The sequence below is a fragment of the Geomonas terrae genome (assembly GCF_004791675.1).
Classification (GTDB): Bacteria; Desulfobacterota; Desulfuromonadia; order Geobacterales; family Geobacteraceae; genus Geomonas; species Geomonas edaphica.
In genome coordinates, this window is record NZ_SRSC01000002.1 from 57316 (window position 1) to 114986 (window position 57671).

At 61.7% G+C, this 57671-nt stretch carries 53 protein-coding genes and 1 riboswitch (2 of these 54 only partly in view); of the genes, 43 read left to right on the plus strand and 10 right to left on the minus strand.

Annotation, left to right across the window (positions count from 1 at the left end; genetic code table 11):
- Positions 1-184 carry the final stretch of a cytidylate kinase family protein gene (locus E4633_RS07550; RefSeq protein WP_135869651.1) on the plus strand. The gene continues 638 nt to the left of window position 1, outside the view, so the window shows 184 of its 822 coding nt (coding positions 639-822); the start codon falls outside the window, past its left edge; it ends in the stop codon at positions 182-184.
- Between the two features lie 118 nt (positions 185-302).
- Here E4633_RS07550 and E4633_RS07555 read toward each other — a convergent pair whose 3' ends face one another.
- Complete coding sequence (locus tag E4633_RS07555) at positions 303-1160, minus strand: PHP domain-containing protein (protein WP_135869652.1); 858 nt, start codon at positions 1158-1160, stop codon at positions 303-305.
- Between the two features lie 145 nt (positions 1161-1305).
- Here E4633_RS07555 and E4633_RS07560 point away from each other — a divergent pair, with 145 nt between their 5' ends.
- From E4633_RS07560 to E4633_RS07585, 6 genes are all read left to right on the plus strand, one after another.
- On the plus strand, positions 1306-1530 hold the full coding sequence (locus tag E4633_RS07560; RefSeq protein ID WP_135869653.1) for a hypothetical protein: 225 nt from the start codon (positions 1306-1308) through the stop codon (positions 1528-1530).
- Position 1531: 1 nt separating this feature from the next.
- Entirely contained in the window at positions 1532-2188 is a 657-nt protein-coding gene (locus tag E4633_RS07565; RefSeq protein WP_135869654.1) for an endonuclease III domain-containing protein, read from the plus strand.
- A 108-nt stretch (positions 2189-2296) separates the two neighbouring features.
- Entirely contained in the window at positions 2297-3154 is an 858-nt protein-coding gene (locus E4633_RS07570; protein ID WP_135869655.1) for an NAD(P)-dependent oxidoreductase, read from the plus strand.
- 443 nt (positions 3155-3597) lie between these two features.
- Positions 3598-5385: an ATP-dependent zinc metalloprotease FtsH gene (gene ftsH, locus E4633_RS07575; RefSeq protein WP_135869656.1), complete on the plus strand. Its 1788-nt coding sequence runs from the start codon at positions 3598-3600 to the stop codon at positions 5383-5385.
- 491 nt (positions 5386-5876) lie between these two features.
- On the plus strand, positions 5877-6350 hold the full coding sequence (locus tag E4633_RS07580) for a YehS family protein (protein ID WP_135869657.1): 474 nt from the start codon (positions 5877-5879) through the stop codon (positions 6348-6350).
- Positions 6351-6363: 13 nt separating this feature from the next.
- A complete protein-coding gene (locus E4633_RS07585) occupies positions 6364-6729 on the plus strand; it encodes a hypothetical protein (RefSeq protein ID WP_246037972.1) in 366 nt (121 codons plus the stop codon).
- 5 nt (positions 6730-6734) lie between these two features.
- On the opposite strand, the gene E4633_RS07590 is transcribed toward E4633_RS07585, so the two are convergent.
- Positions 6735-7430: a hypothetical protein gene (locus tag E4633_RS07590; protein ID WP_135869659.1), complete on the minus strand. Its 696-nt coding sequence runs from the start codon at positions 7428-7430 to the stop codon at positions 6735-6737.
- Positions 7431-7652: 222 nt separating this feature from the next.
- Here E4633_RS07590 and E4633_RS07595 point away from each other — a divergent pair, with 222 nt between their 5' ends.
- The 24 genes from E4633_RS07595 to gltX all read left to right on the plus strand — a co-directional run bounded on the left by E4633_RS07595 (position 7653) and on the right by gltX (position 35185).
- Positions 7653-8438 (plus strand): dienelactone hydrolase family protein, encoded by a 786-nt coding sequence (locus E4633_RS07595; protein WP_135869660.1) that lies wholly within the window; start codon positions 7653-7655, stop codon positions 8436-8438.
- A gap of 541 nt (positions 8439-8979) precedes the next feature.
- A complete protein-coding gene (locus tag E4633_RS07600) occupies positions 8980-10245 on the plus strand; it encodes a metallophosphoesterase family protein (RefSeq protein WP_135869661.1) in 1266 nt (421 codons plus the stop codon).
- Entirely contained in the window at positions 10236-13199 is a 2964-nt protein-coding gene (locus E4633_RS07605; protein WP_135869662.1) for an AAA family ATPase, read from the plus strand. Before E4633_RS07600 ends, E4633_RS07605 begins: the two co-directional genes overlap by 10 nt.
- A 17-nt stretch (positions 13200-13216) precedes the next feature.
- Positions 13217-14113 (plus strand): DMT family transporter, encoded by an 897-nt coding sequence (locus tag E4633_RS07610; RefSeq protein ID WP_135869663.1) that lies wholly within the window; start codon positions 13217-13219, stop codon positions 14111-14113.
- Between the two features lie 267 nt (positions 14114-14380).
- Positions 14381-15064, plus strand: coding sequence for a site-2 protease family protein (locus E4633_RS07615; protein ID WP_135869664.1), 684 nt, complete (start codon positions 14381-14383; stop codon positions 15062-15064).
- 34 nt (positions 15065-15098) lie between these two features.
- The gene (trpS, locus tag E4633_RS07620) at positions 15099-16082 is read left to right on the plus strand and encodes a tryptophan--tRNA ligase (RefSeq protein WP_135869665.1); all 984 of its coding nucleotides are present in this window, start codon (positions 15099-15101) and stop codon (positions 16080-16082) included.
- A 169-nt stretch (positions 16083-16251) separates the two neighbouring features.
- The gene (locus E4633_RS07625) at positions 16252-17079 is read left to right on the plus strand and encodes a segregation and condensation protein A (RefSeq protein WP_135870425.1); all 828 of its coding nucleotides are present in this window, start codon (positions 16252-16254) and stop codon (positions 17077-17079) included.
- Between the two features lie 228 nt (positions 17080-17307).
- Positions 17308-17901 carry an SMC-Scp complex subunit ScpB gene (scpB, locus tag E4633_RS07630; RefSeq protein WP_135869666.1) on the plus strand — a complete coding sequence of 198 codons (594 nt, stop codon included), beginning with the start codon at positions 17308-17310 and terminating at the stop codon, positions 17899-17901.
- A gap of 49 nt (positions 17902-17950) precedes the next feature.
- The gene (amrB, locus tag E4633_RS07635) at positions 17951-18751 is read left to right on the plus strand and encodes an AmmeMemoRadiSam system protein B (protein ID WP_135869667.1); all 801 of its coding nucleotides are present in this window, start codon (positions 17951-17953) and stop codon (positions 18749-18751) included.
- Entirely contained in the window at positions 18751-21372 is a 2622-nt protein-coding gene (locus E4633_RS07640) for an A-adding tRNA nucleotidyltransferase (RefSeq protein WP_135869668.1), read from the plus strand. The genes amrB and E4633_RS07640 overlap by 1 nt, the downstream gene beginning before the upstream one ends.
- Positions 21373-21648: 276 nt before the next feature.
- Positions 21649-22029 (plus strand): hypothetical protein, encoded by a 381-nt coding sequence (locus E4633_RS07645; protein ID WP_135869669.1) that lies wholly within the window; start codon positions 21649-21651, stop codon positions 22027-22029.
- A gap of 116 nt (positions 22030-22145) precedes the next feature.
- Positions 22146-23180: a DHH family phosphoesterase gene (locus E4633_RS07650; protein WP_281276744.1), complete on the plus strand. Its 1035-nt coding sequence runs from the start codon at positions 22146-22148 to the stop codon at positions 23178-23180.
- Between the two features lie 53 nt (positions 23181-23233).
- Positions 23234-24370 carry an aminotransferase class V-fold PLP-dependent enzyme gene (locus tag E4633_RS07655; RefSeq protein WP_135869670.1) on the plus strand — a complete coding sequence of 379 codons (1137 nt, stop codon included), beginning with the start codon at positions 23234-23236 and terminating at the stop codon, positions 24368-24370.
- A gap of 212 nt (positions 24371-24582) precedes the next feature.
- Entirely contained in the window at positions 24583-25902 is a 1320-nt protein-coding gene (locus tag E4633_RS07660; protein ID WP_135869671.1) for a PhoH family protein, read from the plus strand.
- A 68-nt stretch (positions 25903-25970) separates the two neighbouring features.
- Positions 25971-26999, plus strand: coding sequence for a tRNA (adenosine(37)-N6)-threonylcarbamoyltransferase complex transferase subunit TsaD (gene tsaD, locus E4633_RS07665; RefSeq protein WP_135869672.1), 1029 nt, complete (start codon positions 25971-25973; stop codon positions 26997-26999).
- Positions 26996-27829, plus strand: coding sequence for a 16S rRNA (adenine(1518)-N(6)/adenine(1519)-N(6))-dimethyltransferase RsmA (gene rsmA / locus E4633_RS07670; protein WP_198419409.1), 834 nt, complete (start codon positions 26996-26998; stop codon positions 27827-27829). Before tsaD ends, rsmA begins: the two co-directional genes overlap by 4 nt.
- A 59-nt stretch (positions 27830-27888) precedes the next feature.
- A complete protein-coding gene (locus E4633_RS07675) occupies positions 27889-29241 on the plus strand; it encodes a UDP-glucose dehydrogenase family protein (RefSeq protein ID WP_135869673.1) in 1353 nt (450 codons plus the stop codon).
- 156 nt (positions 29242-29397) lie between these two features.
- Complete coding sequence (locus E4633_RS07680) at positions 29398-30333, plus strand: UDP-glucuronic acid decarboxylase family protein (RefSeq protein ID WP_135869674.1); 936 nt, start codon at positions 29398-29400, stop codon at positions 30331-30333.
- A 6-nt stretch (positions 30334-30339) separates the two neighbouring features.
- Positions 30340-30759, plus strand: coding sequence for an FtsB family cell division protein (locus tag E4633_RS20735; protein ID WP_246037974.1), 420 nt, complete (start codon positions 30340-30342; stop codon positions 30757-30759).
- Between the two features lie 49 nt (positions 30760-30808).
- A complete protein-coding gene (locus tag E4633_RS20555; protein WP_135869675.1) occupies positions 30809-30979 on the plus strand; it encodes a hypothetical protein in 171 nt (56 codons plus the stop codon).
- Entirely contained in the window at positions 30976-32640 is a 1665-nt protein-coding gene (argS, locus tag E4633_RS07695; protein ID WP_135869676.1) for an arginine--tRNA ligase, read from the plus strand. The genes E4633_RS20555 and argS overlap by 4 nt, the downstream gene beginning before the upstream one ends.
- Positions 32641-32650: 10 nt before the next feature.
- Positions 32651-33436 carry an SPOR domain-containing protein gene (locus E4633_RS07700; protein WP_135869677.1) on the plus strand — a complete coding sequence of 262 codons (786 nt, stop codon included), beginning with the start codon at positions 32651-32653 and terminating at the stop codon, positions 33434-33436.
- A gap of 83 nt (positions 33437-33519) precedes the next feature.
- On the plus strand, positions 33520-33705 hold the full coding sequence (locus E4633_RS07705) for a DNA gyrase inhibitor YacG (RefSeq protein ID WP_135869678.1): 186 nt from the start codon (positions 33520-33522) through the stop codon (positions 33703-33705).
- A 73-nt stretch (positions 33706-33778) separates the two neighbouring features.
- Entirely contained in the window at positions 33779-35185 is a 1407-nt protein-coding gene (gene gltX, locus E4633_RS07710; RefSeq protein ID WP_135869679.1) for a glutamate--tRNA ligase, read from the plus strand.
- Between the two features lie 150 nt (positions 35186-35335).
- Here gltX and E4633_RS07715 read toward each other — a convergent pair whose 3' ends face one another.
- Positions 35336-35506 (minus strand): DUF362 domain-containing protein, encoded by a 171-nt coding sequence (locus E4633_RS07715; RefSeq protein WP_135869680.1) that lies wholly within the window; start codon positions 35504-35506, stop codon positions 35336-35338.
- Between the two features lie 229 nt (positions 35507-35735).
- Here E4633_RS07715 and E4633_RS07720 point away from each other — a divergent pair, with 229 nt between their 5' ends.
- Complete coding sequence (locus E4633_RS07720) at positions 35736-37001, plus strand: acetate kinase (protein ID WP_135869681.1); 1266 nt, start codon at positions 35736-35738, stop codon at positions 36999-37001.
- Positions 37002-37107: 106 nt separating this feature from the next.
- Here E4633_RS07720 and pta read toward each other — a convergent pair whose 3' ends face one another.
- From pta to E4633_RS07740, 4 genes are all read right to left on the minus strand, one after another.
- Positions 37108-38109 carry a phosphate acetyltransferase gene (gene pta / locus E4633_RS07725; protein WP_135869682.1) on the minus strand — a complete coding sequence of 334 codons (1002 nt, stop codon included), beginning with the start codon at positions 38107-38109 and terminating at the stop codon, positions 37108-37110.
- Between the two features lie 90 nt (positions 38110-38199).
- Positions 38200-38697, minus strand: a complete 498-nt coding sequence (gene mog / locus E4633_RS07730) for a molybdopterin adenylyltransferase (RefSeq protein WP_135869683.1) — start codon at positions 38695-38697, stop codon at positions 38200-38202.
- Positions 38698-38729: 32 nt separating this feature from the next.
- Complete coding sequence (gene moaC, locus E4633_RS07735; RefSeq protein ID WP_135869684.1) at positions 38730-39206, minus strand: cyclic pyranopterin monophosphate synthase MoaC; 477 nt, start codon at positions 39204-39206, stop codon at positions 38730-38732.
- 1 nt (position 39207) lies between these two features.
- Positions 39208-40419, minus strand: coding sequence for a molybdopterin molybdotransferase MoeA (locus tag E4633_RS07740; protein WP_135869685.1), 1212 nt, complete (start codon positions 40417-40419; stop codon positions 39208-39210).
- A gap of 64 nt (positions 40420-40483) precedes the next feature.
- Positions 40484-40605, minus strand: a riboswitch (molybdenum cofactor riboswitch).
- Between the two features lie 334 nt (positions 40606-40939).
- Between E4633_RS07740 and moaA the strand changes: the two genes are divergently transcribed.
- Together moaA and E4633_RS07750 are read left to right on the plus strand one after the other, a co-directional pair.
- Entirely contained in the window at positions 40940-41920 is a 981-nt protein-coding gene (moaA, locus tag E4633_RS07745; RefSeq protein WP_135869686.1) for a GTP 3',8-cyclase MoaA, read from the plus strand.
- A 15-nt stretch (positions 41921-41935) separates the two neighbouring features.
- On the plus strand, positions 41936-42364 hold the full coding sequence (locus E4633_RS07750) for an MOSC domain-containing protein (RefSeq protein WP_135869687.1): 429 nt from the start codon (positions 41936-41938) through the stop codon (positions 42362-42364).
- Between the two features lie 9 nt (positions 42365-42373).
- Here E4633_RS07750 and E4633_RS07755 read toward each other — a convergent pair whose 3' ends face one another.
- Together E4633_RS07755 and E4633_RS07760 are read right to left on the minus strand one after the other, a co-directional pair.
- Positions 42374-44362 carry a cache domain-containing protein gene (locus tag E4633_RS07755; RefSeq protein WP_135869688.1) on the minus strand — a complete coding sequence of 663 codons (1989 nt, stop codon included), beginning with the start codon at positions 44360-44362 and terminating at the stop codon, positions 42374-42376.
- Entirely contained in the window at positions 44359-45726 is a 1368-nt protein-coding gene (locus E4633_RS07760; RefSeq protein WP_135869689.1) for a sigma-54-dependent transcriptional regulator, read from the minus strand. Before E4633_RS07760 ends, E4633_RS07755 begins: the two co-directional genes overlap by 4 nt.
- A 269-nt stretch (positions 45727-45995) precedes the next feature.
- Here E4633_RS07760 and fdnG point away from each other — a divergent pair, with 269 nt between their 5' ends.
- From fdnG to E4633_RS07790, 6 genes are all read left to right on the plus strand, one after another.
- Positions 45996-49025 (plus strand): formate dehydrogenase-N subunit alpha, encoded by a 3030-nt coding sequence (gene fdnG / locus E4633_RS07765; protein ID WP_135869690.1) that lies wholly within the window; start codon positions 45996-45998, stop codon positions 49023-49025.
- Entirely contained in the window at positions 49022-49861 is an 840-nt protein-coding gene (locus E4633_RS07770; protein WP_135869691.1) for a 4Fe-4S dicluster domain-containing protein, read from the plus strand. The genes fdnG and E4633_RS07770 overlap by 4 nt, the downstream gene beginning before the upstream one ends.
- Complete coding sequence (gene nrfD / locus E4633_RS07775) at positions 49862-51064, plus strand: NrfD/PsrC family molybdoenzyme membrane anchor subunit (protein WP_135869692.1); 1203 nt, start codon at positions 49862-49864, stop codon at positions 51062-51064.
- Between the two features lie 139 nt (positions 51065-51203).
- On the plus strand, positions 51204-52604 hold the full coding sequence (gene fdhD / locus E4633_RS07780; RefSeq protein ID WP_135869693.1) for a formate dehydrogenase accessory sulfurtransferase FdhD: 1401 nt from the start codon (positions 51204-51206) through the stop codon (positions 52602-52604).
- A gap of 40 nt (positions 52605-52644) precedes the next feature.
- Positions 52645-52818, plus strand: a complete 174-nt coding sequence (gene tatA / locus E4633_RS07785) for a twin-arginine translocase TatA/TatE family subunit (RefSeq protein WP_129126225.1) — start codon at positions 52645-52647, stop codon at positions 52816-52818.
- A gap of 169 nt (positions 52819-52987) precedes the next feature.
- On the plus strand, positions 52988-53455 hold the full coding sequence (locus E4633_RS07790; protein ID WP_135869694.1) for a bacteriohemerythrin: 468 nt from the start codon (positions 52988-52990) through the stop codon (positions 53453-53455).
- A 91-nt stretch (positions 53456-53546) separates the two neighbouring features.
- Here the strand turns inward: E4633_RS07790 and E4633_RS07795 are convergent, their stop codons facing one another.
- Positions 53547-54302 (minus strand): SDR family oxidoreductase, encoded by a 756-nt coding sequence (locus tag E4633_RS07795; protein WP_135869695.1) that lies wholly within the window; start codon positions 54300-54302, stop codon positions 53547-53549.
- A gap of 259 nt (positions 54303-54561) precedes the next feature.
- Between E4633_RS07795 and E4633_RS07800 the strand changes: the two genes are divergently transcribed.
- The 3 genes in view from E4633_RS07800 to E4633_RS07810 are tightly spaced (at most 33 nt apart) and all read left to right on the plus strand, a layout consistent with a single transcriptional unit that may run on beyond the window.
- Positions 54562-55416, plus strand: a complete 855-nt coding sequence (locus tag E4633_RS07800) for an AtaL-like protein (protein WP_135869696.1) — start codon at positions 54562-54564, stop codon at positions 55414-55416.
- 3 nt (positions 55417-55419) lie between these two features.
- Positions 55420-55776 carry a DUF488 domain-containing protein gene (locus E4633_RS07805; RefSeq protein ID WP_135869697.1) on the plus strand — a complete coding sequence of 119 codons (357 nt, stop codon included), beginning with the start codon at positions 55420-55422 and terminating at the stop codon, positions 55774-55776.
- Positions 55777-55809: 33 nt separating this feature from the next.
- Positions 55810-57671, plus strand: partial view of an aconitate hydratase gene (locus E4633_RS07810; protein WP_135869698.1) — the 5' portion only. It continues 85 nt past the right edge of the window; only the first 1862 of its 1947 coding nucleotides appear in the window; its start codon is at positions 55810-55812; its stop codon lies off the right edge, out of view.

The following is a 57671-nucleotide window of genomic DNA, read 5'->3' on the forward strand; positions in this document are numbered from 1 at the left end:
ATCGTCGCTTGCCCGCGCCCTGAAGTTCTGCATCAGCTGCGAGGACGGTGTGGTCACCATCGCCGGCCACGTGCAGGCGGAGGAGGAGATCGAGGAGGCCGTCAAACTGGCCATGTCGGTGAAGGGTGTGGTCGACGTGGAGAGTGAGCTCGATGTGCTGAGCTACAAGCCGGTGAAGGACTAGAGGCAGGTCTATCCGCACCAACTGACATACACGAACGGCAAGGGCCGGGCGGCGCGGAGGGGGTGAGAACCGGAAGGTGTTCAGTCCCGTTCCTGGCCGCCAGGCCCTTTCTTTTTTCCTAAACCCTTTCTTCTTTCATGCGCCGGAGTTCGGTGACGCAGCTGTACGGGATCGCCATCGTGCCGCGGCCGGTACCCATGCTGATCCCTTCCTCGATGCCGTGGTAATCGGACCCGCCGGTCCAGATCAGCCCTTTCTTCTCGGCATAACTCCGTAAAAACCAGCTTTCCTGCTCGCTGCAGACGTTGTTGAAGGCTTCCACGCCGGAAAGCCCCATCGCGCTCAGTTCGTCGATGATGCGGGAGAGGGTGTCGCGGTCGTTGGTTATCGTGGTGGGATGCGCCAGGATGGCGATGCCGCCCAGACGCTGCACCGTGGCGAGCGCCTCCTCCATCGGGAAGTAGCGCTTCGGGACGTCGCAGGGAAGCAGGTAGCGCACGAATGCGTCCTGCATGTCGCGCACGTACCCCTTGTGCATCAGCACCTGCGCTATGTGCGGGCGCCCGAGCGCACCACCGGCGAGGGCGGCTGCTTCGGCGCTCGAGATGGGCTTTCTCCCTTCGGTGGCGAGCTTTTCGTTGATCCTGTTGACGATGGCGTCGCCGCGCGCCTCCCTGCGGTCCCTGAACTCCTTCAGGATCTCCTGGAGTTGCAGGTCGCGGTGGTCGAGCAGGTAGCCCAGAAGGTGGACGTCCTTGAAGGAGCTGTAAGCTACGGAGAACTCCAGCGCGGGGAGCACTTCTACCCCCGCGGCGGCGCCGGCGGCGAGCGCCTCGTCGATACCTGCCACGGTGTCGTGGTCGGCGAGTGCGATCGCCTTAAGCCCGAGCCCCTTGGCCATGGCAACCAGTTCGGTGGGGGTGCGCACGCCGTCGGAAAATGTTGAGTGAAGATGAAGGTCTACCAGATCGTTCATGAGAGTCTCCCGGATTTAATCAGTAGGTCATTATAGGGGTTTCTCTCTTTTGTGCAACCGCTAAGGGACACTTAGCAGTTGCCTTGAACCGGTCCATCTTGTATAACGAAGCTTTGCGTTTTTCACAATAAAAGCAGAGGTGTTCGTGGCAAAGACAAAAGGTATGGCGGGGGCGATTTTTGCCCTGTCGACGTTCATCATCGGCGGGCTCATGACCTTCACCGGGCTGGGTCTCATCACATTCATGAAGTACAAAGATCTGATGGGTCTTGGAGAGGGGCGCAGCATCGGTATTCTCCTGGTTTGCGTAGGTCTCATCGCCTCCATTCTCGGGGTGCTTGTGATGCGCATCGTGAACAACAGGATCTGACATGCGTGACGAGCAGATCCATGAGGCCATAGCGATACTGAACGAGGCGGTCAAGGCCTGGGTCAGTCCTGCCGTGACCATCGTGGCTACCCAGGGGCACGATCCCTTCAAGGTGCTCGTCTCCTGTATCCTTTCCCTGAGGACCCGCGACCAGACCACGGCCGAGGCGTCGTCGCGGCTCTTCGCCCTGGCGGATACGCCGCAAAAGATGGCGCATCTGACCGTTGCTGAGATCGAGCAGGCAATCTACCCGGTCGGTTTCTACCGCGTGAAAGCGGAGCAGATCCACGCCATCTCGCAAAGCCTCTGCGATCTGTACCAGGGGGCGGTCCCCGAAGACCTGGAAACGTTGCTCACCTTCAAGGGGGTGGGGCGTAAGACCGCGAACCTGGTTGTCACGCTCGGTTTTGGCAAGCCCGGCATCTGCGTCGACATCCACGTGCACCGCATCTGCAACCGTTGGGGGTACGTGAAAACAAACACACCGGAGCAGACCGAGTTTGCCCTGAGAAAGAAGCTGCCTGATCAATACTGGATCATAATCAACGATCTTCTAGTCACTTTCGGGCAGAACCAGTGCACCCCCGTCTCACCGCGTTGCTCTACCTGTCCCTTGTACCAGTTGTGCGACAGGGTCGGTGTCAGTAAATCAAGATAAAACAGTGTTGCAGAAATTCGCTCATTGAGTATAATGGGGCCTTGAATTTTGCCGCTGAACCGAAATGCTATCCAGCTGGTGTAGCGCACCAGCCACTCTGGGGGGATTATGCTTAAGAAGATAGGTTTTGTGGGACTGGGCACCGTCGGTGTTCACATGGCAGCCAACCTTGCCAAGTCGGACTACCAGTTAACGGTGTTTGACCAGGACGCCAATGCCATGGCCGAACTGTCGAAACTCGGGGTGAAAGTCGGTGATTCCCCTGCTGCCACCGCCAAGGGGCAGGACCTGGTTATCGTCATCGTTCCTGAGAGCAAGTTCCTGGTCTTTGGCGAGAACGGGGTGCTGGACGGCATCGATCCAGGCACGATCCTCGTCGACATGGGCACCCACTGCCTGGAGACCATAGAGCGGATGGCCGAGGAGGCCAAGAAACGCCGCGTCATGTTCCTCGAGGCGCCGGTTTGGGGGAGCAAGGAGCACGCCGCCAACGGTCTGCTCACCATCCTGGCCGGTGGAGACGAGGCGCTCCTCGGGCGCTGCCGCGAGCCGTTCTCTTACTTCGGGCTTAACATCATTCACATCGGAAAGATCGGCGACGCCACCCGGATGAAGCTGATCGTTAACCTGCTGCAGGCCGAGATGATGCAGTCGCTCTCCGAGGGACTCGTCTTCGGCGAGAAGATGGGCTTCAAGCCGGACAAAATCCTCGAGGTGCTCGACTCCGGCGGGGTAGCCTCGCCGCTGTTCCACTCCAAGGGGCGCTCCATCGCGCGCGGCGATTTCAGCCGCAACCTCGCCCTCAAGTACGTGCACTCCCAGATGCTGCGCGTGCTCGAGGTGGCCGACAAACTCGAACTCGACCTTCCGGCAGCGAAGACCGTCGCGGGGATCTACGAGCAGGCGGTCAATGACGGCAGGGGCGAGGAGGATTTCTCCGCCATCGTGAAGCTGCTGCGCAAGTAGTTTTTCGGATAATAACGGTTTCAGCCAAAGAGGCATCCCTTACGGGGGATGCCTCTTTTTTTGTGCCAGTTTCCTCCCTTACGAGCATCGATCCGGCTTGCCGCGGAACATGGAGTACAGTGGCCGCAAGATGTCTTAGCCCACTCACCGCAACACGAGCCCTAGCGTTCCCCCCTTTGCGAAGGGGGGACAGGGGGGATTTGTTTTGGTCAGTGAGCAAGTGCCGGATGCATGGAAGGAAATGAAAAATAATTGAGTGTACAAAAAAGTTCCGACTACGGTAGAAATACATATTCGCATGTTTTGCGAAGTTAAAAAGTTTGTTTAGCGCATGCTTATCGAGAAACATTATCGTACCACGTTAAACTATTTCAGACTGAAGTTGTAATACAGCACTGAATACCATTCGCATGCTTAACTAGTTCAGTGCCAACAGGAGAAATATGGGAAGCACGAGAAACAAGAAGCTCATATTGGTGATGTTGTCGCTAGGCCTTCTAACCTTAGCCGGCTACGGCATCTATGCCTGGCAGACACACGGTGACAGAAGCAAACAGATCAGTTACACCGCCTTCATGCAGAAGGTGAACGCAGGCAGCATTGCAAGAGCAAGAATCGCGGGCGAAGAGATTACCGCTGATGCTAAAAGCGGTGAGAAGTACCGGCTCTTTGTTCCGGCAGGAGCCAACTTGCCCGACCTGCTCATCGCGAAGAAGGTAGATCTTACGTCAACCCCGGCCTCTGGCGGACCGAAATGGTTCGAAATCGGTTTCTTCGTCGCCATCGCCGTCTTCCTAATCGTCGTACTGAGACGCTTCACCAGCATGGGGAGAAGCCGCGCCAGGATGATCGACCATGCCGAGTCTGCAACGCGCTTTTCCGACGTGGCGGGTGCCGAGGAGGCCAAGGTCGAGCTCCTGGACACGGTTGAATTCCTCAAGGATCCAAAGAAGTTCTCCCTGCTAGGCGGTAAGATGCCTACCGGCGTCCTGCTGGTCGGCCCTCCGGGCACCGGTAAGACTCTCATCGCCCGCGCCGTTGCAGGCGAGGCCGACGTTCCCTTCTTCTCCATTTCCGGCTCTGAGTTCGTCGAGATGTACGTCGGCGTTGGGGCTTCGCGCGTGAGGGATCTCTTTGCCCAAGCCAAAAAGGCGGCGCCCTGCATCGTCTTCATTGACGAGATCGACGCCGTCGGCCGCAAGCGTGATGCGGCGGTGGGTGGCGGGGCAAGCGACGAGCGCGACCAGACCCTGAACCAGCTCCTCGTGGAGATGGATGGCTTCGAGGTGAACTCCGGCATCGTCGTGCTGGCCGCGACGAACCGGCCGGAAATCCTCGACGCCGCACTGCTGCGCTCCGGCCGCTTTGACCGTCAGGTGACCGTGGGGTCCCCGGACATCAGGGGACGCGAGGCGATCCTGAAGGTGCACGCGAAGAACGTCCCGCTCCATGACGAAGTCGACCTGATGGTGATCGCACGGGGAACCCCCGGCTTTTCGGGCGCGGACCTGGCCAACGTAGTGAACGAGGCGGCCATCATGGCTGCGCGTTCCAACAAGGAGCGTGTCGAGATGATCGATTTCGATCTCGCCAAGGACAAGGTCCTCATGGGGGCCGAGAAGAAATCGATGGTTCTTTCCGATAAATCGAAGCTCTCCACGGCATACCACGAGGCGGGGCACGTGCTGGTGGCGAAGCTCACCCCCGGATGCGACCCGGTGCACAAGGTAACCATCATCCCGCGCGGCCGCGCCATGGGGGTGACGGTCCAGATTCCCGAGGACGACATCTACTGCTACACCAAGGAGATGCTGGTGGCCCATCTGAAGGTGCTTATGGGGGGGCGCGCCGCGGAGGAGTTGATCTACAGAACGACCACCACCGGCGCGGGGAACGACCTGGCCAGGGCGACCGACACCGCGCGCAAGATGGTCTGCGAGTGGGGGATGTCGCGGGCCTTCGGTCCGGTGGCCTTCGGGCATAACGAAAGCGCAGAGCCGGGAGCAAAGAAAGGTTTCAGCGACGTCACCGCCCTCGAGATCGACAACGAGATCCGTTCCATCGTCACCGGCTGCTACTCCGATGTGATGGCCCTCTTGAGGGAGAACATGGACGTCCTTGAGCGATTGTCCAGGGAACTGTTCGCGAAGGAAACCCTGGCTTCCGCAGAGATCGACGCCATTCTTGGATTGCCTGAGGTGGAGGATGATGCAGGCATGGCAGCCGCATGAATTTTTTCCCGGCCGAAGGTTCAACCTTCGGCGCTGGGAATTTACTCGCGCGGCTGGAGGTGCAACCTTCGGCGTTTAGAATTTACTCGCGCGGCTGGAGGTTCAACCTTCAGCGTTTTGAATTTACTCGCGCGGCTGGAGGTTCAACCTTCGGCGTTTCGAATTTACTCGCGCGGCTGGAGGTTCAACCTTCAGCGTTTTGAATTTACTCGCGCGGCTGGAGGTTCAACCTTCGGCGTTTTGAATTTACTCGCGCGGCTGGAGGTTCAACCTTCTGCGCTTTGAATTTACTCGCGCGGCTGGAGGTTCAACCTTCTGCGTTTTGAATTTGTTCCCGCGGCCGGAGGGCAAATCTTTTGGGGTTTGAATTTACTGTAGCACCGTAAGCCTGAACCGCCGCCACCCCAACCATCAAAATCTTGCAGAGTGCAACGGTAAATGCTATGTAGTAGCCGGGCTTCCCGCCTCCGTTTAATACATAGGAGCAACCGATGACCAACAACGATGTCTTTCGCAGACTGCGCTATGCGCTGAACCTCAACACTCAGAACGTGATCGAGGCTTTCCGGCTTTCGGATATGAAGATGGGGCAGGCGGACATCACCAGCTTGGTCAAGAAGGAAGAGGAGGAAGGCTTCCGCGAGTGCAGCGACGAGGTGCTAGAGGCTTTTCTGGATGGGCTGATCGCAATAAAACGGGGCAAGCGGGAAGGTGAGGCAGCAACGCCGCTTCCGGCAGAGCTAACCAACAACGACATCCTGAAGAAGATCCGCATCGCACTGGCCTTAAAGGAAGAGGAAATGCTCGCGATCTTCAAGCTTGCCAAGTTCCCCGTTTCCAAGCCCGAGCTGAGCGCGGTGTTTCGCGCCAAGGCACATGAGAACTACAAGCCGTGCGGCGACCAGATGCTCCGGAATTTTCTGAAGGGGCTTACTATGAAGTACCGGGAAGGGGTGCAGCAGTAATAGGTGAAGGGAGGTGCGCTTGGAGCATCACGAAAGCCAACCGGCTGCTGAACAGGCCGATGCTGCAGAAGTGGTAGATGCCGTTCAACTAGCTTCCGGGCTTGCCGCGGTGCGCAAGCGCCGCATGTGCCTTTGGGGCGTACTCATCGTTTACCTTCCCGCCATGTGGGCTACCCAAAAGATCACCCACTCCTTCAGCGGCTCCATGCCGGTCTTCTTCCTCTGGTTCGTCCTGCTGCTATGGGCCATGGCCTATTCGGCCACGGCCCGCTGCCCCCGCTGCAAAAATTACTTTCACATGCACGGCATGATGCTTTTGTATCTGCGTAAATGCCTGCACTGCCAATTGCCGCTCAACGCGGACAAAGCCCCTCGCTGATCCCGCTACTGTTTCCCCTGCGGTGCAGGCTGTCCCTGCAGCCGTGCCGCCTCCCGTTCCTGCGCCGTCATCTCATACGCCGCCTTCGCCTTCGTCACGGCTGTCATCGCCTGGTCCAGCGCGTACGAGAGGCTTTCTCCGTCCGTTTCACCCTTTCGAATGAACATGGTCACGTCTCGCACGCCCTGCTCGGTGAGGCGCCGGGAGAGATGCATCTTGACCGCAGTGAGATCCGACTCGAACGCCCGGTACGCACGCTGCACATGCGCGCTCTGCTCGGCTATCGGTTCGAAGGCGTCGCCGAGGATGAGTGTGGGCATTTTTGCACTTCTTGAGAGCCTCGGATAACGGCACTGCCCGGCCGACGCCTCGGCCTCCACGAGATAGGAGTTCCCGCGGTAGATGAGACCGTCCGCGTTTTGTGTCAGCCGGTTCCCCGCGCCTTCCATCAGGTTTAGCTTTGCCGTGAAGGATTTATACGCAGCGGGAAGATCGGCCTGGTCCGCGAAAAGCAACTCCTCGAGCGCCTGGCGGGTGTCCCTGGCCTTCATCTGCGCGTACGTCAGGTCATCCTGAACGTTTTGCAGCGTTGCCGTCTTAGGGGCGGTCCAGTTCGTCCAGGTTGCGCACCCTGCGAGCCATAGAAGCGCGGCGGCTGATATGATGCGAACCGTTAAATTGCAGAGGTTTTGTTGTCTCATGGCACGCTCCTGTTATGATGTTCGACTGGTAAATGGTACTGAAAGGTATGGGACTGTCAACGGCCAGCGGTGTGTCAGGACGTGAGGCCGGGCATTATGGTCTGAAGGAAACTGTTTTTGGTACAATACGACATGACTCATTCAGGTAGTCAGTGAAGGTGCAGATGTCTCGAACATCGATGAAAGTCGACGTTGCATGGCAACGGACGGTTGGAGGAGACCATGAAAAAATATCTGTTCGCATTGATGATGACACTGGTAGCGCAAAACGCAGCTGCCGGGGTGGTAGGCAAGACCGTTGAATACCGCCAGGGGGATACCGTGCTTGAGGGGTATCTGGCCTATGACGATTCCATCAAGGAAAAGCGTCCGGGAGTACTGGTGATCCACGAATGGATGGGTGTAAGTTCATACGAAAAGATGCGGGCCGAGCAACTCGCGAAGCTTGGCTACGTGGCCTTTGCCGCAGACATCTACGGCAAGGGGGTACGTCCGACTACTCCCGACGCTGCCGCCAAGGAGGCGGGTAAATACCGCGGCAACGACCGGAGCCTGATCCGGGCCAGAGGGGCGGCGGGCCTTGAGAAACTGGCTAGTTTCCCCCAGGTCGATCGCAAGCGTCTGGCCGTGATCGGCTATTGCTTCGGCGGCACTGCGGCCCTTGAGCTTGCGCGCAGTGGGGCGGACCTGCTCGGGACGGTCAGCTTTCACGGCGGGCTCAGTACACCGAACCCTGCAGATGCCAGCAACATAAAAGGAAAAGTGTTGGCGCTGCACGGGGCGGACGACCCCTACGTGAAGCCCGACGAGGTGGCTGCGTTCCAGAAGGAGATGCGTGACGCCAAGGTCGACTGGCAGATGAACTACTACGGCAACGCCGTGCACAGCTTCAGCAATCCCAAGTCCGGCAACGACAACAGCAAAGGTGCCGCCTACAACGAGAAGGCGGACCGGCGTTCATGGGAGGCGATGAAGCTCTTCTTCAACGAGATCTTCGGAGGTAAATAGGTTCTTCAGGAAACTCCGGGGGACCGAGGAGTAGCTGCCCACGAAGTGCAACATGGGCCCAATGTTCCCCCCTTTGCGAAGGGGGGGCAGGGGGGATTTGCCTTGGTCGGAACCATACAGCTCCATCTATCACTGCGATCCGCCCATGCTGCACAAAAATGACCGACTCCGAACTATCGTTGTTGTCTCGTTCAGGAGGAAGGCAGCTCCCTGAAAGCCTGGTGCAACTGGCAATAAAAGCAAATCCCCCCCGCTCCCCCCTTCGCAAAGGGGGGAGCGCGATGGCACGCGACGCTTCGTGGGCACGCTTTCACTTGTTCATCCATCTACACACAAACCACCTTGTGAATGGCGGTGACATGGCGGATGGTTCCCCCCCCCCCTTTTTGTACCTGCGGCAACTCCAGGCCCGCCTGGAATAACTCAAGGATGAACCATGGCTGGGTACTTCGAACTGCGGCAGAAGTTGCCAGGTTAGAGAGCTTGACTTGTCCCCGCGGGCGGCGGTATACCTGTGCAATTCCTTTTCGCCGGAGCCCGCATGACCGTTCGCTTCATCCACACCTCCGACATCCACCTCGGCAAGACCTATCGCGGCTCCGGTTGCGATGCCCAGCGCTACCAGGACTTCTTCGCGACCTTCGCCGGGATCGTGGCCGACGCGATCCGTGAGCGGGTTGATTTCGTCCTGATCGGCGGCGACCTGTTCCACACCGGCCAGATCCTCCCCAAGACCTTCGCCAAGACCATTGAAATATTGCAGCCCCTGAAGGATGCCGGCATCCCCTGCATCGCCGTCGAGGGGAACCACGACTGGATCCACCGCCGCGACAGCGTCTCGTGGATGGAAGCGCTCTCGCAGCTCGGCTACATAAGGCTCTTGCGCCCTTCGCGCACCGCCGACGGCGGTTACCTTTTCGATCCCTTTGATCCCGAGGAGGGGTGCGGCGGGCATATCGAGGCGGGCGGGGTCAATATCTACGGCCTTGGCTACATCGGCTCCCAGGCAGGAAACCACATCTCCCGCATCTGCGACGCGGTTGCCACGAAGCGGAACATACTGCTCTTCCACGTCGGCGTATGGACCTATTCCCCGGTGGAGATCGGGAACATAAAGCCGGAGGAGGCGATGCCGCTTTCGGAGTGCTTCGATTACGTGGCGCTTGGGCACGGGCACAAGCCTTACATCGTGAATGATGCGCAGGGGCGCCCGTACGCCTTCAACCCCGGCTCCCCCGACTGCGTGAACTTCGGCGAGGAGCGTTACGACAAGGGGTATTACGTGGTTGCGCTGGAGCCAGACGGCAAGGCGCAGCACGAGTTCCGTCGCACCTCGCCGCGCCCGATGCTGGTCGTCACCGCAAACCTGGACGGCGCCGCCAACGCCACGGACGCCCTGGAGCGTTTCAAGGTGGAGATGGCAGGGAAATTAAGCGGATGCGCCGATGAAAGGTCTCCGCTCATCGAGGTGCGTCTCGCGGGAAAGGTCGGTTTCCATCCGTTCGAACTGAGCCGCGACCGTCTGCGTGCGTCCCTGTGCGAGATCAGCGAGCCGCTCCACTTGGAGATAAAGAACCACCTTTCCCTGGTTGCAGGAGGGGGAGGGGAGGAGAAGGTAAAGAAGAGTCTCGCCGAGATCGAGCGGGACGTGCTTGGTGAGCTTATCGGCGCCAACAGCCAGTACCAGGGGCGCGTTGAGGAGCTTACGCGCCTGAGCCTCGCGCTGCGCGACCTGGTGCTGAAGGGGGACGTGGAAGGCGAGGAGTTACTAAGTCTTCTTTCTTCGGGAGGTGAGCCGTGCGCATAGTCTCGGTCCATCTCAAGAACATCAAGTCACACCGTGACAAGGAACTCTCCTTCTCCCCGGGGATCAACGTCCTCTCCGGCGCCAACGGCTCCGGCAAGAGCACCATCTTCGAGGCGATCGGCTACGCATTATTCGGCGTGGACGCGAAGGACTTCGTCTCCAACGCGGAACGCTTCCTCACCATCGGCGCCAAGCGTGGCGAGATCGGCGTCGTTTTTGAGACGGCGCCCGGGGAGCTGTACCGTGTGACACGCACCGTCGGAAGCGCCGGGAAGTGGCTGCTCGCGAAAGAGGTTGGCGGAGAGTTCGAAGTCGAGGAGCACGCCAACATGGAGGAGACCGAAGCGCGCATCGCGAAGCTGCTCGGCCTCTCCGCGGGGCGCCCGCTCTCCGAACAGTTCAAGCTGGTGATCGGTCCCTTTCAGAACGACTTCCTCGGGCCGTTCGTCATCAAGCAGCCGGCCAAGCGTCAGGATGCCTTCGACGAGATCTTAGGCATCGATGCCTGGCGAAAAACACAGGACAAGACCAAGGTTTTGACCAGCACCATTAAGGCAAAGCTTGATGTGCTTCAGGCCGAGGTGGACAGCAGGTCCGAGCAGATCGCCGTGCTACCGGCCAAGGAAGAGGAACTGGCCGCCCTGCGGACGCAGGGGGAGGCCAAGAAGGCCGAACTTGCACTTAAGAATGCAGAACGTGAGCGGGCCACGACTCTCCTCACCGCGCTTGAATCGAAAAAGGAACAGATCCAGTCGGTCCAGCAGGAGGTGCAGGGGCTCGAGGAACGAGCCGAATCCGGCAAGAACTACGTATCGAACCAGCAACTCCTGGTGGAACAGTCGAAGCAGGCTGCGGCGCTCGTTGCTGCGGCCGCTGCCGGAAAACAGGGATACGATGCCGCCGAGGCGAGGCTGAAGGAGCTGCGCGAGCAGGAACAGAAGAAGCACCAGCTGGAAAGAAAGCTCACCGATCTCGAGAAGGAACAGGAACGCGCTCAGACGATGCTGGGGGCGGAGAGCCGTGAGCTCGAGCTTGCCCGCGCCTCGATGGCCGAGGAGCTGAATAGCCTCACGGCCGAGAAGGAATCACTGGCGGCTACCCTAGCGGAGCAGAAGAAGCTCGCGGCAGTTGCCGCACAGGGGCTGGCCGACGCGGAGCGGAGCAGGGTGCTCTTCCGCGAACTCCCTGTGCACAACGTGGAGACCACGCTGCCGTACCTGAACGTAGCCCTAAGCCGGATCGAGGAGATCGACAGGCAGATCGAGGAGCGGCAAAAGCTGCTGGCCGGGAGCGACGCGCTGAAGGCCGAAGCGGAAAAGCTTGCCGCCCGCCGGACCCGGTTGGAGGAGATCCAGGCGCAGCGCTCCGAGCTCGCCGGGCGCAAGCTTTCGCTCGTCGAAGGACGCGAGAAGATCGGTGCCGGAGAGTGCCCTTTCTTCCTGGAGCCGTGTCAGAACCTGAACGGTGCCGACCCCGCCGGGCTATTCGACACCCGCATCGCCGCTCTCGACGAGCAGATCGCGGGGCTCGACCGCGAGGCAGCCGAACTGGCGACCCAGGTGAGTGCCGCCCAGCAGGCCGAGCGCGAACTAGTCGCCATGAAGCAGGTGCACCTGGAACTGACCAAGGCTGAGCGGGAGCGGGCGAAGCAGGAGGAGGAATTCGGTCGCAACTACGCCCGGATCGCAGTCCACGCACTTCGAGCACCGCTTGAAGAATGGCTTGCAACCGCCGGACTCGGTGATGTTTGCTCCACTGAGTTGCCGCTTGTGGATCTCGATCTTGCGGCGGCCCCGCAGTTGCGTCGCGACGCGCTCTCCCGCACGACTGACGGCTGGCAGGGCGTCGTCGCCGGGCTGGAAGCGGCCCTGGAAGAGCGCGTCAAGCTGGCCGGAGAGCCGGTGCAGGAATACGACCGCAAACTCACCGCCCTCTCCGTTGGCTGCGAGGCGCTGGAGAAAAGGGAGCGCACTCTCGACGGTGCACGGAAACAGGCGGCGCAGCGCGAGCAATCCATCGCCGGGCACAACGCCCGACTGTCTGCGCTGCAAACGGAGGTCGGCGCCAGGAAGACGGAGCTTGCCGCTTTCGCGGACGTGGAGCGCGGCGTAAAGGAAGCTGAGGATGAGCTGGTGCGCTTCCAGCCGGAGCGCGATCGCTACATAGCGAACCAGAAGTCTGCGGAGGAGTTGGTAAAGCGCCAGGAAACGCTAGAGAAATACCAGGGGCGCCTGAAGGAGATAGCTTCCGACCTCGCCGCGAAGCAGACAGAACTCGGGAAGCTCGTGGACGACTACCGTCCGGAGCAGCACGAGGCGGCGAAAAACGAGCGCGAACAGCTCGTGATGGCGACCACGCGACTCACGTCCGAGATCGGTTCCATCGCCAACGACGTCACCCGCCTCGAGGGAGAAACCGCGCTTTTACGTGCTGTCGCCGCAGAAATCGAGCAGAAGTTGGCCGACATCGCGAAGCTCAAGGAGCAGGCCGACCTCGTTAAGTTCCTGCGCAACCAGGTATTCAAGAACGTTTCGGCCCAGCTTTCCGAGCGCTTCCGGGAAGAGATCAGTTTCCGCGCCGACCGGATCTATCGCAGCATCTGCGAGTCCGACGAGGAGCTTCTCTGGGGCGACAACTACCAGATCGTATTGAAGGACATGGTGGATGGTGCCATGAGGGAGCGTACCGACGACCAGCTCTCGGGTGGGCAGATGATGAGCGCGGTGGTCGCCTTGCGCCTGGCCCTTTTGCAGACCATCGGCGCGCGCCTCGCCTTTTTCGACGAGCCTACCTCGAACCTCGACGCGGAACGGCGTGAGAACTTGGCGAAGGCGTTCCGGGCCATCGACGTCGGGCAGGAGGAGGTCACTGAACACTGGTACGACCAGCTCTTCCTGGTGAGCCACGACGTGAGCTTCACCGAGATTACGGATCAGACGATACAGCTGGATTAAGACAAGGATCTTACTACATGACCGACAGGCACAAGGGGGCGTGGTTCATCGTCGCTTCGGCGGCGGGATTCGCAACGCTCGGCATCCTCATAAAAAGCGCCTTCACCGGCGGCGCCAATATCAGTACCGCTCTGGCCGGGCGATTCCTGTTCGCCGGGCTTTTCCTCTTCGGCATAGTCCGCGCCCGCGGCATCGACTGCCGACTGGACAAAAAGGTTGCCTTCCAGCTCATCCTGATGGGAGCCGTAGGCTACGGCGGCATGTCCGGGCTTTACGCGAACGCGATCCACTACCTGCCCGCTTCGCTCACCGGGATGCTTCTTTACACCTACCCGGCGCTCGTCACCGTGCTCGCCCTGATCGTTGGTGAGGAGCGTTTCAACAGTACCAAGGGGATTGCGCTGGTGGTCTGCTCTGTCGGGCTCGTGCTGCTGCTGGGGGCGTCGTTCGAAGGGGCGCAGCTCTCCGGGGTGCTTTCGGCTTTGGGGGCGGCGGTGATCTACAGCTGCTACATCATCATCGGCAACCGGATCCTCAAGAACATTGACCCCATGGTCACTTCGCTCTGGGTCTGCACCGCCGCCGGGCTCGCCTTTTTGTGCTACGGCGCCGCCAAAGGCGAAATCATCCTGGAACTTACCCCGCAGGGATGGCTTTCCATCCTCGGCATCGCCGTCTTCCCGACCCTTTTCGGCGTGATGGGGTTCTTCGCGGGACTGCGCTTGGTCGGAGCGACCAATGCATCCATCATCAGCATGCTCGAGCCGCTCATCACCGTGCTCCTCTCCGCAGTTTTGCTCGGGGAACGGATTACTGCGCTGCAGGGATTCGGTGGGGCCGTTCTCCTCTTCGGCGGACTCATCCTGCAACTGTGGGGGCACGAGGCGAGGCACGAGACGGTGACGGAGGTTTAGGGACAGACAAGGCAAATCCCCCCTGTCCCCCCTTCGCCAAGGCTACGGGGGGCAGGCTCCCCCTTCGCAAAGGGGGTGACGTTGCGTCTCTTGCAGCGCTTCGTTGGCAGATGCACTCCTTGTTCCACGAGATTCCCTGATGACTGTGCAAAGCCTAGTGAAGGCAGGAATGGACGGGGCCGCTTCCAATCGCCTGCTATCGTTGACTTTCCGACACCGATCTGCTAGAGACATAGGGCTTGTAGCTAACACGGTTTAAAGGACGTCATGGACCAGTTCTTCATAAAGTTGTCCATCATGCTGGTCCCGGGTCTCATGGCAATCACCTGCCATGAGGTGTCCCACGGCTTCATCGCCGACAAGTTCGGCGACAGCACCGCGAGATCCCTGGGGCGCCTGACGCTCAACCCGATCAAGCACCTGGATATCCTCGGCACCATCATGATCTTCGTCATCGGGATCGGATGGGCCAAACCGGTGCCGGTCAACTTCAACAATCTGCGCCATCCCAAGCGCGACATGATCTGGGTTGCCGCCGCGGGGCCGATCACCAACTTCTGCCTGGCGACCCTCTCGGCCTTTCTGATGCGCGGCCTGATCGCGGCTACCCAGGAGGTTCCCGCGGGGAGCATGATCGCTGCCGTCGTGGACCCGGTCACCCTGATGCTCGCCTTCTCGGTGTACATCAACCTGCTGCTCGGCATCTTCAACCTTATCCCGGTGCCGCCGCTGGACGGCGGAAGGGTGGCGGTCGGCCTGCTGCCGTATGGGCCCTCCAACGCGCTCGCCCGGGTGGAGCCGTTCGGCATGATCATCATCATCGCACTGGTGTTCTTCACCAATGCCTTCAGCTACGTCATATCTCCCGCCCTCAGCTTCGGCGTGCACCTTCTGGCAGGTCCTTACTCGAACCTCGTCTTCGGCGTCACCCGGCTCATGATGAGAGGGTAGGCTGGATATAGAAACCAAAAAGGAGTCCGTTTTTATGAGCAACAACCGTATCGTGAGCGGCATGAGACCGACTGGAAAGCTGCACCTCGGGCACTACCACGGGGTTCTGTCCAACTGGATGGAATTGCAGCGCAACTTCGAGTGCTTCTTCTTCGCTGCGGACTGGCATTCCTTGACCACGGAGTACGCCAGCACGGACGGTATCCAGGACAGCATCACCGAGATGGTGCTCGACTGGCTTGCTTTCGGGATCGATCCTGAGCAGAGCGTGATCTTCAAGCAGAGCAGGGTGCCGCAGCACGCGGAGCTGAACCTGATCCTCTCCATGATCACGCCGGTCTCCTGGCTTGAGCGCAACCCGACTTACAAGGAGATGCAGGAAAACCTGACCACGAAGGACCTTTCCACCTTCGGCTTCCTCGGGTACCCGGTGCTGATGGCCTCCGACATCATCGTCTACAAGGCCGCCCGTGTTCCCGTCGGTCAGGACCAGATTCCGCATCTCGAGATCACCCGCGAGATCGCGCGTCGCTTCAATTACCTCTACGGCGAGGTCTTCCCGGAGCCGGCGGCACTTCTCACCGAGACCCCGAAGGTGCTCGGGATCGACGGCCGCAAGATGAGCAAGAGCTACGGCAACGCGATCTTCCTCTCCGACGACGCCGAAGAGACCAGGAAGAAGGTCATGTCCATGGTGACCGACACCCTGCGTCCCTTCAAGCGCGACCCCGGCGAGCCGGACCGCTGCGTCGCCTTCACGCTTCATTCCCTCTACGTCGATGCCGACAAGCGCGCCGAGATTGTCGAGGGGTGCCGCAGCGCCCAGCTTGGCTGCGTCGACTGCAAGAAGATCCTCGCGCAGGCCATGGTCGACACCCTGGCGCCGTTCCGCGAGAAGCGCGTGGAGCTTGCCGCGAAGCCGGGTCTCGTGGACGAGGTGCTCGCCGAGGGTAGCCGCAAGGCCGAGGTGGTCGCCCGCCAGACCATGGACGAGGCCCGGGCGGCGCTTAAAGTCTAGAAAACGTTCCAGGTTCTGCGTTCTACGTTCTACGTTGCAACCAGCTTCGGTCGCCGACATCCTGTCCGCCTCCTATGGGAAAACGAGTTATGGATGCAGGTTTCGTCAACATAGAACATAGAACGTAGAACATAGAACCTGCTTTATAGGAGCTTTTTTGCTGGAAGAGATGCAAAGCAACCTGTTCTCCGATGCACTGGACCATGCTTACCGGGTGCGTATCGAGGAGTTTGAGGGACCGTTGGACCTACTGCTCCACCTCATCAAGAAGAACGAGGTGGACATCTACAACATCCCGATTGCTGCCATCACCAGGCAGTACCTCGACTACATGGAGATCATGAAGGAGCTGAACCTCGACATCGCCGGGGAGTTCCTCGTGATGGCTGCTACCCTGCTGCAGATCAAATCTCGCATGCTCCTCCCGGCTACCCCGGAGGAGGACGGCGAGGCCGAGGTCGAGGACCCGCGCGCCGAACTGGTCCGCCGCCTCCTCGAATACCAGCGCTACCGCGACGCCTCTCAACTGCTCAACTGCCGCAACCTCCTTGGGCGCGAGGTCTTCGCCCGCAAATTCGATGCTCCCGAGTTCGATGAACTGGAGCCGGTCGAAGAACCGGCGGACGTGGAACTCTTCGAGCTGATCGAGGCATTCCAGAAGGTGCTGGCACGCGTCTCGGTCGATACATTCCATGACGTCGTTGCTGACGGCATCTCTATCGCAGACCGCATCGGCGAGGTGCTCTCGGTGCTCCACGTCGAAAAAACGGTCTCCTTCGACGCGCTTTTCACCACCGGCATGACCCGCGACCTCCTGGTGGTCACCTTCCTCTCCATCCTCGAACTCTGCAAACTGAAGCTGATCAAGGTGGTGCAGACGGAGAACCGGGGCGCCATCTGGCTGCATCTGGCCACCAAGGAGGAAGGGGAAGAGGAGGGGGAAGCGGCTGAAGCGGAGGGTGAGGCTGAGGGCGAGGAAGCTACGCTCACAGCTTGATGACTTTCGGATTTTTTGCTTCGTGGTGAAGTTGGATGCTGCGGTTACCGTGGCTAAATCCCCTCTGTCCCCCCTTCGCAAAGGGGGGGACGCGAGTCCGAACGTGGCGCTTCGTAGGCATGTGTATCCGCTCCTCGGACTCTCCGAAGAACCTGTAAGTATCACTTCGGGGCGGATTTCACGATTCGTCCGCTTTTGTCTTAACTTGAATGTACCGGAGGAACCTGGTTGTCCGCTAAGTCGCTCAAATCGATCGTAGAAAGCATCCTTTTCATCCACGACCAGCCGCTCACGCTGGACCGGCTCTCCTCCATCCTTGAGGAATTCGAGCGGGCCGACCTGCGCGCCGCGCTGGATGAGTTGATCGAGGAGTACGAACAGGCGCAGCGCGGCATTGTCCTTATCCAGGTGGCCGGCGGTTACCAGTTGAGAAGCCGCCCGGAGCACGGCGATTACGTCCGCAGGCTCAACAAGACCAAAGGGGTGAAGTTCAGCCAGTCCGCGCTGGAAACGCTTGCCATCGTCGCCTACCGCCAACCGATCACCCGCGCGGAGGTGGAATACCTGCGCGGCGTCGACTCGGGCGGGGTGATGAAGAGCCTCCTGGAAAAGAAACTTCTGCGCATCATGGGGAAGAAGGATGTCCCGGGGAAGCCGCTCATCTACGGTACGAGCCGCGAATTCCTCGAACTCTTCGGACTGAAAGACCTGAACCAGCTACCAACACTCAAGGAGATCCAGGAGCTCGTGCCGCCGGATCCCTTCGCGGACCAGCCCGCGCTTCCTCTCGAGTCCGTTGAAGAGGAACCCTTGCCGGGTTAAAATATCCCCTGGCTCGCTGTTCATGAGCACTTCCAACAAGGAGGCTGGTATGGTACGGCAACCTGCTGTGGCCGGGAAGTTCTACACCGGCGATCCGGACCGGCTCCGCGAGGAGCTCTCCGCCATGGTACCGCAGGGGGAGGCGCAAAGCGCCCTCGGCATCATCGCTCCCCACGCGGGGTACGTCTACTCCGGCAAGGTGGCCGGGAAGGTGTATTCCGCCATTCGCATCCCCGACACCGTCCTCGTCCTGGGCCCCAACCACACCGGCGCAGGGAGCGCGGCGGCGCTCTCTCCCGACACGGAGTGGCTTACGCCGCTTGGTTCCGTCCCCGTTAACCGCAGGCTCTCGCAGCTCATACTCGATCACGCGCCGCTTGTCCGCGAGGACGCCCTGGCGCACCGCTTCGAGCACTCCCTCGAGGTCCAGGTCCCATTCCTGCAGTATCTAAACCCGGGCGTCTCAATCGCCGCCATCTGCCTCGCCGTCCCGGATTTCCCGTCGATCTCCAGAATCGGCGAGGGGATCGCCAAGGCCATCGCGGCCTACGGCGAAGAGGTCCTCATAGTGGCGAGCTCCGACATGACCCACTACGAGTCGGCGGTGCAGGCAAAGGCGAAGGACGATCTCGCCCTCGCGCAGCTCGCCGACATGAACCCCGAAGGGCTCCTGCGCGTTTGCCGCGACAAGGGGATCACCATGTGCGGCGTGATACCGGCCGCGGTCATGCTGGTCGCCGCCAAAACCCTCGGGGCCACCTCCTGCAGGCTGGTGCACTACGCCACCAGCGGAGAGGTGAACGGCGACCTACGCAATGTCGTCGCCTACGCCTCACTCGTGGTTTTCTGATGGAGGTCATCACCACCCACGTCAACGCCGATTTCGACTGCGTCGGCTCCATGGTCGCGGCGAAGATGCTCTACCCTGACGCGCTTCTCGTCTTTTCCGGCGCGCAGGAGAAAGGGGTGCGTGACTTCTTCCAGAAGGGGCTCCACCCGGAGCTCTCTTTCGCCCGCATCAAGGACATCGATCTCTCCACAATCACCCGCCTCATCGTCGTCGACTGCCAGCATTCCTCCCGTCTCGCGAAGTTCGGCGAGCTCGCGAAGGCTGGCGGCGTCGAACTGCACATCTACGACCACCATCCGACGAGTTCCGGCGACCTGAACGCCGTCGGCGGGGTCATCCGCCCCTGCGGTTCGACCACCACCATCCTCGGCACCATACTCATGGAGCGGGGGATCGAGGTGACCTCGAGCCAGGCGACACTGATGATGCTCGGCATCCACGAAGATACCGGCAACCTCACTTTCCCATCGACCACCGCCGAGGACTACGCCGTGGCGTCCTGGCTCCTAGAGCGCGGCGCGCAACTAAACGAGGTCGCCGACTCGATAGGGCGCGAGCTGACCGCCGAGCAGGTGTCGCTTCTGAACACCCTGCTCACCTCCTTGAAGACCAGTTCGCTCAAGGGGGTGGACGTCTCGGTGGCTCACGCCTCGGTGGACCGCTACGTCGGGGACATCGCGCAGCTCGCCCACATGATCCGCGACATGGAGAACCTGCAGGTACTCTTCCTCGTCGTCGGGATGCAGGACCGCGTCTTCGTCATCGCGAGAAGCCGCATCCCCGAGGTGAGGGTAGGGGAGATCCTGAAGGAGTTTGGAGGAGGGGGGCACGCGACGGCAGCCTCGGCCACGGTGCGAGGGCTCACCCTCATACAGGTGCTGGAGCAGTTGGAGACGGTGCTCAGAAAACGGGTCGATCCGATCCGCGTTGCGCGCAACATCATGTCTTCGCCGGTAAAGACCCTGCCGCCGGACTGCACCATAGAGCAGGCGCGCGAACGCCTGGTGCGCTACAACGTGAGCGCGATGCCGGTGGTGTCAGGCGGCGAGGTGGTCGGGATCATCTCGAGAAAGACGGTGGAGAAGGCGCTCTACCACAACCTGAACGGTGTCCCGATCTCGGACTACATGCATTCCGAGTTCTACGTCGCCGCGCCTGACACCCCGATCAGCGAGATACAGAATTACATGGTGGGGGGCGACTCCCGCCTCGTGCCGGTCCTTTCGGACAAGAAACTGCTCGGCGTCATCACGCGCACCGATCTCCTGCGCTACAGCCTAGGCAGCGAGGCGATCTACGACCTTTCGCGGGACGCCATACAAGTGAAAAACCGCGAGGTGGAGGCGCTGATGAGGAAAGCCCTCCCCAAACGCTCGGTGCAGATCCTCCATGATCTCGGGAATACCGGAGACATACTCGACCTCGCGGTGTACGCAGTGGGGGGCTTCGTCCGGGATCTCCTCCTCGGGCAGGAGAACGCGGACGTCGACGTAACCGTCGACGGCGACGGGATCCTCTTTGCCGAGACCTTCGCCGCGTCGCACGGTTGCCGCGTGAAAAGCCATGAGAAGTTCGGCACCGCCGTCATCGTCTTTCCCGACGGCTTCAAGATCGACGTCGCCAGCACGCGCCTAGAGTATTACGTCTCTCCGGGCGCCCTCCCCACCGTGGAACGCTCCTCGCTCAAGATGGACCTTTACCGGCGCGACTTTACAGTGAACACCCTCGCCATTTCACTGAACGCCCCGTCCTTCGGTAAGCTGATCGACTATTTCGGCGCCTATCGCGACCTGCAGGCCAAGGTGATCCGGGTGCTGCACAACCTCTCCTTCGTGGAGGATCCGACTCGCGTCTTCCGTGCCATCCGCTTCGAGCAGAGGCTCGGCTTTAAGATCGCGAAGCACACCGAGGATCTCATCAAGACGGCAGTGAAGATGGATTTCCTCGTGAAGCTCGGGGGGAGAAGGCTGCTCTCGGAACTGGTTCAGATCCTGAAGGAAAAGGAGCCGATAAACGGCATCTGCCGCATGGCGTCGCTGGGGCTTCTGCGCTTCATCCATCCCGGCCTCGAGCTGACCCCCGAACTGCAGGGGACCCTCGAGGAGGTGCGCTACGTGGTCTCCTGGTTCGACCTTCTCTACCTGGAGCGTCCCTACGAGCGCTGGGCCGTCTATTTTCTCGCCCTTTGCGAGCGGCTTACCCAGGAGCAGTTCCTCGATACCTGCACTAGGCTCGCGGTGAGCGAGCACTACAGGGAGCGTCTCGCCGAGATGCGCCGCCAGGGCGATGAGCTCGTGGGGCCGATGGAGCGCAAGCTTGCGCGCGGGGAGCAGGTGGAGAACAGCGAGATTTACTTCACCCTGCGCGGGCTCCCCGTCGAGATCCTCCTGTACCAGATGGCGAAGAGCGGCAGCTCCGAGGTAAAACGCTGCATCTCTCTCTACTTCACCAAGCTGCACGGCACGCGTCCCCTTTTGAAGGGCGAGGACCTGAAGCAGCTCGGCGTGAAGCCCGGCCCGCTTTTCCGCGAGGTGCTCGACGTCGTGTTGAGCGCGAGGCTCAACGGAAAGGTCTCCAGCAAGGAAGACGAAACCGCTCTGGTCCGCAACCTCCTCTCCTGATTGTGGCTTTTGTGCCACACTGCCGCCTTTTCACCGTATTCTGTTATCTTCCCGTTAAATAACGGTTCTTGCCTGGGGCGTAGGACCGGAGTGTTGCATCATGAGCACATTAAGACTAATGGGGCCCTTTTATCCATGAGGGTGCCTGTGTGGCTGTTGGTGCGGATTTGTGTCGCAGAAACAGTGCCTTGACGATGAAGTGGTTCCGGTAGTGCGCTGTTGGCCCTCTTATTGCAGAATGTCGAACATTTCGTACACCTGGAGTAAGGGGATTATATGAAGAGCCTGAAGCGCCTTGTTGTCCTTGTTTTCGCCCTCGTTTTTCTAGCCACTCCCTGTCTCGCAGAAGATAACGCGATGAAGACCGTGTTCGAGGACGCCCTTTACGGCGGTCTCGCCGGCAGCCTGGTCGGCGCCGCCCTCATGGCCTTCACCAAAAAGCCCGCCGATCACATCCAGAATATTGGCATAGGCGCCGGCGTCGGCGTTCTCGTCGGGGCAAGCTACGGCGCTTTCGCCGCGACGAAATCGCTCGCCGAGTACGAAAACGGCAAGGTCAAGTTCTCCATGCCCACTATCATCCCGGAATTCAGGGAAGGAAACGGCCGCCAGACCAACCTTTGCGCAATGGCGGAACTGTTGCGCGGCAAGTTCTAAACCTTTTCACTCTCAGTTGTCTATGGGGAGGCTTATGCCTCCCTTTTTTTATTTTTGCACCAGTATCGTCACTGGGATAAACTACACGGGTTTGCAGCTCTTTCAGGGGGTGCCCTTTGCCGGAGAATGAAACCCGTCCCGATCTTTTGTCCTACACCGACTCCATGCTCACCTGGGTGAGCGGACGCGGACGCATCCTCATCGTCGTACACGACAACCCCGACCCCGATTCGCTCGCCTCTGCCATGGCGCTGCGCCACCTCTTCGCGGTGCGGCTGAACCGCGAGGCGGTGATCGCCTTCTCCGGGATGATCGGCCGCAGTGAAAACCTCGCCATGGCGAAACTGCTGCAGATACCGCTCACCCCGTTTCCGCTCATCGATCTGAAGGCCTTCCAGGTCATCTGCCTCCTGGACACCCAGCCGGGTACCGGTAACAACTCGCTTCCCCCCGAGGTGCGCGCCGACATCGTCATCGACCATCATCCCATGCGCGACTACAGCACCTCCTGCCGCTGGGTCGACATCCGCCCCCACTACGGGACCACGGCGACCATCCTCTACGAATACCTGAAGGTGCAGGGGGTATCGCTCGGGACGAAGCTTGCCACCGCCCTTTTCTACGCGATAAAGTCCGAGACCCAGGATCTCGGGCGCGAGGCGACGCGCCCGGACCGCGACGCCTACCTCGTGCTCTTCCCGCTCGCCAACAAGACGCTTTTGAACAGCATCACCCGGCCGAACCTCCCCAGGGAGTACTTCATCGCGCTGCACAGCGCCCTCGAACACGCCCAACTCTACGGCGACGTGCTGGTCGCCTCCCTCGACGGGGTGCTCTTCCCGGAGGTCGTATCCGAACTGGCCGATCTGCTCGTACGTCTGGAGGGGACCGAAACCGTCCTCTGTCTCGGGCATTACAGCAACGAGCTGGTCCTCTCCATCAGGACCACCAGCGAGGAGATCAACGCCGGAGAGCTGATCAGGAAGCTCGTGGCCGGCATCGGCACCGCAGGCGGCCACGGCATGATGGCCGGGGGGAAGGTGGATGACGTCACGTCGGCACGGGTCGCCGAACTGGAGCGTGAACTGACGCGCAGATTCCTGAACGAACTTGGCCTCACCGACCAGAATCCATTAGCGTTAGTCCCGTAAACCTTTCATGAAACGGGTTGCCAAAGCCCTGTTAAAATGCTAGTAAATACGGTATGTCCGTATTCCTAGATAACGCAGCGACTTCATTCCCGAAACCCGATGCCGTATACCAGGCGATGGACGCGGCCATGCGGGATGTGGGAGTGGCCCCCGGGCGGGGAGGTTACCGCCAGTCGCTTGCGGCGGCACGCATCGTCTTCGAAGCACGCTCCGCCCTGGCCCGCTTTTTCGGGGTACCGGACTCATCCCGCCTCATCTTCACCCACAGCGCCACCGAATCGATCAATATAGCGGTGTTCGGCCTTTTGAAGCCCGGCGACCATGTGGTCTCGACCTGCGTCGAGCACAACGCGCTGGCGCGTCCGCTGCACCTGGCGAAAAAGCGCGGCGTCGACGTGACCTTCGTTCCCTCAGATTCCTGCGGTATCGTCTCGGAGCGCGACATAGCGCGTGCAATGCGCCCGGATACCCGGCTGGTTGCGCTTGCGCACTGCTCCAACGTGACCGGCGCGGTGCAACCCATCGCCGAGATCGCCGAGGTCGCACGCATCGGGGGGGCGCTCTTCCTGGTCGATGCCGCGCAGAGCGCCGGGTTCTTTCCCATCGACGTGGAATCGATCGGCATAGATCTGCTCGCCGCACCGGGGCACAAGGGCCTTTACGGGCCTCCCGGGACCGGCATCCTCGCCGTCGGCGCGGGAATCAACCTTGAGCCGCTGCAGGTAGGGGGGACGGGGGGAAGTGCCAGTACGCCGGAACCGCCCGAGCAGATGCCTGAGCGCCTGGAGAGCGGCACCATCAACACGCCGGCCATCGCCGGGCTGAAGGCAGGGGTGGAATTCATCGAGGCGACCGGTCTCGAGGTGATTCGCGCCAAGGAGAGCGTTCTGGTCGGGCAGTTGCTGGAAGGGTTGCACGGCATGCCCGGGGTGAGGCTGTACGGACCGTTGCAGGGGGAGCGCGGCGCCGCGATCTCCTTCAACGCCGAGGGGCATGATCCCGCTTCGCTCGGTTTCCTGCTCGACTCGACCTACGACATCAGCGTAAGGGTCGGGCTGCACTGCGCGCCGGACGTGCATCGCAGCATCGGCAGCTATCCGGAGGGAACGGTGCGGGTGAGCCCTGGGTTCTTCAATAGCGAAACCGATATAGACTATTTTCTTAGGGCGCTGCGTGAGATAATATCATGAGAAAAATGCCCCGGGAGTGAGGGGGGCAGGACTGAAGGGGACAGGCACCTTTGGAGCCAGTCCCTTTGGGGCGAGCAGCAGGTGTAGAGCAAACCAATAAGTAAGCCGGCCCAGGAGCCGTGGAAGGGGATATTACGAAAAGTTCAGCTTTGTTGGCCAGGGATGAGGAAGCGTTCGATAATTCAGCAGGCAGCAGCGTACAGGGAGTGGATATGAAGAAAATCTATGTTCTCGACACCAACGTGCTTCTGTACGACCCGCAGGCTCTCACCAGGTTCGAAGACAACTCCATCATCATCCCGATCACGGTGATCGAGGAGATCGACCGCTTCAAAAAGGACATGAACGAGACCGGCCGCAACGCCCGCCACGTTTCCCGCCTCATGGACGCCTTCAGGAAGGAGGGGTCGCTCTCCCAGGGGATCGCGCTTGAGAGCGGTGGCACCCTGAGGATCGAGATCTACGAAGAGAAGGTGATGAAGCGCCTTCCTCCCGAGTTGCGCGAGGAGCGCGGCGACAACCGCATCCTTGCCGTGGCCGTCGACCTGATGGAAAGCCAGAAGGATATGCCGGTCATCCTGGTCACCAAGGACACCAACCTGCGCATCAAGGCGGATGCGCTCGGTCTGAACGCCGAGGATTACGAGTCCGACAAGGTCGCCATCGAGGATCTGTACAACGGTTCCGCCACCCTCGAGGTGGGGGGCGAGGTGATCGACCGCTTCTACAGCCAGGGATGGCTGGACCTGGAGGGGGATCACTACCCGAACCAGTACCTGCTCCTTAACGAGAAGGGTAACGCACAGCACACCGCCGTCGGCCGTTACGATGCCGCCTCGCGCCGCATGGTGCCGCTCGTGAAACTCGACAAGGAAGGTGTCTGGAGCGTATTCCCGCGCAACCTGGAGCAGTCCTTCGCCCTCGACGCGCTTTTGGACGACAACGTAAAGATCGTAACCCTGGTCGGCAAGGCCGGCACCGGCAAGACCCTTCTCGCCATCGCGGCCGGCCTGCAAAAAACCGCCGAGGAGAACGTCTACACGCGCCTTTTGGTATCCCGCCCGGTCTTCCCGATGGGGCGCGACTTGGGCTTTCTCCCGGGCGACATCGAGGAGAAGCTCACCCCCTGGATGCAGCCGATATTCGACAACGTCGAACTGCTCCTGACCGGGCACGAGGGGGAAAAGCGGCACAGCAAGGGGTACAAGGAACTCATGGCGATGGGGATCCTCGACATCGAGCCGCTCACCTACATCAGGGGGCGCTCGATTCCGAACCAGTACATGATCGTCGACGAGGCGCAGAACCTGACCCCGCACGAGATCAAGACCATCGTGACCCGCGCCGGTGAAGGAACGAAGATCATCCTGACCGGCGACCCGTACCAGATCGACAACCCCTACGTGGATGCCGAAAGTAACGGCCTCACCTATGTGGTCGAACGCCTGAAGGAACAGACGATCTCCAGCCACATCACCATGACCAAAGGGGAGCGCAGCGAGCTCGCGGAACTGGCGGCGAACCTTTTGTAAGACAGCTAACCACCCGGAATCAGGAGACCAAAAAGGGGGCACGCTTCAGTGCCCTCTCTTATTTTTCTATGCTTATTCTTTCCCTGGAATCTTCATGTGACGAAACGGCGGCTGCCGTCGTCAAAGACGGCAGGACCGTCCTTTCCAGCATCGTCGCCTCCCAGATCAGCGTCCACGCCGAATACGGCGGCGTCGTCCCGGAAATAGCGTCCCGGCAGCACCTGGAGGCGGTGTCGGTGGTCATCGAGGAGGCGCTCCGTGAGGCCGGGGTGGGGCTCGCCGAGATCGAAGGGGTCGCGGTGACCCAAGGGCCCGGGCTTGCCGGCGCCCTCTTGGTCGGCATCTCCGCCGCGAAGGGGCTCTCCTTCGGGCGCGGCATCCCGCTCGTCGGGGTGAACCACATCGAGGGACACCTCCTCGCCGTCTTCCTTGAGCAGCCGGTCGAGTTTCCCTTCCTGGCCCTTGCCGTTTCCGGCGGGCATTCGCACCTGTACCGCGTGGACGGCGTCGGGCGCTATAAGACGCTCGGCCAGACCGTGGACGACGCGGCCGGTGAGGCCTTCGACAAGGTGGCTAAACTGATCGGGCTTCCGTACCCGGGGGGTGTCGCCATCGACCGGCTCGCCGCCACCGGGAACCCCGAAGCGATCAAGTTCCCGCGCCCGCTTCTGCACGACGGCACCTTCAACTTCAGCTTCTCTGGGTTAAAGACCGCGGTGCTCACCCACGTGAACCGCCACCCCGAGGCCAAAGAGGCGGGGATCAACGACCTCGCCGCTTCGTTCCAGGAGGCGGTCTGCGACGTCCTGACCAAAAAGACCGCCGCGGCGGTCGCGGCAACCGGCATCAAGCGTCTCGTTGTCGCCGGGGGCGTCGCCTGCAACAGCGGTCTGCGCCGCTCCATGGCGCGTTTCGCAGAAAAGGCCGGTGTCGAACTTTCGATACCAGCGCCCAAGCTTTGCGCCGACAACGCAGCCATGATCGCGGTGCCCGGTGACTACTACCTGTCCAACGGGATCACCAGCGGCTTCGACCTCGACGCCCTCCCGGTCTGGCCGCTCGACAAGCTCGCGGCGCGTTTCAAGGGAGGGGCATGATGGAGAAGCGTATCAAGGCTAAAAAGGAGTTCGGCCAGAACTTCCTCATCGACGACAACGTCCTTTCCCGTATCGTCTCCTGCGTCGCGCCGACTCCCGAGGACTGCATCCTCGAGGTCGGGCCGGGGAGGGGGGCGCTTTCGCGGCTTCTCGTGGAAAGCGGGGCGCGCTTCGTCGCGGTCGAGTGGGACCGCGAGCTCATCCCACTGTTGAACGCGGAGTTCGCCGGTAACGACCGGGTCGAGATCGGCCACGGCGACATCCTCAGGGTGGACCTGCGCCAGATCCTTACCAGCCGCGTCCCCGGCCGGAAGTGGAAGGTAGCGGCGAACCTCCCCTACAACATCTCCTCGCAGGTCCTCTTCAAGTTCATGGAGGAGTGTGATCTCTTCGAGGGGCTCGTGCTCATGCTGCAGAAGGAGGTGGGAGACCGCCTTACCGCCCCCCCGGGGTGCAAGGAGTACGGCGCACTCACCGTGCTTTTGCGGCTGCACTTCGATATCCGCCGCGAGTTCATCGTGAAACCCGGCTCCTTCCGCCCGATCCCGAAGGTCGATTCCGCCGTGCTCTCCTTCACGCCGCTTGCCGCGCCTCGTGTCGAGGTGGGGGACGAGGAACTCTTCAGGCGGGTGGTGAAGGGTGCCTTCATCCAGCGCAGGAAGACACTTTTGAACTCGCTACGCTCTGCCGGTTTCGACGACGCCGACGGGGCGCTCACCGCTGCACTTGCCGCCTGTTCCATCGACGGGAAGAGGCGCGGCGAGACCCTCTCGTTGGATGAGTTCGCGGCGCTTTCCACGACGTTGGCGGCTGGGAAAACCTCTAGCTAAGCACCAATGAGTGTGCTATATAAGAACGCTAATCTTAACCCCGAGGAGGAGTTAACCTCATGAAGATATGTGTCATCGGTTCCGGTTACGTCGGCTTGGTAGCCGGCACCTGTTTTGCGGAGAGCGGTAACGACGTCATCTGTGTCGACGTCGATGAACAGAAGATCGAGGGGCTGAAGCGCGGCATCATCCCGATCTACGAGCCTGGGCTCAAGGAGATGGTGCTCAGAAACCGCGAAGAGGGGCGCCTTAACTTCACCACCGACCTCGACGCCGCGGTGAAGGAGTCCCTGGTCTGCTTCATCGCCGTGGGCACCCCGCCGGGGGCCGACGGTTCCGCCGACCTGCAGTACGTCCTCGCCGTGGCCCGCAACATCGGGCGCTCCATGGAGAGCTTCAAGATCATCGTCGACAAGTCGACGGTACCGGTTGGCACTGCCGACAAGGTGCGCGCCGCCGTCACCGAGGAGCTTGCCCTGCGCGGCACGCACATCGAGTTCGACGTCGTCTCCAACCCCGAGTTCCTTAAAGAAGGTGCGGCCATCGACGATTTCATGAAGCCGGACCGCGTCGTCATCGGTACCGACAACGTGCGTACCGCCGAGATCATGAAAGAGCTGTACTCCGCCTTCATGCGCAAGTCCAACCGCATGCTGGTGATGGACATCAGAAGCGCCGAGATGACCAAGTACGCCGCGAACGCCATGCTGGCGACCCGCATCACCTTCATGAACCAGGTGGCCAACCTCTGCGAGGTGATGGGTGCCGACGTCATGGCGGTGCGCGAGGGGATCGGCTCCGATTCGCGCATCGGCTACGACTTCCTTTTCCCCGGTGTCGGTTACGGCGGCTCCTGTTTCCCGAAGGACGTGAAGGCCCTGGTCAGGACCGCCGACGAGTGCAACTACGACTTCGTGCTGTTGAAGGCGGTCGAGGAGGCCAACGAGCGTCAGAAGCGCATCCTCTCCGACAAGATCGAGCGCAGGCTCGGGCAGGGTGGGGCGAAGCCGCTTGCCGGCAAGAGCTTTGCCGTCTGGGGGCTCTCCTTCAAGCCGCGCACCGACGACATGCGTGAGGCGCCGTCGCTCACCATTATCAACCGTCTTCTCGAACTCGGTGCCACGGTGCAGGCGCACGACCCCGAGGCCCTCAACGAGGCGAAGAAGCACTTCGGCGACCGGATCGGGTATCACATGAACCAGTACGAGCCGCTCAAGGGGGCCGACGGCCTCGTCATCATCACCGAGTGGAACGAGTACAGAAACCCCGACTTCGACAGGATCAAGAAGCTCCTGGTCAACCCGGTCATCTTCGACGGCAGGAACCTGTACCAGCCGGAGCGTATGCGCGAGATCGGTTTCGAGTATCTCCCCATCGGCAGAAACGGCGCGGCCGTCTGCGAGATGGAGTAACTTAAGGTAACTTCCGTTCTATGTTCTACGTTCTACGTTCTACGTTCTACGTTGCAGAGCTACGGCCCACTTCTTAGGAAAGGCCCGGCAAGCAATCGGCAGTTAACGTTGAACCTAGAACGTAGAACGTAGAACTTGTTTATCGAGAGAGGTTCTATGCGCGTCTTGGTCACCGGCGGTGCCGGTTTTATCGGATCACATCTTTGCGAGAGGCTCCTCAAGGAGGGACACGAGGTCATCTGCCTCGACAACTTCTTCACCGGGAGCAAGCGCAACATCGCGCACCTCCTGGACCACAACGACTTCGAACTGGTCCGCCACGACGTGACCGAACCGATCCTCCTCGAGGTGGACCGGATCTACAACCTCGCTTGCCCCGCCTCGCCGATCCACTACCAGTACAACCCGGTGAAGACGATCAAGACAAGCGTGATGGGCGCCATCAACATGCTCGGCATCGCCAAGAGGGTGCGCGCCAGGATCCTGCAGGCATCGACCTCGGAGGTGTACGGCGACCCCCAGGTGCACCCGCAGACCGAGGCGTACTGGGGCAACGTTAACACGCTCGGGATCAGGAGCTGCTACGACGAGGGAAAGCGCGTCGCCGAGACGCTCATGATGGATTACCACCGCCAGAACCACGTCGACATCAGGATCATCCGGATCTTCAACACCTACGGACCGAAGATGGCCGAGAACGACGGGCGGGTGGTCTCGAACTTCATCCTCCAGGCGCTCAGGGGCGAGGACATCACCGTCTACGGCGAGGGTGCGCAGACGCGCTCCTTCTGCTACGTCTCCGATCTCGTCGAGGGGATGATACGCATGATGGAAACCCCGGGCTTTACCGGTCCGGTGAACCTCGGAAACCCCGCGGAAACGACCATCCTCGAGTTCGCGAAAAAGATCATCGCCCTGACCGGGTCCTCATCGCGCATCGTCTATCGCCCGCTGCCGGCGGACGACCCGAAACAGCGTCAGCCCGACATCTCGCTGGCGAAGCAGATGCTCGGCTGGGAACCCACGGTGTGCGTCGACGACGGGCTCAAACAGACCATCGACTACTTCCGCTCGGTCCTCACCACGGCATAGGAACGCATGCAGAAAAGTTTATTTCTCGCACCTGCAGCAGTGATCATCTTCATCCTCTACTTCACCGTCTTCGGTGACCGGGGACTTCTGCGCATCAACCACCTGCACCGTGACCTCGACGACATGCAGAAGCACCTGACCGAGCTGAAAGAGGAAAACGACAAGCTCAAGCGCGAGATCGCGGCGCTGCAGTCGGACCGGCGCTACCTGGAAAGCATCGCGCGGCGCGATTTCGGCCTCGTGCGCGGCAACGAGGTGATCTACCAGTTCCCGGGGGGTAAAGGTGGCAACGGCGCGGCGGCTCAACCCGTTCCGGCACCGGCCCAACAGCAGCCCGCGGCGGCTGCGCCCGCCGGCACCAAGGAAGGCGCGCACGCGGCACCTGCGCCACCGGCCGCGGCACCGAAGGCAAAGACCGGTAAGTAAGGCGGGGTAGGGACGTAAGGCCGCCCGACAAGGGCGAAAGGGGAACACGATGATTCAGGCAGGAAAACAGCATTGCGTGGTCTGCGCCTGGCGCGAACACTGCTCCAAGAAATTCTGCGTGGCCGACGGCGGCGCCCGCTGCCCCGACTTCACGCGAGACGTTACGATAAAGGCCGTGCCCGACACGGAACAGGAAAAGGAAAGGGAGGAGAAGATATGAAGGAGCAGCTGCGCGCATGCATCCTGAAGGGAATCGAGGGGTGTTTCGCCGACGGCACGCTCACCTCTGGTGTGGTCCCGGCCATCAGCGTGGAGAAACCGGCGCACGCCGAGCACGGAGATTTTGCAACCAACGTCGCCATGCAGATGGCCAAGCAGGAGCGCAAGGCGCCCCGCGCCGTCGCCGAGGTGCTGGTCAAAAAACTCGCCGAGGCCTCGGACCTGATCGAGTCGGTCGAGATCGCGGGCCCCGGTTTCATCAACTTCTTCATCAAGGACGCCGCCTGGAGAAAGATCCTGAGCGACATCGACCGGGCCGGTGACCAGTACGGCAAGAGCCGCGTCGGCGCGGGCAAGAAGGTCCAGGTCGAGTTCGTGAGCGCGAACCCCACCGGTCCGCTGCACATAGGGCACGGCCGCGGCGCCGCGACCGGCGACGCCGTCGCATCGCTTCTGTGCGCGGCAGGCTTTAACGTGCAGCGCGAGTATTACATCAACGACGCCGGCAACCAGATGAACACCTTAGGCCTCTCCGGGCTTCTGCGCTACAAGGAGCTCCTGGGCGAGAAGATCGACTTCCCGGAGAACTGCTACCAGGGAGACTACATCAAGGACATCGCCCGCGACGCCATCACGAAGCACGGCGACCGCTTTCTGAACGCGCCCCAGGAAGAGGGGGTCGCCTTCTTCGCCAAGATGGGTGGCGATCTGATCCTGAAGGGGATAGACCAGGACCTGCAGGACTTCGGCATCCGTTTCGACAACTGGTTCTCGGAGCAGTCGCTTTTCGACGAGGGGAAGGTCCCCACGGCGATCGCCGAGATGCAGGAGAAGGGGCACATCTACGAGCAGGACGGCGCGCTCTGGTTCAAGACCACCGAGTTCGGTGACGACAAGGACCGCGTCGTGGTCAGAAGTAACGGCGTGACCACCTATTTCGCCTCCGACATCGCCTACCACCGCGACAAGTTCGCGCGCGGCTTCGACTGGGTCATCGACGTATGGGGAGCGGACCACCACGGCTACGTGCCGAGGCTCAAAAGCGTGGTGCAGGGGCTCGGCAGGAAGGCCGACGACTTAGGCATCATCCTCGTGCAGCTCGTTTCCCTGCTGCGCGACGGCCAGCCGGTCGCCATGTCTACCAGAAGCGGTGAGTTCGTGACCTTGAAAGAGGTCGTCGACGAGGTCGGGTGCGACGCGGCACGCTTCTTCTTCCTCATGCGCCGCTCGGACAGCCAGCTCGACTTCGACCTCGAGCTCGCCAAACGCCAGAGCAACGACAACCCGGTGTACTACGTGCAGTACGCCCACGCGCGGATCAGGAGCATCTTCGAAACGGCGAAAGAGCGCGGCGTGGCGCCCTGCTTCGACAACGTGCGCCTGGAGCTTTTGCAGACCGCCGACGACATGAGCCTCATCAAGAAACTCTCCCTCTACCCGGAGATCCTCGAGGGGGCCGCGGTGAACTTCGAGCCGCACCGGATCACCTACTACCTGCAGGATCTGGCCGGAGAGTTCCACAGTTTCTACAACAAGAGCCGGGTCATCACCCCCGAAGAGCCGGAACTGACCCAGGCGCGCCTCTTCCTCTTGCGCTGCGTCGCCATCACGCTGAAAAATGCGCTGACGGTACTGGGCATTTCCGCCCCCGAGAGGATGTAGGAGGGGTTCCATGCGGCTTGACTACAGCGAAAAGATGACGGCGGTCCGGGACAGCGCGGAGAAAAATCGCCCTGTGCAGAAGAACCGCCCCCGGCGGGAGCCGATCGGCGGCTTCCTGCTGGTCGCCTTGGTGCTGCTGGTCATAGGGTACGGGGCCGGGGTGCTCACGGGATGGTTCCTCTTCCACGGGAAAAACCCGCAGGCAGCAGTTCCGCCCGTCGCCCAGCAGACGAAGGCGCAGGCCGCAGCCCAGGCGTCCCAGCCCGCGGGAGCCGTCCCCGGTCAGCCTGGGCAGCAAGCCCAGCCCGCGCCGGATGTGCCGCTTACCTTCTACAAGACGCTTCCCTCTGGGGGCAAGGGTGCCATTGGGAGCGGTATCAACACGAAGCTTCCCGAGGTGCTGCCGAAGTCTGCGCCTGCCACGCCACAGGCAGCGGCACCGGAGCAGAAGGCGCCTCAGAGCGCTGCCCCCGCAGGCAGGGGAGGGGACGCCAAGCCTGCGGAAAAGTCTTCCGCACCAGCCGCCGAAAAACAGGCGGAGAAGCAGGCGGGAGACGAGAAGCAGGCCGCCGAGCCCCGCTACCTCGTACAAGTGGCGTCGTACAAGGACAAGCAGGAGGCCGAATCGGTGCGTGCGAAGCTCGCCGCGAAAGGGGTCGCCGCCTATGTCGTCGAGTCCAAGCTGAAGGACAAGGGGGTCTGGTACCGGATCAGGGTGGGCAAGCACCTCTCCAAACAGGAGGCCCAGCAACTGGCCGGCAAGGTGGGTAGCGGCGCGGCCGTTGTCACCGAATAGCCTTTCGACGCACCAGATAGTTTCTGAACCTTTTACCTCCAGCTCCCAAGGGCGCTGGAGTTCTTCATTTGAGGACCAAGCCGATGTGCGCCGTAACAACCATCAAGTGTCCGCACTGCAGGAAGGAAACGGAGCTGACCGGAAATCCGTACCGCCCGTTTTGCTCCGAGCGGTGCAAGATGATCGACCTCGGAACCTGGGCTAGCGAAGGTTACCGCATCCCGGGAGAGAAGGCGCCGGAGCATGACGACGACGAGGACGAGAACTAGCAGTCCGCAGCCATTTTGTGACACCCTATTTTATTGCAGCCATGCAATGATCAAAGCAGCAAAGGAGCCTTTCATGTCAGAAGTACGTCTCCGTTTCGCCCCGAGCCCGACCGGGTACCTTCATGTCGGAGGGGCGCGCACGGCGCTTTTCAACTGGCTTTTGGCCAGGAAACAGCACGGCACCTTCGTCCTCAGGATCGAGGACACCGACGTCACCCGTTCCACCCAGGAATCGGTTGACGCCATCTTCGAAGGGATGAAGTGGCTGGGGCTGGACTGGGATGAAGGCCCCTTCTTCCAGTCCGACTGCTTCCCGGTTTACAAGGAGTACATCGACAGGCTCGTCGCCGAGGGGAAGGCCTACAAGTGCTACTGCACCGTGGAGGAACTGGAGGCAAAGCGCGAGAAGGCGCTCAAGGAAGGGGGCAAGCCGAAGTACGACGGCACCTGCCGCGATCTTCCGCCGCAGGAGGATGACGGCCGCCCCTACGTGATCCGCTTCAGGACACCCAAGGAAGGGGTCACCTCCTGGGACGACCTGATCAAGGGGAAGATATCCTTCGAAAACGCCGAGCTCGATGACCTGATCATCCAGCGCACCGACGGCACCCCGACCTACAACTTCGTCGTGGTCGTCGACGACGTCACCATGAAGATGACCACCGTCATCCGTGGCGACGACCACGTGAACAACACGCCGCGCCAGATCCTCATCTACGAGGCCCTCGGTGCGCCGGTTCCGGTGTTCGCCCACGTGCCGATGATCCTCGGCGCCGACAAGGCGCGCCTGTCCAAGCGCCACGGCGCTACCTCGGTCATGGCCTACCGCGACATGGGCTTTCTCCCCGAGGCGATGGTTAACTACCTGGTGCGTCTCGGCTGGAGCTACGGCGACGAGGAGATCTTCTCCCTCACCGACCTGATCGAGAAGTTTTCCATCGAGAACGTCGGCCGTTCCGCCGGTGTTTTCAACCCGGACAAGCTTTTGTGGCTGAACGCCCACTACATAAAGACCGGCGACCCGGTACGTCTGGCGGACCTGCTGATCCCGTTCCTTAAGGAGCGCGGTGTGGACCCGGCGCAGGGTGGACCCGACCTCGTGGCCGTGGTGAAGACCCTCCAGGAACGCGCCAAGACCATGCTGGAACTCGCCGACGGCGCGCTCTTCTACTACAGGGACGAGCTCTCCTACGACGAGCAGGGCGTTGCGAAGGCGTTCAACGCAGACACCCCGGCACTGCTCAACGCGCTGGTGGAGAAGCTCGCGGCACTTCCCGCGCTCGACGCAGCCCAGATCGAGCAGGCGTTCAAGGAGCTGATGGCCGAGAAGGGGATCAAGCTCGGACAGGTAGGTCCCGCCGTGCGCCTCTCCCTTTCCGGCAGCACCGCGTCCCCCGGCATCTACGAGATGATCGAGGTGTTAGGTCTTGCCGAGACCAAAAAACGCATAGAGCGCGCCATCTCGGTGCTCTGCCGCTAGTCGGCGAATAGAAAGGGCCGTAACAAGAAAGGAGGGAGCCCGCCGGGCTCCCTCCTTTTCTTTTAAAGCAGAAGATAAAAGAAGGCCTGCAGCGGACGAGCCGGCTGCAGGCCATGGCATTACATGCTTCTTTGTGTGTTGCTTAGTGGCTTAGGCCGGGGAGATTGCGCTCACCGGGCAGGTGTCTACGCAAGCGCCGCAGTCGATGCAGGTATCCGCAGCGATGGTCCTTTTGTTGCCAGCCTCGCTAATGGCGTTAACCGGGCAGGAATCGTCGCAGGCGCCGCAGTTGATGCATTCGTCGCTGATGTTATGTGCCAAAGTGTTCACCTCCTCTACCTAGGGTAAAAAGTCAGGAGGAAACTAGCACAGCGATCGCAAAAAGTCCACCATAAAGCTGTAGACAATAAACTGCTAATCAGGAGAAAAATCTTGAACTGAGGACGACTCTACTGTATATATAAAAAAAGGTTTTATTTGTGACTTTTTTGCCCTAGAGGTTTGTACCTGGTTTCCATGGGCGAATTACACGTATGGGGGACGCTAACTGATGGATATATTGGCACTTAACTGCGGTAGTTCTTCGGTAAAATACCAGTTGTTTGACTGGGATAAAAAAGTGGTGGTAGCCAAGGGGATGGTGGAGCGCGTGGTGATCGGCGATTCCTTCATCCTGCACGAGGTCCCGGGGCGTGAAACCTACCGGGAAGACTCAGATTGTCCGGACCACAAGACCGCAGTTGACCTGATCCTCAGGACGCTTACCTCCCCCGAAAACGGGGTACTTAAAGACATCAAGCAGATCGCCGCAGTAGGCCACCGCGTGGTGCACGGCGGCGAGAAGTTCACCAAGTCCGTCCTCATCGACGATGAGGTGCTTGCCGCGGTGACCGAGGTGCAGCATCTGGCACCGCTGCACAACCCGCCCAACATCGCCGGCATCGAGGGCGCCATGGCCGTCCTCCCTGGCGTCCCCCAGATTGCCATTTTCGATACGGCGTTTCATCAAACCATGCCCGAGCAGGCTTACCTCTATCCGCTTCCCTACGAGTGGTACGAGAAGTACGGCGTGAGGCGCTACGGCTTCCACGGGACCTCGCACCTCTACGTTTCCAAGCGCATCGCCGCGATCCTCGGCAAGCCCGCCAGCGAGTGCAACGTGATCACCATGCACATCGGCAACGGCGTGTCCCACTGTGCCATCAAAAATGGCGTCTCCGTGGACACGAGCATGGGGCTCACGCCGCTTGAAGGCGCCATGATGGGTACCCGCTGTGGTGACATCGACCCGGCCATCCCGGCGTTCATGATGCAGAAGGAGAACCTCTCCGCCAAGGAGATCGATTCCATCCTGAACAAGAAGAGTGGCGTCATCGGCATCACCGGGCGTTTCACCGACCGTCGCGACGTCATCGAAAACGCGAATGCCGGGGACCGTCTCTGTTCGCTCGCTCTGGACATCGAAGCGTACCGCCTGAAGAAGTACATCGGCTCCTACATGGCCGTAGTCGGGAGGCTCGACGCCGTGGTGTTCACCGCCGGGGTAGGGGAGATGGGTGCGCCGATCAGGGCGCGGGCCCTGTCCGGGCTTGATCATCTGGGAATCGTCCTGGATCCCGAGAGAAACGCCTCCGCCATGACCAGGAAGCGCGAGACACTCATTACCACCGACGACTCGAGGGTGAAGGTGTACGTCATCCCGACCGACGAGGAGCTCGTCTTCACCGAGGATGTCGCGGCGATTCTGGACGGCACCTACACCGACCATATGAGCTTCGAGTACAGCTTCTCGAAGTCTGATTTCGTGAGGAAGTAGCGGCGCGGTCAGGCAAAGACAGTAAAAAGGCCGGCGGGATGATCTCCCGCCGGCCTTTTTGTTTTTTAAACGCGACTGGTCCTACTGGTCCGACTGCGGGCTGCTGCTAGCCCTGCGCCTGCACCGCGGTGATCGCGGTGACGTCGACGATGTCCTGCACGGAGCAGCCGCGGGAGAGGTCGTTGACCGGCTTCGCGAGCCCCTGGATCACAGGCCCGATGGCCTTCGCGCCTGCCAAACGCTCAACGAGCTTGTACGCGATGTTACCGGCATCGAGGTCGGGGAATACCAATACGTTGGCCTTACCGGCGACACCGCTCCCCGGTGCTTTCTTAGCGCCCACGGCAGGGATCAGGGCGGCGTCCGCCTGCAGTTCGCCGTCGACGGAGAGTTCCGGATCCATCCCCTTGGCGATTTCCAGCGCCTTCAGCACCTTGTCGGCATCCGGGTGGCTTGCGCTCCCCTTGGTGGAGAAGGAGAGCATGGCGACGCGGGCCGGCACGTCGAGGAACGACTTGCAGTTCCTCGCGGTGGCAATGGCGATCTCGGCGAGGGCCTGGGCGTCGGGGTTAGGGTTCACCGCGCAGTCGGCGAAGAGGATCACGCCGTTTTCCCCGAAGTTGGGGGTCTGGGTGGCCATGAGGAAGAACGAGGAGACGGTCTTGATGCCGGGGGCGGGACCTACGGTCTGGAAGGCGGCACGGAGCACGTCGCCGGTGGTTCCGGTTGCACCGGCCACCTCGCCGTCGGCGTCTCCTTCACGCACCATCATGCCGGCAAAGTACAGGTTGTCGTCGGCGGTCAGCAACTGCTGGGCCTGCTGGGGGGTAAGGCCTTTTGCTTTCCTCAGTTCCACGAGTTTCCCGACGTAGGTGTCGAGCTTGGGAGATGTGGCGGGATCCACGATCTCGACGCCGGAGAGGTTCACACCCTTGGCGGCCGCCGCCGCAAGCACTGCCTCGGGCTTTCCAAGTAACACGATTTTCGCCAAACCCTGTTCCACGATCTGCTGGGCGGCGAAAAGCATCCTCTCGTCATAGCTCTCCGGCAAGACCACCGTCCTAAGGTTAGATTTTGCCTTCTCGTGAATCTGCTTTACCAACGGCATGTTTTCCCCTCCGTAAGTGTATTATAAAACCGTGTTAGGATATATAACCCAGCGTGAGGGATCGGTCAACAGAAAAGCCCGATTGCGGGGCTAGCCAGGCATGGGAGTGCCGCATTCCTCCGGGTCACCCTGCAGCTTGGCAACCGCGTGCGGCACCGCGGCCCAGACGAAGCCGATGTTCTCGGTTGCGCCCTTGGGGCTTCCGGGAAGGTTGATGATCAGGGTGTTTTTCCTGATGCCGGCGACGGCACGGGAGATGATGGCGTGCGGGGTCTTCTTGAGGCTTTCCATGCGCATGACCTCGCCAAAGCCCGGGAGGAGGCGGTCCACCACGCGTTCGGTCGCCTCCGGGGTGACGTCGCGCGGGGAAACGCCGGTCCCGCCGGTAGTGAGGATCAAGTCGTAAGCGCCGCTGTCGGACCACTCAACGAGCTTCTCCGAGATGAGGGCGGCCTCGTCGGGGATCACTTCGGTGCAGGTGACGCTGACGCCGCGCTCTTCGAGCCAGCTCTTCAGTGCCGGGCCGCTGCCGTCGGCGCGCTCCCCGGTAGAACAGCGGTCGCTGAGGGTGAGGATGGCTGCTTTCATGGTGCTGATTCTCCTTTTTCTGGCCCGGCCGGCTACGCCTCGCGCTTGTAGACGCCGCTCTTGCCGCCTTCCTTGTAGTGCAGCTTCACGTCGGAGATGACGATCCCCTTGTCGCTCCCCTTGCACATGTCGTACACGGTGAGGGCTGCGATCGTGGCCGCGGTCATCGCCTCCATTTCTACGCCGGTCCGCTCGAAGGCGCGCACCGTCGCCATGACGCCGATGGTCCCCTCGGTCTCGTTCACCTCGAACTCTATGGCCACATGGTGGATGGCAAGCGGGTGGGAAAGGGGGATCAGGTCCGGGGTCTTCTTGGCTCCGGCGATGCCCGAGAGCCGCGCGACCCCCAGAACGTCACCCTTGGCCATCCTGCCGGAGACGATGGACTGCACCGTCTCGGGCTTGAGTGTCAATACGGCTCCCGCTACCGCGGTGCGCATGGTCGGGGTCTTCTGGCTCACGTCCACCATGATGGCGTTGCCTCTGGCGTCGAAATGGTTGAATGACATGCTATACCTCCAGTTCCAGGGTCGGGTCGAGCAGATGCAGGTCCACTTCCTCGCCGGCGGCAAATTCGGTCCGATCGGCGGGAAGCAGGGCGAGGGCGTTGCAGCGCAGCATGGTCTTCAATATGCCGGTGTTCTGGTCGCCTGAGGTGCTGGCGACGTAGCGGCCGTTTTCCAGGGTCACGTGCACGCGCAGGAAGTTAAGCTTCCCTGCCTTCTTGCGGGCACCCTCCTTGAGCACGCCGCTTACGGTGCGCCGGAATACCTTCTCGTGTCCCATCATCCGCAAAAGGGCAGGGCGGGCGAACTCCTCGAAGGTGATCATGGTGGAAACGGGGTTGCCGGGAAGCGAGAATACCGGGACGCTGCCCTTCATGCCGAAGGCGGTCGGGCCGCCCGGCTTGATGCCCGGCTTCCAGAATTTCTCCTCCACGCCGAGCTCGGCTGAGACCTCGCGCACGAGATCCCTATCGCCCGCGGAGACACCGGCGGAGGTGATCAGGACGTCCGCCTTCAGCCCCTCGTCAAGAAGCGCCCGGTGGCTCTCCCGGTCGTCACGCGCGATCCCCAAGATCACGGGCTCGGCGCCGCAGAGCTTGATCGCGGTGGCGAGCGCGAGGGTGTTGCTGTTCACGATCTGGCTCGCGGTCGGTTCGGTACCGACGTCGACGAGTTCGTCGCCGGTGGAGAGGATGGCGACACGCACCCTGCGGTACACCGGGACGAGCACCGCGGAGAACGACGCGAGAAGGCTCACCTGGGGCGGACCTATCAGCGTCCCTTTCGTGATGACGGTGTCACCGCTTGCGACATCCTCACCCTTGAAGCGGATATGGTCGTGTTTTTTAACCTGCTGCAGCAGCTTGACCGACTCGGCGGTCGCCTCGGTCTCCTCTATGGGGACCACGGCGTCGGCACCGGGGGGGATCGGGGCTCCGGTCATGATCCTCGCGGCACAGCCGGGTGCAATCGCCTCGTCGGAGCTTACGCCGGCGGGGATGTAGTCGGTCACCTTGAGTACGGTGCCGATGGCGCAGTCCGCGCTTCTTACCGCGAAGCCGTCCATGGCGGAATTGTCCCAGCGCGGCATGTCCTTCGGGGCGACGTAATCCTCGGCGAGAACGCGCCCGGCGGCCTCGAGAAGAAGGACCTTTTCCACCCCGGCCGGGGTGACATGGTCAACGACCATCCGTCTGGCCTGCTCGTAGTTTGTCATCGTTACCTCGTCATGATTGATAAAGAAAAAGGCCCGATTCCCATGAAAGGAAAGGGCCCCCTGCGCGCAAGCGGTGGCTTTCTCCTTTCCATAAGGGAGGCGGTGCCGTTTCCGGCAACACCCGTCGGCCGCGGCACCGTGGGGAAGCTCCCTTTAGACGGCCGTGGCTCGGAGACAGATCTGCTTATTCTGGTTTCCATAGCATATTCCCGGGAAAATAAACAATTATTTTGCCTTAAGCGTCCGTCTCCCTGGTGTGGCTGGCTGCGCGGCGGCGGGTGGTAAGTGTATGACATCGCATGCTTTTCTGCACGATGCTCACGGCGTCGGTATGCCAGTATACTTTTTCACGCCCTTTTTACTGGTGGGGCTTATCCCTCATTAAATGGGTTGATTTCCGTTCGACAAACAGAGTATGGTTTTGATCGTGTCCCTGCATTTGCACGGGGCGGACCCGATGTTGCACCGGGGCCCCCGTGTCCGGGACGTCGCGCAAACAGCCAAAGCATCAAGGGAAAATATGTCGCTCATCGATACCTACGGCAGGCGCATCAACTACCTGCGTCTTTCTGTGACGGACCGCTGCAACCTGCGCTGCAGCTACTGCATGCCCGAAGAGGGGGTGGAGAAGCTCGGCCACTGCGATGTGCTCTCCTACGAGGATCTGCTCCGCATCTCGGCCGAGGCGGTCGCCGCCGGGATCGAGAAGATCCGGGTTACCGGCGGCGAGCCGCTGGTCCGAAAAGGGATCCTCGACTTCCTCGCGCGGATAGCCGCCCTCCCGGGGCTCAAGGAACTCGTGCTCACCACGAACGGCCTTCTTTTGAAGGAGATGGCACAGGGGCTAAAGGACGCCGGGGTGCAGCGCCTGAACATCAGCCTTGACTCGCTAAAACCCGAGACCTTCGCGGCGATCACCCGCGGCGGCGAGCTGCAGCGCGTGCTGGATGGGATCGATGAGGCGGAGCGGGTCGGCTTCCCGCCGCACAAGATCAACGTGGTGGTGATGCGCGGGGTGAACGACGACGAGATCCTCGACTTCGCCGAGCTGACCCTGAAGCGCCCCTACGCGGTCCGTTTCATCGAGTACATGCCCACCTGCGGCGACGCGGATTGGCGAGATCTTACCGTACCCGGCGCCGAGATAAGGGAGCGCATCGCGCAGAGGTACACCATCGAGGAGGGGGGGAGCACCGAACGCTCCGGCCCCGCCAGGAACTTCCGGATCAAGGGGGCGCCCGGTTCCCTGGGGATCATCACCGCCATGACCGGGCACTTCTGCGAGGGGTGCAACCGGCTGCGGGTGACCGCCGCCGGGGTTGCCAAGGGATGCCTTTTCTCCGGCTCCGGCGTGGATCTGAAGCCGGTACTTGCCACGGGTGACCCCGAGCTTTTGCGCCAGGAGATCCAGCGCATCGTCGCTGCGAAGCCGGGGCGCCACGAGGTGACCGACGAGGGTGTCGAAACGAAACCATTTGCCATGTCCCGTGTCGGGGGCTAGCCACAAGGAGATAACATGATCGGAAAGGTTGTCGCGGTTAACATCAGCACCAACAAAGGGGAGAGGAAGACCCCGGTACCCGAGGTAACCCTGCGCGAGGAGCACGGCATCGTGGGGGACGGTCACGCCGGCGACTGGCACCGCCAGATCAGCCTGCTGGCCCAGGAGAGCATCGCCAAGATGCAGGCGCTCGGGCTGGACGTGAAGGAGGGGGATTTCGCCGAGAACATCACCACCGAGGGGGTGGACCTCGTGAGCCTCCCGATCGGTGCGAAGATCGAACTCGGGGAGACGCTCCTCGAGGTGACCCAGATCGGCAAGGAATGTCACACCCGCTGCGCCATCTACTACCAGGCCGGAGACTGCGTCATGCCCAAGGAGGGGATCTTCGCCAGGGTGCTGAAGGGCGGGGTGGTGAGACCGGGGGACCCGGTGGTGGTGTAAGGGGCTCGGTTAACGTTCGCAGGGGAGCAGCACGGTGAAACTGCTCCCCTGACCGGGGATGCTCTCCACGTCGATGCAGCCGCCATGCTCCCTGATGATGCCGTAACTCACCGACAGCCCCAGCCCGGTCCCGTTCGACTTGGTGGTGTAAAAGGGGTTGAATACCTGCCTCAGATTCTCCAGTGCGATGCCGACTCCGGTATCGGATATCTTCACCTCGTAGTGATCCCCACTCCCGACCGGCGCGCTCCTGATGCCGAGCACTCCCCCCTGCGGCATCGCCTGGACCGCGTTCAGAATCAGGTTGGTGAAGACCTGGCGCAACTGGTCGCCATCGCCTTCCACGACCGCCATATCCTCCGCGTAAAGCTCGATCACCTCTATCTTCTCCAGGGAAACCTGGTGCCCGATCTGCCCCACGATCTCGTGCAGAAGCTCGTTCAACCGCACGCTGCCGTGCTCCATCTGCTCGCGCCTCGCGAACTTCAACAGGTTCGAAACGATGCGCTCGACCCTCTTCACCTGCTGGAAGATGGTGTCCACCTCCTCGCGGTTCGGGGCTCCCTCGTCGATGGTGAGCTGCAACAGTTCCGTGTTGCCGCGGATGATCGCCATCGGGTTGTTGATCTCGTGGGCGACCCCTGCGGCCAGCTCGCCGATCGCGGCCAGCTTCTCGACGCGCAGAAGCTCCTCACGCGTCTGCACGAGGAGCCGGTTCTTCTCCTCCAACTCCGCGGTTCTTTGCTGCACCTTTTCCTCGAGGTTGCGGTTCAACTCGATGATGCTGTTCTCGCGCTCGCCAAGGGAGCGGCTCATGTCGTTGAAGCGCCCTGCCAGGTCGCCGATCTCATCCCGGGAATCGATGCTGCTTTTCACGTCCCGCTCGCCGGCGGCCACGCGCCGGGTGAGCAGCTCAAGCTCCTTGATCGGCTGGGCGAGCTTCTTGCCGAGAAAAGCCGACATGGAGACGCCGGTCAGTCCGCTCAGCAGGAGGACGAAGCTCAGGAGCACCGCCATGTCGGTCTTCACCGCCGAATAGTGGCTCTCGAGCATGCCGACGTAGAGGGCGCCGATCGGGACCCCCTGCAGCGACAGGATCGGCTCGTAGGCGGTCAGGTACCAGTCGTTGACGACGAACGCCCTTCCCACCCACTTGGTCCCTTTCAAAAGGACGCGCTCGTAAACCGGGGCTGAGAGCTTGGTCCCGGTGGCGCGGCGGCCGTCCGAGTTGGGGACGTTGGTGGCGATCCTCACCCCCCCCTGGAAGATGGTGGCGTTCCCCACGTCCCTGCCTTTTGATTTCGCCCCTTCGTAGACGACCGCCTTGATCTTGTCGACTAGCTTTCGGTTGTTGTTCAGCATCACGCCGCCGTAAAGGGCGCCGAGCACGTTGCCGGCCTGGTCCCGCACCGGGGCGGCGGTGAAGAGGAACATGGCGCCGTTTAAGGGCGCCGGGGGGGAGGGGTCAGCCTTGGTTCCGGCCACCTGGACGTGCGCCTGCCGCACCAGCGCCTCCCCCTCGAGCGTGAGCTCGGAGGTCGGGATGATGGTGGTGCCGCTTACGAGCTCTCCCTTGAGGGCGCGCGCCACGAACTGGTTGCGCAGCTTGTCGTCGCCGAACTGGCGCGGGTTGTTGGCGCGGAAGATCACCTTGCCCGAGGCGTCGACCGCGGCGAGGATGTCGAGGTGCTCGCTTTTTCGTACCGGCGCCAGGGTCGCCTCGAGGGCGCGCAGGTCGCCCGCGGCGATCGTCTCACCGGTGCGGCCGAAGGAGGCGGAGAGCTTCACCGCGTCGTAGAGGCGCGTCAGCTCGTTCAGGTACGCCTCGCGCGCGACGGAGAGGTCGTAGCGGACCTTCTCCTGCGCCTGGGCTGCCACCTTGGCGCTCAGGATGAAGACGCCTGCCATCCAGCAGATGAGGATGGCGATCGCCAGCGGGATCAGCGTGGCGACGGTGAGCTTGGTCTTGATGGGAAAGCGGAGCCTTGGGAAGTTCATGAGGGGATGGCGATGCCGTATTCCGCGATCTTGCGGTCCAGGGTCTTTCTGGAAATGCCGAGGATCTCGGCGGATCTGCTCTTGTGGTAGCCGGTGCCGAGCAGGGTCCGCTCGATGTGCGCCTTCTCCATGTTCTCAAGGGAGACGAGCTGCGGCTGGACCTGCGCCTCCGCCTTTTGCGGGGTCTTGCGCCAGATGGGGAGCTCCTTCGGGGTCACAAGCGGTGTTCTCGCGAGGATCACGGCGCGCTCCATGACGTTCTCGAGCTCGCGGATGTTCCCGGGCCAGTTGTAGCCGCATAGCAGCATGAGCGCCTCGGGGGTGACACCGGTGACCTCTTTCTTCATCTTCACGCTGTACTTCTTCAAGAAGTGCTGGGCGAGCGGTTCGATGTCGTCCTTTCTCTCGCGCAGCGGTGGTAGAGGGATGTTGATCACGTTCAGGCGGTAGTAAAGGTCCTCACGGAACCTGCCGACGCGCACCTCCTCCTCGAGGTCCTTGTTGGTCGCGGCCACGAACCGGATGTCGGCGCTTTTCGCCCGGGTCGCCCCCACCGGGATGAAGTCGCGCTCCTGGATCACGCGCAAAAGCTTCGCCTGGATCGGGAGGCTCATGTCGCCGATCTCGTCCATGAACAGGGTGCCGCCGTCCGCCTCCTCAAGGAGCCCCTTCTGGTGCGTGATGGCACCGGTGAAGGCGCCGCGCACGTGACCGAAGAGCTGGCTCTCCAGCAGGGTCTCGGTAAGCGCCGCGCAGTTGATGGACAGGAAGCGGCGCTCGCGCCGGGCGCTGTTGTAGTGGATGGCCCCGGCGATCAGCTCCTTGCCGGTCCCGGACTCGCCAAGCACGAGGATGTTCGCCTCGCTTGCGGCCACCTGGAGGGTGAGGTCGTAGGTCTCCTGGAACACGGCGCTTCTGAAGATGATCGCGTCCTGAAGGATCGGCTTGCCGAGCTCGGACTTGAGGGCCCGGTTTTCCTGCAGCAGCTGCTCTTTCTCGAGGGCGTTTTTCAAAACGCTCAGGATCTTTTCCTTCGGGAAGGGCTTGGTGACGTAGTCGTAGGCACCGAGCTTGATCGCCTCGACCGCGGCGTCGATGGTGCCGAAGGCGGTCATGATGATGACCGGCAGCGACGGCCTCAGTTTCTTCACCTCCTGCAGCACGGTGATGCCGTCCATGTCGGGCATCCTCACGTCCTGCAGGATGAGGTCGGCGTCGGTTGGGTCCCCCTCGCGCAGCCGGCGCAGGAGCTGCGCACCACCGCCAAAGGTCTCCACGAGGTACCCCTGGGTCAGCAATAGTTTCTTCAGGTAGATGAGGATACCTTCCTCGTCGTCGCAGATGAGAATTCTTTCCTGTGTCATTTTGGGGCGTGCCTCGATCGTTTTCCGCGCCGTTGCTCGACTCTTGCCTTGGACAAAATGTCACACATTTTGACAAAACGACGCAATTGTTAATTAAAGTTAACCTATTGGGGATTCCCGAGCAGCGCGGACAACATTATCATTTCGGAGGTTTACGGTACACAACTATTTTTCTGGTGAACGTAAACACGCTGGCATGGCAATTGCCGTATACGCGGAGTTATAAAACGGTGGCACGACGTTTATCATGGAAAAAGGAGAGATTCAACATGGCAGTTTCACGACGGGAGTTTCTGCAGGGGGGGGCGGCCGCGGCAGCGCTGATCCTCTCCGGCAAGAAAGCAGAAGCGGGCGGCGCAGACGGCACGCAACTGCGCACCAAGGGGCTGAAAAGCTCGACCACCATCTGTCCTTTCTGCGCGGTAGGTTGCGGGCTTGTGGTTCATACCAAGAACGGCAAGATCGTCAACATCGAGGGGGACACACAGCATCCGATCAACCAGGGTGCCCTCTGCTCGAAGGGTAGCGCGCTGTTCCAGGTGGCCAACAACGAGCGTCGTCTGCAAAAGGTGATGTACCGTGCACCCGGCAGCGACAAGTTCGAAGAGAAGTCGTGGGACTGGGCCCTGGAGCGCATCGCGCAGAAGATGAAGGACGCGCGCGACAAGACCTTCAAGGCAAAAGAGATCAACAAGAAGGACAACAAGGAATACGTGGTCAACCGCACCGAAGGGATGGCATTCCTCGGCGGCGCAGGTCTCGACAACGAGGAGTGCTACCTCTGGAGCAAGTTCGCCCGCTCCATGGGGGTCGCAAACCTCGAACACCAAGCCCGAATATGACACTCCGCTACAGTCGCCGGTCTGGCGGCTTCGTTTGGACGTGGGGCAATGACCAACCACTGGATCGACCTGAGGAACGCTGACGCTATCCTCGCCATCGGCTGCAACCCGGCCGAGAATCACCCGATTTCCATGAAATGGATCGAGGCAGCCATGGATCAGGGCGGCAAACTGATCGCCGTCGATCCGCGCTTCACAAGGACCGCCTCCAAGGCGGACCACTACGCTCAGATCCGTCCGGGCACCGACATCGCCTTCCTGGGCGGCATGATCAACTACGCCCTCCAGAACAACATGATTCACGAGGAGTACGTGCGCGAGTACACCAACGCGGCCTTCATCGTGAACGAGAAGTACGACTTCAACGAGGGGATCTTCTGCTCCTTCGACGACCAGGAGAAGACCTACGATCCGAAGGCCTGGGCCTACGCGGTCGACGGCGCCGGCAACCCCAAGCGCGACCACAGCCTCAAGGACCCGCGCTGCGTGTTCCAGCTCCTGAAAAAGCACTACTCCCGCTACACCGTGGACATGGTCTGCTCCATCACCGGCACCAAGAAGGAAGACTACATCGCCGTTGCCAAGGCCTTCTGCTCCACCGGCCGCGCCGACAAGGCGGGTACCATCCTTTACGCGATGGGTATCACCCAGTCCACCCACGGCACCCAGAACGTCCGCGCTACCGCCATGCTGCAGATGCTGCTCGGTAACATCGGCATCGCAGGCGGCGGCGTCAACGCGCTGCGCGGCGAGTCCAACGTCCAGGGTTCCTCCGATTACGGCCTGCTCTTCCACCTGCTGCCGGGTTACCTGAAGTCGCCCGAGTTCGACAACGTCGACCTGAAGGCGTACCTCGAGAAGTGGACCCCGAAGACCAAGGATCCGAAGAGCGCCAACTGGTGGGGCAACACCCCGAAGTACACCGTGAGCCTCCTGAAAGCCTGGTATGGTGACAACGCCACCAAGGAAAACGGCTTCTGCTACGACTACCTCCCGAAGAGAAGCGGCAACTACTCCTTCATGAAGCTTATGGAGAAGATGGGCAAGGGCGAGCTGCATGGTCTTGTCTGCATGGGCCAGAACCCGGCCGTGGGCGGCCCGGATTCGCTTAAAACCCGCGAGGCGCTCGGGAAACTCGACTGGCTCGTCACCGTCGACCTCTGGGAGACCGAGACCTCCATCTTCTGGAAGCGCCCCGGCGTCAACCCGAAGGACATCAAGACCGAGGTCTTCATGCTGCCGGCAGCCTCTTCCGTCGAGAAGGAAGGCTCCATCTCCAACTCCGGCCGCTGGGCCCAGTGGCGCTATAAGGCCGCCGAGCCGGTCGGTGACGCGAAGAGCGACCTCTGGATCATCAACCAGTTCGCCACGCGCGTGAAGAAGGCCTACGAGAAAGGCGGCGCCTTCCCCGAGCCGATCACCAAGCTCTCCTGGAACTACGGCAAGGGCGAGGAGCCGGAAGTGCACATGGTGGCCAAGGAGATCAACGGCTACTTCACCAAGGACATGACCATCGTCGACAAGGACAAGACCCTGGAGTTCAAGGCAGGCGACCAGGTCCCGATGTTCAAGTACCTGCAGGACGACGGTTCCACCGTTTCCGGCTGCTGGATTTACTGCGGCTCCTACACCAAGGAAGGGAACCAGATGGCACGTCGCGACCTGACCGACCCGACCGGCCTGGGCATGTACCCGAAGTGGTCCTGGGCTTGGCCGGTCAACCGCCGCATCATCTACAACCGCGGTTCGGTCAACCCGGACGGCGCGCCGTTCAACCCCAAGCGCGCCGTCATCGCCTGGGACGCCCTTGAGAAGAAATGGAAGGGCGACGTGCCCGACGGTCCCTGGCCGCCGATGAACGACGCCAAGGAAGGGAAATACCCCTTCATCATGCTGCCTGAAGGCCACGGTCGCCTTTACGCCCTGGACATGAAGGACGGTCCGTTCCCCGAGCACTACGAACCGGTGGAAAGCCCGGCCAAGAACCTCATGTCGAAGACCCAGACCAACCCGGCGGTCAAGATCCCGGCCAATATGTCGAGCGACACCGCCAAGTTCCCGTTCGTCGGCACCACCTACAGGATGACCGAGCACTGGCAGGCAGGCGCCATGACCCGTTCGCTTCCTTGGCTCGTCGAACTGGTCCCGACCATGTTCGTGGAGATCTCCCAGACGCTCGCACGTGCCAAAGGCATCGGCAACGGCGACATGGTCAAGGTAACCACCGAGCGCGGTTCCATCGAGGCGAAGGCCCTGGTCACCTCCAGGCTGAAGCCGTTCAACGTGCAGGGAAAAGAGATAGAGCAGGTGGGTCTCCCCTGGCACTTCGGTTATGCAGGCATGGCTACCGGCGACTCGGGCAACGTCCTCACGCCGTCGGTCGGTTGCGCGAACACGAGCATCCCCGAATTCAAGGCATTCCTCTGCAACATCGAGAAAGGGGGTAAGCGCGCATGAGCAGCGAAAACAAAGATTTCGGCAAGAACAAGGCATTTTTGATCGACATGACCAAGTGCACCGGCTGCCGCGGCTGCCAGGTTGCCTGCAAGCAGTGGAACCAGTTGGGCGCCGAGAAGACGGAGTTCTTCACCGGCGAGGGTTACCAGAACCCGCCGCTCATGTCGGAATACACCTTCACCCGCATCAAGTTCCGCGACTACGAGAAGAACGGGCAGAACGAGTTCGCCTTCTACAAAGAGATGTGCATGCACTGCAACGAGCCGGCCTGCGCATCGGTCTGTCCGGTAGGCGCCTTCAAGAAGACCAAGGAAGGCCCGGTCACCTATGACGCGGACCGCTGCATCGGCTGCCGCTTCTGCATGGTCGCCTGCCCGTTCGGGGTGCCCAAGTACGAGTGGAGCAAGGCGCTGCCGCTGGTGAGAAAGTGCACCGGCTGCTACTCCAGGGTGAAGGAAGGGCTGAAGCCGGCCTGCGCCACCACCTGCGTCTCCGCCATCACCTACGGCAACCGCGAGGATATGATCAAGGAAGCCAACAAGAGGATCTCGGCCCGTCCGGAGAAGTACCTGAAGAAGCTCTACGGCTCCGAAGAGGCCGGCGGCACCTCCGTCATCTACCTGACCGCGCTCCCCTTCGACGAGCTCGGTTTCAAACCGGTCACCAAACGCCCGCTCCCGTCCTACACCTGGCAGGCGCTGCGTCTCGTGCCGGGGATCTTCCTCACCGTCGGCTCCTCGCTGTCGCTGCTTTCCTGGTTCAACCACCGGAAGGAGAGGATCGCCAAGGAAGAGGAACAGAGAAAATCCGGCGCCACGCCGAAGGAGGAGAGCTAGATGACCGCTGCAAAGATAATCGTTAACGAGATCAAGGGATACCACCGCTTCGTTAAGTTCCTGATCGTCCTGGTGTCCCTCGGCGCGCTCGCCTCCCTGGCCCGTTTCGTCTTCGGCCTGGGCGTCACCACCAACCTGAACGACACCTTCCCTTGGGGTCTCTGGATCTCCTTCGACGTCGTCACCGCCGTTCCTCTGGCGGCCGGCGCCTTCACCCTCGGGGCCATCGTGCACTGTTTCCACATCAAGAAGCTCGAGCCGCTGGTGCGCCCGGCCATCGTGACCGGCTTCCTCGGCTACTCGCTGGTCTGCGTGGGGCTTCTGCTCGACCTCGGTCAGCCGCAGCGCTGCTGGCACACCATGGTGTACTGGAACCCGCACTCCCCGATGTTCGAGGTTTCCATGTGCATCGCCGCCTACACCACAGTGCTCTTCCTCGAGTTCCTGTCGCCGGTGTGCGAGAAGTTCGGCTACCACGTGCCGCTGCGCCTGCTGCGCACCATCGAGATGCCGCTCGTCGTCGCTGCGGCTTCCATCTCGACGCTGCACCAGTCGTCGCTCGGCACGTTCTTCCTGATCGCGGTCGATAAGCTGCACAGTCTCTGGTACAACCCGCTCCTGCCGCTTCTCTTCTGGCTCTCCGCCATGTGCGCCGGTATCTCCATCATTATCGTGGAGGCCACCATGAGCCACAAGTACATGGGACAGCCGGACGAGAGCGAACTGCTCGAGACCCTGGCCAAGATCCTCCCCTGGGTCATCACCGTGTACCTGACCGTGAAGGTGTTCTCCCTGGTGGCACTCACCGAGGGGCCGCTCTTCAACCGTCCCGGCCTGCTGGTGCTCTTCGCCGTCGAGGTCGTATGCGGCGTCCTTCTCCCGCTGGTCATGCTGATGAACGGCAACGTGCGTGAGAACAACCGCCTGCGCGCCACCGCCGCCTGGCTCGTCATCGCGGGCGTCATCCTGAACCGCTTCAACGTCTCCATGTTCGGCATGGAGGCTCCGGGAACCTTCTACTACCCCTCCCTCCTGGAGTCCGTGGTGACCATCGGCATCATCGCGGCGCACATCCTGTTCTTCGTGCTGATCGCGAAGTACTTCCCGATCTTCGAGCACCACCCGGAAACCGTGGATTACTCCATCCCGGACCACTTCCGCAAAAACGAGCAAGGCAACGCACACGGCGCCGCCAAGGCCTAAGCGTGAAGGAAGTACCGGCCCTTGAGGCCGGGTAATACAGAAGTACGAGGAAACCCTCCAAGGTCCCTCTCCCGCGCGAGCGGGGGAGGGACGGGTGGGGCAGGGCTAGGTAAAACGCAAGCTTTCAAGGAGTCCGCAGGTGGCAACCATTTACAGTTTCAAGAAGGGCGTAGTGGAGCAGGTGGATGGCGGGGTGGTGAACGAATACCCCCTGCAGCTGGTGGTGAACGGGCGCGAGATGGCGACCCTGATCGCTTCACCGCACGACCTGCGCTTCCTGGTCGCGGGCTTTTTGCGCCTGCAGGGCTTCGTCTCCAGCGTGGACGACTTTCTCGCCCTCGCCATCTGCCAGGACTTCGGCGCCGCCAGCGTCACCATCCGCGGCGAGCTCCCCGAGCGCCTGAAACCGGTACTCACCTCCGGCTGCGGCACCGGCATCACCTTCAACATGCCCAAGCCCGAGAAGAAAGCCGGGCCGTCCCGGGTGCATGCGCCCGAGACCATCTTCGCCCTGATGCAGCAGCTGGCGGTGAAGAGCGAAGGTTACAAGAACCACGGCGGGATGCACTCCGCAGGCGTCGGGAGCGAGACGCTCCTTTTGCACGCGGAAGACATCGGCCGCCACAATACCATCGACAGAATCGCCGGGGAGGCCCTCCTGAAAGGTATCTCCCTGGCTGGAACCATACTGGTGACCTCGGGACGCGTCTCCACCGAACTGGTCGCCAAGGCATCGCTTTTAGGCATCGACGTGATCGCCTCGCGCACCTCGCCTACCGACATGGCGGTGAAGATGGCAGAAGACGCGGGCATCACCCTGGTCGGTTACGTCCGCGCCGACAGCTTCAAGGTCTACACCCATCCAGAAGCGCTCAGCATGGGGGGGGACGATAGAATCGCCGGGGTGACCGGCGTGATCTTAGCCGGCGGCGCCTCGAGCCGCATGGGGAGCAACAAGGCGCTCCTGCCGCACAAGGGGGGACGCTTCATCGAGAGCATCTACCGTGAGCTTTCCGAGCTCTTCACCGAGGTGATCCTCGTGACCAACACCCCGGAGCAGTACCAATTCCTCCCGTGCCGCAAGGTGCCCGACCTCTACGTCGGGATGGGAGCGCTGGCCGGAATACACGCCGGGCTCGCCCAGGCGAGTAACCCCAGCGTCTTCACCGTAGCCTGCGACATGCCGCACCTCGATCCTGCCCTGATCAGGCACATCGTGAGCCGTCGGGGCGACTGCGACCTGGTCCTCCCCATGAGCGAGCACGGCTTCGAACCGCTGCACGCGCTCTACAACAAGAGCGCCCTGCCGGCCATGGAGTCCTGCCTGGAAGAGGGGAAGCGGCGCATCGTGTCGATACTTCCGCAGCTTAAGGTGAACGAGGTCCCGGCAGGCGAGGTGGCGCACTTCGACCCACGCTTCGACTCCTTCAGCAACATCAACACGCCTCAGGAGTACTACGAACTCAGAAACAACGACAAGGCCCGGAGCGAAGGTGCGATCCCGGCCGCCAACGAAACAGCTCAGAAAGCCCAGGCCTAAGCCGGGCCGCCCTAAAAAAGGCGTTCAAAGGAGAAGGTAAATGTTTGGATTCGGTATGCCGGAAATGATCATCGTACTCGTCATAGCACTCGTGGTAGTCGGCCCCGCCAAGCTTCCGCAGCTTGGGCAGGCCCTCGGGAGCAGCATCAAGAACTTCAAGAAGGCTTCGGCCGGCGAAGACGTGGTACAGCTGAACGAGGAGAAGAAGGCTTAAGAGCCTGCAATGTCATCGTGCCCCTGCAGCGCCCCGGGATCCAGCCCGGGGCGTTTTTTTTTAACGAAAGTTCTCAAGCAGTCGGGGGACGGTGCCGATGGATACGATAACCGGCAAAAAACCGGGGAAGGCCGGCAGCAGCGGCCCGGCAGTTAAAGGAGAGTACTTGATGTTGACGCAGTGGCGTGACGACATGGCAACGGGGAGCGAGGCGATAGACAGGCAGCATCAGGAGCTGCTGCGCCGTGTCGATGATCTGCTGAAGGGGGCCAAGAGCAGGAGGGGGGCCGAGGAGATCGGCAGGCTCATGTGGTTCCTGAAGAAATACGTAAGGTGGCATTTTCGCGACGAAGAGAAGCTGCAGCTCGAATCCGGCTTTCCCGGGTACCAGGCACACAAGCACCAGCACGAGATCTTCTTCCGGGAGGTGCTCCGCCTTGAGAGCCTGCATACCGAGCAGGGGGACAACACCCTCATGATCGTGGCGGTGATCACCGCCATGTGCGAGTGGCTCCGTTCGCACTTCAACAAGCTGGACAAGGAGTTCATCGACTACCTGAAGGCGACCGGCCAGGACCAGGGTAGCGGCGGGAGTGATGGGCACGGCAACGACAACGGTAACGGTGAACTGCACTGAGCGGGGCAGGGCGCCCACGAGAAAAGCTAAAGGGGAGCTTCCGGTTTAACGGGGCTCCCCTTTTTTATTGACCATCCCTTCTTTCTCCGCCTCAGGAGCGGTCCACCGCCAGTGGCCCCCAGGCCTGGTGCACCGACATCACCTCGACGCTGTTCACGTTGACCCGTGCCGGGACCGAGGCGACCCAGGCGACGATGTCCGCGATGTCCGCGGGCTGCAGCGCCTCGGTGCCGGTGTAGACGCGTCCCGCCATCTCGTCGTCCCCCTTGAAGCGCACCTTCGAGAACTCGGTCTCGGCCATGCCGGGTTCGATGTTGGTCACCCGAACCGCGGTGCCTAGGAGGTCCGCGCGCAGGTTGCGGGAGAACTGCTGCACGAACGCCTTGGTCGCGCCGTACACGTTGCCGCCGGGGTAGGGCCAACTGCCGGCGACCGAACCTATGTTGACGACGTGCCCGCGGTTTCTCGCCACCATCCCCGGGAGGATGGCGCGGGTGCAGTACATCACCCCCTTCACGTTGGTGTCCACCATGGTGTCCCAGTCCTCCAGCGACGCCTCGTGGGCGGGCTCGAGGCCGAGGGCGAGCCCCGCGTTGTTCACCAGGAGGTCCACTTCGGCGAACTCAGGGGGGAGCGAAGCGAAGGAAGCGGCCACCGCCTCGGCGTCCCTTACGTCCAGGGCCAGCGTGTGCACGGGCGTCTGCGCCGAGAGCTCCCGCTGCAGCGCGGCGAGCCTTTCGGCCCTGCGGGCCGTCAGCACCAGTTGCCATCCCTTTTCCGCCAGCGTGCGCGCGCAGGCGGCGCCAAAGCCCGAGGATGCCCCGGTTATCAGTGCGGTCTTCTTCATGCTGAAAATCCTCCCGATCCAGATTCGCCTGCCAAGGTGGCCATCTTAGTCCACAACGCCTGCCAAGACAAGCGCTACCTGGGCTTTCTCCATGCTTCGGGCATCGGGAAGGCTTACCACCCCCGCTACGCATTTTCCCATGAAAATGCCGGGGAGACCATTGCCCGGTTTCCACAATCGGGTAAAGTTGTCGAGTTGTGTCTTCGGAACGGGGCATTTATCTAATGAACCGTTGGGCAAACGAGCGGAGGTGCACGCCATGCGCAAGATATCTTTTAGCTGCGAGGTTCACGCTGCGCTGGACACGGTATGGACGCTACTCGTCGACAAGGTGGAACAGCCGCACTCCTACCTGCCGGGGGTGACCCATGCGCGCGTCCTGCAGCATTACGGCAACGGGCTTTTACGCGAGATCAAGACGGAAGGGGTGGTGATCAAGGAAAAGGTGGTGCTCGACAAGCCGCACGGCGAGGTGCAGTACTTCCTCATCGATCACCCCCTTTTCAGCGGCCGCGTCATCAACCGGGTCGTTCCGTCATCGGTGCAAAGCCCGGTGGCCCCTCTGGTCCTGACCATCGAGGTGGACTGGGTCCCGAAGGACGACGAGTCGGAGCGGATGATCCGCAGGGATCTCCCGGAACAGATACAAAGAGAGGTGATGAGCTTGAAAGAGAGAGCCGAAACACTGGAAAAGCAGGAAGCGATGCCACTTGCCACCCCTTACGCCTTCGGGGCCACCGTCACGCTACCCTTCGCTGAAGCGCTGCCAAGGGTGCACCAGGAGTTGCAGAAGGAGGGCTTCGGGGTGCTCTTCGAGATCGACGTGAGGCAAAAGTTCAAGGAGAAGCTGGACAAGGAGTTCCGCAACTACCACATCCTCGGCGCCTGCAACCCGGGCCTCGCCTACCAGGCCTTCGGGGTGGAACTCGACATCGGCACCCTGCTTCCCTGCAACGTCGCGGTCTACTCGGCGAACGAGACCCGCACCGTCGTCATGATGATGGACCCGGTGGCGGGGCTCGCCCTGGTCGGGAACCCGCAGCTGACCGAGCTCTCGCACACGGTGCAGGATAGCCTGAAACGGGTGCTCTCGGCCCTGCAGCAGCCGGTGTAAGCCATGATCGCGCTTAAAAGAGTGTACGACGCACCTGGTCCGGACGATGGCCTGCGCATCCTCGTCGACCGGCTCTGGCCGCGCGGGGTGAAAAAGGAAGCGGCGCACCTGGACCGCTGGGAGAAGGAGCTCGCCCCGAGCGACGACCTGAGGCGCTGGTTCGCGCACGACCCGGATAAGTGGGCCGAGTTCAGGCGCCGCTTCCGCGAGGAGCTCGCCGACAAGGGGGCGCTGCTGCACGAACTCGCCCGGCAGGGAGAAAAGGGGCGGGTGACCCTGCTCTACGCCGCGAAGGACGAGGAGCACAACAACGCCGTGGTCTTGAAGGAGCTTTTGGAGGAAGAGGGGCACGGCCGGTAGGGCGCGGCCGCGGTCGCGCGAAGGAGGTCGAAAATGGGCGACAGTCTGTCCATGAAGATACTGAAGGAACACCTCGTGGAGGGCGAACTTGTGCCGGGGAAGGAGATCGCGATCAGGATCGACCAGACCCTCTTGCAGGACGCGACCGGCACCATGGCGATGCTCGAGTTCATGGCAACCGGGATCCCGCGGGTGAAGGTGGGACTCGCCGCACAGTACGTCGACCACAACCTGCTGCAGACCGACAACAAGAACGCCGACGACCACGCCTTTCTGGCCAGCGCCGCGGCAAGGTTCGGCGTCCGCCTCTCCAAGCCGGGCAACGGCGTCTCGCACCAGGTGCACCTCGAGCGCTTCGGCGTTCCCGGCACCACGCTTCTGGGCGCCGACTCCCACACCCCGACCGCCGCAGGGATGGGACAGCTCGCCATCGGCGCGGGAGGGCTCGACGTGGCGCTCGCCATGGCGGGGTACCCGTTCCATCTCACCTGCCCGAAGATCTTCGGGGTGAAGCTCAGCAATCGCCTGCAGCCGTGGGTGTCGGGAAAGGACGTCGTCCTCGAGATGCTCCGGCGCCACAGCGTGAAGGGTGGGGTGGGGAAGATCATCGAGTATTACGGCCCTGGTGTGGCGACCCTTTCGGCTACCGACCGGGCGACCATCGGGAACATGGGGGCGGAGCTCGGCGCCACCAGTACCGTCTTCCAAAGCGACGAGAACACCCGTCTGTTTCTTGAGGCGCAGGGGCGCGGCGAACTCTGGCGCGAGCTTATGCCCGACCCGGACGCGACCTACGACGAGCATGACGAGATCGACCTCGCCCAGGTGGTCCCGCTGATCGCCTGCCCCTCGTCGCCGGACAACGTCGTGCCGGTCTCCGAGATCGAGGGGCTCAAGGTGGACCAGGTCATCGTCGGGAGCTCGGTCAACTCCTCTTTCCGCGACCTCATGACGGTCTGCCGCATCCTCGATGGGCGCAGGATCGCCCAGGGGCTCTCCTTCCACATCAACCCTGGAAGCCGCCAGGTGCTTGAGAACGTGGTCGCCCAGGGGGGCTTCATGATGCTCCTTCTGGCCGGAGGACAGGTGCACCAGCCTGGCTGCTTAGGCTGCATCGGCATGGGGCAGGCGCCGGGGACGAACCAGGTGTCGCTCAGGACCTTCCCGCGCAACTTCCCCGGGCGAAGCGGCACCAAGGAGGACCGCGTCTACCTCTGCTCGCCGGAGACGGCAGCAGCCGCCGGCGTTTTCGGCGTGGTCACCGACCCGCGCAAGCTCGAGGCACTTCTCCCCTGGCCCGACGTGAAGAACCCGGAGCGCTACCTGGTCGACGACTCCGGGATAGAGCCCCCCCCCGAGGACGGCAGCGGCGTCGAGATCGTGACCGGCCCGAACATCGTCCCGTTCCCCGAGTTCGAGGCGCTGCCGGAGGGCCTCGAGGTCGAGGTGATCATCAAGGTGGGCGACAACGTCTCCACCGACACCATCATGCCGGCGGGCAACAAGGTGCTCCCGTTTCGAAGCAACATCCCGGCGATCAGCAAATTCGTCTTTGAGCAGGCCGACACCGAGTTCTCCCTGCGTGCGACGGAAAAAGGGGACGGTGCCGTGGTCGGCGGGGAGAACTACGGACAGGGTTCGTCGCGCGAACACGCGGCACTCGCCCCGCGCTACCTCGGCATCCGGGTGAAACTGGCGAAGAGCTTCGCAAGGATACACCGCTCCAACCTGATCAACTTCGGCATCCTCCCCCTCGTCTTCCGCGACCCGGCGGACTACGACCGGATCGGCCAGGGTGACCGCATCTCTATTCCCAAGGTGCGGGAACTGGTGCAAGGCGGGGCGAGCGAGATCCCGGTCTTCGTGAACGGGCAAGAAGTGGCGACCCTGCTGCA

Excerpts from the sequence above, each read along its gene's own strand:
- E4633_RS07555 (WP_135869652.1), bottom strand. The coding sequence starts at position 1,160 with ATGAACGATCTGGTAGACCTTCATCTTCACTCAACATTTTCCGACGGC.
- E4633_RS07565 (WP_135869654.1), top strand. The coding sequence starts at position 1,532 with ATGCGTGACGAGCAGATCCATGAGGCCATAGCGATACTGAACGAGGCG.
- E4633_RS07570 (WP_135869655.1), top strand. The coding sequence starts at position 2,297 with ATGCTTAAGAAGATAGGTTTTGTGGGACTGGGCACCGTCGGTGTTCAC.
- ftsH (WP_135869656.1), top strand. The coding sequence starts at position 3,598 with ATGGGAAGCACGAGAAACAAGAAGCTCATATTGGTGATGTTGTCGCTA.
- E4633_RS07580 (WP_135869657.1), top strand. The coding sequence starts at position 5,877 with ATGACCAACAACGATGTCTTTCGCAGACTGCGCTATGCGCTGAACCTC.
- E4633_RS07590 (WP_135869659.1), bottom strand. The coding sequence starts at position 7,430 with ATGAGACAACAAAACCTCTGCAATTTAACGGTTCGCATCATATCAGCC.
- E4633_RS07595 (WP_135869660.1), top strand. The coding sequence starts at position 7,653 with ATGAAAAAATATCTGTTCGCATTGATGATGACACTGGTAGCGCAAAAC.
- E4633_RS07600 (WP_135869661.1), top strand. The coding sequence starts at position 8,980 with ATGACCGTTCGCTTCATCCACACCTCCGACATCCACCTCGGCAAGACC.
- E4633_RS07610 (WP_135869663.1), top strand. The coding sequence starts at position 13,217 with ATGACCGACAGGCACAAGGGGGCGTGGTTCATCGTCGCTTCGGCGGCG.
- E4633_RS07615 (WP_135869664.1), top strand. The coding sequence starts at position 14,381 with ATGGACCAGTTCTTCATAAAGTTGTCCATCATGCTGGTCCCGGGTCTC.
- trpS (WP_135869665.1), top strand. The coding sequence starts at position 15,099 with ATGAGCAACAACCGTATCGTGAGCGGCATGAGACCGACTGGAAAGCTG.
- E4633_RS07625 (WP_135870425.1), top strand. The coding sequence starts at position 16,252 with ATGCAAAGCAACCTGTTCTCCGATGCACTGGACCATGCTTACCGGGTG.
- amrB (WP_135869667.1), top strand. The coding sequence starts at position 17,951 with ATGGTACGGCAACCTGCTGTGGCCGGGAAGTTCTACACCGGCGATCCG.
- E4633_RS07640 (WP_135869668.1), top strand. The coding sequence starts at position 18,751 with ATGGAGGTCATCACCACCCACGTCAACGCCGATTTCGACTGCGTCGGC.
- E4633_RS07645 (WP_135869669.1), top strand. The coding sequence starts at position 21,649 with ATGAAGAGCCTGAAGCGCCTTGTTGTCCTTGTTTTCGCCCTCGTTTTT.
- E4633_RS07655 (WP_135869670.1), top strand. The coding sequence starts at position 23,234 with ATGTCCGTATTCCTAGATAACGCAGCGACTTCATTCCCGAAACCCGAT.
- E4633_RS07660 (WP_135869671.1), top strand. The coding sequence starts at position 24,583 with ATGAAGAAAATCTATGTTCTCGACACCAACGTGCTTCTGTACGACCCG.
- tsaD (WP_135869672.1), top strand. The coding sequence starts at position 25,971 with ATGCTTATTCTTTCCCTGGAATCTTCATGTGACGAAACGGCGGCTGCC.
- rsmA (WP_198419409.1), top strand. The coding sequence starts at position 26,996 with ATGATGGAGAAGCGTATCAAGGCTAAAAAGGAGTTCGGCCAGAACTTC.
- E4633_RS07675 (WP_135869673.1), top strand. The coding sequence starts at position 27,889 with ATGAAGATATGTGTCATCGGTTCCGGTTACGTCGGCTTGGTAGCCGGC.
- E4633_RS07680 (WP_135869674.1), top strand. The coding sequence starts at position 29,398 with ATGCGCGTCTTGGTCACCGGCGGTGCCGGTTTTATCGGATCACATCTT.
- E4633_RS20735 (WP_246037974.1), top strand. The coding sequence starts at position 30,340 with ATGCAGAAAAGTTTATTTCTCGCACCTGCAGCAGTGATCATCTTCATC.
- E4633_RS20555 (WP_135869675.1), top strand. The coding sequence starts at position 30,809 with ATGATTCAGGCAGGAAAACAGCATTGCGTGGTCTGCGCCTGGCGCGAA.
- argS (WP_135869676.1), top strand. The coding sequence starts at position 30,976 with ATGAAGGAGCAGCTGCGCGCATGCATCCTGAAGGGAATCGAGGGGTGT.
- E4633_RS07700 (WP_135869677.1), top strand. The coding sequence starts at position 32,651 with ATGCGGCTTGACTACAGCGAAAAGATGACGGCGGTCCGGGACAGCGCG.
- E4633_RS07705 (WP_135869678.1), top strand. The coding sequence starts at position 33,520 with ATGTGCGCCGTAACAACCATCAAGTGTCCGCACTGCAGGAAGGAAACG.
- gltX (WP_135869679.1), top strand. The coding sequence starts at position 33,779 with ATGTCAGAAGTACGTCTCCGTTTCGCCCCGAGCCCGACCGGGTACCTT.
- E4633_RS07720 (WP_135869681.1), top strand. The coding sequence starts at position 35,736 with ATGGATATATTGGCACTTAACTGCGGTAGTTCTTCGGTAAAATACCAG.
- pta (WP_135869682.1), bottom strand. The coding sequence starts at position 38,109 with ATGCCGTTGGTAAAGCAGATTCACGAGAAGGCAAAATCTAACCTTAGG.
- mog (WP_135869683.1), bottom strand. The coding sequence starts at position 38,697 with ATGAAAGCAGCCATCCTCACCCTCAGCGACCGCTGTTCTACCGGGGAG.
- moaC (WP_135869684.1), bottom strand. The coding sequence starts at position 39,206 with ATGTCATTCAACCATTTCGACGCCAGAGGCAACGCCATCATGGTGGAC.
- E4633_RS07740 (WP_135869685.1), bottom strand. The coding sequence starts at position 40,419 with ATGACAAACTACGAGCAGGCCAGACGGATGGTCGTTGACCATGTCACC.
- moaA (WP_135869686.1), top strand. The coding sequence starts at position 40,940 with ATGTCGCTCATCGATACCTACGGCAGGCGCATCAACTACCTGCGTCTT.
- E4633_RS07750 (WP_135869687.1), top strand. The coding sequence starts at position 41,936 with ATGATCGGAAAGGTTGTCGCGGTTAACATCAGCACCAACAAAGGGGAG.
- E4633_RS07755 (WP_135869688.1), bottom strand. The coding sequence starts at position 44,362 with ATGAACTTCCCAAGGCTCCGCTTTCCCATCAAGACCAAGCTCACCGTC.
- E4633_RS07760 (WP_135869689.1), bottom strand. The coding sequence starts at position 45,726 with ATGACACAGGAAAGAATTCTCATCTGCGACGACGAGGAAGGTATCCTC.
- E4633_RS07770 (WP_135869691.1), top strand. The coding sequence starts at position 49,022 with ATGAGCAGCGAAAACAAAGATTTCGGCAAGAACAAGGCATTTTTGATC.
- nrfD (WP_135869692.1), top strand. The coding sequence starts at position 49,862 with ATGACCGCTGCAAAGATAATCGTTAACGAGATCAAGGGATACCACCGC.
- tatA (WP_129126225.1), top strand. The coding sequence starts at position 52,645 with ATGTTTGGATTCGGTATGCCGGAAATGATCATCGTACTCGTCATAGCA.
- E4633_RS07790 (WP_135869694.1), top strand. The coding sequence starts at position 52,988 with ATGTTGACGCAGTGGCGTGACGACATGGCAACGGGGAGCGAGGCGATA.
- E4633_RS07795 (WP_135869695.1), bottom strand. The coding sequence starts at position 54,302 with ATGAAGAAGACCGCACTGATAACCGGGGCATCCTCGGGCTTTGGCGCC.
- E4633_RS07800 (WP_135869696.1), top strand. The coding sequence starts at position 54,562 with ATGCGCAAGATATCTTTTAGCTGCGAGGTTCACGCTGCGCTGGACACG.
- E4633_RS07805 (WP_135869697.1), top strand. The coding sequence starts at position 55,420 with ATGATCGCGCTTAAAAGAGTGTACGACGCACCTGGTCCGGACGATGGC.